A 56,871-nucleotide genomic window follows, 5' to 3' on the forward strand; every position below is an offset into this window, starting at 1 on the left:
CCGTGGCGAGGCCGGTGTGGCCGTCGGTGCCGGCATCCAGTGGTGATCCCCGCGGCCGGGCCGCACGCGCGGCCCGGCATCGCGGAAACGTCCAAAGGGGGGAATGACATGAAACAGCATCGCATCGCCCGCACCGGCCAGATGGCCGCAGTGCTTGGCCTGGTCCTGGGGATGGGCCTGCTGGCCGCCTGCCGCAGCCATGCGCCGGCCGCCGACCGTCCTGCCGACACCACCGCCGTGCAGTTCCCGGAGGCGTCGAAGGCTTCGTTGAAGGAGGGCATCTATCCCGACGTCGCCGACCTGCGCAGATTCGCGCCGGGCATGAGCAAGCGGCAGCTGTATACCTTGCTGGGCACGCCGCACTTCAACGAAGGCATGTGGGGCGTGCGCGAGTGGAACTACCTGTTCAACTTCCGCACCGCGCAGGGCGCGGAGTATTTCACCTGCCAGTTCCAGGTGCGCTTCGACAGCAAGGGCATCGCCCAGGGGGGCTACTGGAAGCCGGAATCGTGCGCGGCGGTGATCGAACCGCCACGGCCACCGGCGCCGCCTGCACCGGCACCGCTGCCGGAGCAACCCCTGCGGCTGTCGGCCGACGCGCTGTTCGGATTCGACAGCGCGGTACTCAGCGCCGAAGGCCTGCAGGCGGTGCAGGGCATCCTGGCGCAGGTGCGCGAGGCTGCGCAGGTGCAGTCGATCCGGGTGACCGGGTACACCGACCGTATCGGCAGTGCCAGCTACAACCAGACCCTGTCGCAGCGACGTGCCGAGGCCGTACGCAGCGCGCTGGTGCAGGGCGGGGTGCCTGCGGCCAGCATCAGCGCCGAAGGGCGGGGCGCAGCCGAGCCGATCGTGCAGTGCGAGCAGCGCAATCGGCGCGAGCTGATCGCCTGCCTGGCGCCGAACCGTCGCGTGCAGATCGCTGGGATCGCCCAACCGCGCTGAGAGTCCCGCACCGGGGCCATGCCCCGGTATCCCGAGTCCCCCCTGACCGTCGGCAGGACGTGGTTACGTCTCCCCCGTTGACCACGCCTGCCGGCGGCTCAGGTTTTCCATGGTGCCCGCGATGAACGCTCAATTCCTGCCTCTTTCCATGAAGACGGAAACCACACTCAGCGTGTACGGCCAGCTCGGCAACCATGCCGTGGTGCGCATTCCCGGGCGGCGCCTGCCGGGGTTGATCCTGCAGGCAGACACCGTGGCCGGGTTCCTGGCCCAGCTGCAGGAAGCCCAGGCCTGCCTGCGCAGTGGCCGCGCACAGCGTACCGACGCCGAGCTGGACATGCTGATCGACGTGCTGCAGCAGTGGTATGCGCTGATCGAATCGCGCCTGGCCGACGCCGGCGAGGCGCTGTAGGGAAAAAGGGGACGGAGGGGATTAAGTCGTTTCCGGCACACTCGGGGCAAGAGCGACTTAATCCCCTCCGTCCCCTTTTCCTAGGCGCGGGCGCGGACCAGCCAGCAGGCGGCATCCACGCGTACGCGGTCGCCCTCGATGAACGGGGTGAATGCCGCTACCGCCTTGTTCCGGAGCGAGGTGGCCCGGTCTTCGGGCAGATTGCGCAGCGCCAGGCCCAATGGGCCCAGTTGGCCGACATAGGTCGGCAGGTCTTCGCGGGCGAGCGAGCAGGGCAGGTCGACCGCAACAACCTCCACGTCATTCCAGCCGGCGGCCTGCAGCAGGTGCTGCACGCGCTCGCCATCGGCAAAGGCGAACTGGCCCGGTGCGCCGGGCGCGCGGGGCGGAAGATCCAGTGCATCGCCGATGGCGCGTTCGGCGGTGGTCATGAACGGGTTCTCCGCTGCGCTGCGCCAGGCGATGAAACGCAGGCCGGCACCTGGCCGCGCGGCGCGGTGCAGGTTGGCGAAGGCGGCCTCGGTATCTTCGAAGAACATCACGCCCAACCGAGATTGGATCCAGTCGAAGTGCGCGGTGGGCAACGGATGCTGCTGTGCGTCGGCGACGATGAAGTCTGCGTCCAGTCCTGCCGCCTCGGCGCGTTGACGGGCCAGCGCCAGCATCGGCGCGGAGATGTCCAGGCCGGTGCAGTGCGCTGACGGGCGTGCGGCGGCTGATGCCAGCAGGCTGGCACCGGTCCCGCAGCCTACATCCAGCAGTTGCGTGACGGTGTCGGGCAGTTCGTCGACCAGCAGGTCGGCCAGGGGTTGGAACAGGCCGTCGAGGATGGCCTGCTGCGCAACCCAGATCTGACCGCCGGGGCCGTTCCACAGCGCGCTCTGATCAACGGGGGATGTACTGGTCATGGTCTTGCCTTGCGGGGAAGTCGCCCATAGGTTGGCGCTTGAAGGTCACTTGAGGTCAAGCCCGTGCGTGAACTGGATATCGGCGAGGTGGTCAAGCGCAGTGGCGTGCCGGCCTCGACCCTGCGCTACTACGAACAGCTTGGGCTGCTGCAGGCACTGGGCCGTCGCGGCCTGCGCCGGCAGTACGACGAGCGCGTGCTGGAACGGCTGGCGCTGATCGGTCTTGGCCAGGCGGCCGGGTTGTCGCTGCAGCAGATCGGGTTGTCGCTGCCGCCGCAGCATGGATGTATCTCGCTGGACCGTGAGGCGCTGCTGGCACAGGCCGATGTGCTGCAGCGGCAGATCACCCAGCTGCAGCGGGTGCGCCGGCACCTGCAGCGCGCGGCGGCCTGCCCGGAAGCGCAGGACGCGCGGCAGTGCGGTTCATTCCGCAAGCTGCTGCGCGCACAGCAGCGCATGGCGGGTGGGTGAGAGAAGCATCCACGCATGGCGTGGATCTACTTCACCACGACCTCGGTAGATCCACGCCATGCGTGGATGAATCAATCGCGGGTGCTGACTACCCAAGTGGCGTGCAGCACGCCCGGCACGTGTTCCATCCGCGCCAGCACCACATCCAGCTCATCGGCACTCACGGCGGTACTGACCAGTATCGCGATCACATCGGTGGGTGCATCGGCATGCTCGACCACCTGCACGTCGCCGACCGGATACTGCGCAGCCTCCAGCGCATCGACGAGGCGCTCGCGCACGCGCGGCACGGCTTCGGCATCCACGCTCAGGCGCACTTCGTAGGTCGCTTCGGTGGCGGCCTCGTTGATCGGGATGCGGTTGATCGCATTCACCAGCGGCCGCAGCAGGGTGTTGCCGGCGATGATCAGCACGGTCAGCAGCACGCCTTCGGCCAGCATGTCCGCGCCGGTGCAGCTGCCCACCGCCGCCGAGCACCACAGGGTGGCTGCGGTGTTCAGACCGCGCACGTTCATGCCTTCCTTCATGATCACGCCGGCACCGAGGAAGCCGACGCCGGAGACCACGTAGGAGATCACCCGCACCGCCTCGGCGCTGCCGGCGATGCGCATGCCCAGGTCGACGAAGGCGGCGGCGCCGACGGCGACCAGCACGTTGGTGCGCAGGCCGGCGGTGCGTTGCCGGTACTGGCGCTCGGCGCCGATCAGCGTGCCCAGCACGAAGGCGGCCAGCAGGCTCACCACGGTGTCGGCGAAGGGACCGGCCTGGAAGGTCTCAATGAAGCGCATGGCCGGAGTCTACCCGGTCGAAGTGACAGTAGAGCCACGCCATGCGTGGATTTCCAGCGATCCACGCCACGCGTGGCTAGTCAGCGTGCCAGAAACGACTTAATCCCCTCCGTCCCCCTTTTTGCGGGATCAGTCGGTGTCCTCGACGCGCTCGCCCATCAGTTCGCGCTGGCGCTTGTCCAGTTCCTCGGCGTAGCGCTTGCGTACGAAGGCTTCAGAGACCACGCCCAGCACCTGGCCGTCGGCGGCGACCACGGCCAGTTCGTCGGCCTGGGTCTGGTCGAAGCGCTGCATCACGCTGACCACGTCCGCCGCTGGCGGCAGCGACACATCTCGGTTCTCGGCCAGCTCGCCAATCGTGGTCTCCGGCTTCACGCCGTCGCCGTAGACGCGCGGAATCTGCACGATGCCGGCGTAGTGGCCTTCGCTGTCGATCAGGATCACCCGGCTGCCCGAACCCAGCGGGAAGCGCTGGCGGAACGCGGCGGCATCGAGATCGGCCGGCGCGGTGGCCACGCCCTTGCGCATCAGCCGGCCGGCGTTGAGGTTCTGCACCCAGCCGACGTCGCGGGCGCTCTTGATGGTCTCGCCGCGCAGGTGCATGCGCCAGGTCGAGAACGAATAGCCGAACCACTGCCGCACCAGCGTGCTGGACACCAGCACCGCACTCATCACCACGCTGGTCAGCAGGAAGTCGTGGGTGCCTTCCAGCACCAGCATGGCCATGGTCATCGGCGCGCCGACCACCGCCGCGGCCAGCGCTGCCATGCCGGCCAGCGCGGCGGACGTGGCGTCGACCACCGGCACGCCGGTGGCCATCGCCAGCAGGCCGGCGAACAGGGCGCCGACCAGGGTGCCCATGAACAGCGAGGCGAAGAACAGGCCGCCACGGAAACCAAACCCGAGAGAGATGCCGGAGGCCAGGCACTTCAGGGTCAGCAGGCCGCCGATCCAGATCAACGGCAGGTGGGTAGTCAGGTCCAGGTGCAGCGCGCCATGGCCGGACGAGAGCACCTGCGGGCTGGCCAGGGCCAGCGGGATCAGCAGCAGGCCGCCCACCACCGGGCGACCCCACAGCGGCAATGGACTGCGCTTGACCGTGCCTTCGATCGAAGCGATCAGGCGCATGATGACAATGCCGACCATCGCGCAGCAGCAGCCGAGCAGGCCGTAGATGGCGTAGTCGGCGGCGCGCACGTCGATGGTCGAGGCAGCGGGCAGCAGGTAGGCCTCGATGCCAGCCTGGTCGGCCACGAACGCACCGGCCAGCGCGGCGACGGCCACCGGTGCCAGTGCGGCCGGGGTGTAGGCGCCAATGACGATTTCGAAGGCATAGAACGCACCAGCCAATGGCGCACCGAAGGCGGCGGCGATGGCACCGGCGGCACCGGCACCGACCAGGATGCGCACGTCGTTGCGACGCAGGCGCATCACCCGGCCCAGCTGCGAACCGCTGCCGGCACCCATCTGCGTATACGAAGCCTCCAACCCGACCGAGGCGCCGCAGCCATTGGACAGCAGTGTCTGGGTCAGCACGATCAAATTGTCGCGCATCGACATGCGGCCGCCATGCAGGGCATTGGCTTCCACCGCATCGAGCAGGGGGCGCTTAAGCCGCGTCGCGGCCAGGCTGACCAGGCCGACCAGCAGGCCGCCCAGTGGCAGCACCAGCAGCGCGGTCCAGGTCAGCGAGGGCAGGGAGCTCAGGCGCATGCCTTCGTCCAGCCCATACAGCGTGCCCTGCAACCAGCGCGCGATGCCCGACTGCAGCAGGGTCAGGTAGCCGGCGATCAGGCCGACCAGCAGCGCGAGTGCGATGAACCACAGATCACTGCCACGCAGTCGCAGGCGCAGGCCCTGGAAGGCCAGATGCAGGCGCGATGGCAAAGCAGACGGTGACATGGTGGCGGCATGATACGCCGCCACCGTGATCGCCACCGTCACTGCATCGGGCGATTACCGCTTCAGAAGCGGTAGTGGCCCTGCACGTAGAAGGTACGCGGCGCGGCCACCATGCGGCCGGCGTTGCCATCGACATTGCGGGTGTACCAGCGCTTGTCGGCCAGGTTGTTCACGCCCAGTGCGATCTCGCTGTCACCCAGTCCCGGCACCTGCCAGGCCACCTGCGCGTTCCACAGGCGAACACCCGGCACGCGGCCCACGCGCGCATCGGCGCTCTCGGCCCAGGTGTTGGCGGCGTCGGCGTACTGGCCGCTCTGGTGGGTGCTGGAGACATTGAAGGTCCAGCCGGCCAGTGCGTAGCGGGCGCCGACGCTGTCGGTGTCGCGCGCGTAGAAGGGCACGTCCAGGCCACGGTTGTCGCCGGACTGCTGGATCGCCTTGGTCCAGGTGTAGTTGGCGTACAGCTCCAGCCCGGCCAGCGCGCTGTCCTCGGCGAAGCGGTATTCCAGTGCGCTCTCCACGCCCTTGTGATCGGTGGCGCCGATGTTCTGGAAAGTCGGCGGAGTGATCCCCGGCACCTGCAGGATCTGGTTGTCGAAGCGCATCTTGAACACGGTTACTTCCGCGCGCAGTGCACCGTCCTGCCAGCGCGCACCGAGTTCGGTGGTCTTTGCAACTTCCGGGTTCAGCGGATTGCTGGCGGTCTGCGAATTCAGCTGGATGTTCTGCACCGGCCCGAACGAGGTGGTGTAGTTGCCGAACACGGTCAGCTGCGGGGTCAGCAGGTAGGCGATGTTGAGCGAGGGCAGGGCCTTGTCGTTGCGGCTGCTGAAGGTCGCCGTGCCACCGGCCTGGCGGCGGTCCATGTCGATCCATTCCATGCGCACGCCCGGGGTGATCCGCCACTGGCCGATCGCAATGCGGTCGTCGATGTAGAACGCGTGGGCGTCGGTGGCATTGTCGAAGCGGTTGGTGGCGCTGGCTACGCCGGTGCGGCGGGTGACGACGTAGCTGCGGTCGTTGCCACGTTCGCGCAGGAAGCGGTAGCCGGCGGTGATGTCGTGCACGCTGGCGCCCCAGTGCAGGCGCTGGGTGTAGCGCGGCTCGATGCCGAGCACGCGGTAGTCACGCGGCTGCACGGTCAGCTGGGTGTTGGCGGCGTTGATCAGCGAGCTGGCGCGGCTGCTTTCGTTGTAATAGGCCAGCACCTCGAACTCGCTGTTGGCCGACAGCGTATTGGTGTAGCCCAGGTCGATGCCGGTGCGGTGGCCCTTCCAGAAATCGGTGGGGCGGGTGTTCTGGAACGGATCGGCCTGGTACTGGGCGCGGGTCAGGCCGCCCGGGGTCAGCGAACGCACATCGTAGTAGGACAGTTTGGCGCGCAGTTCCTGCTGTTCGTCGATGGCATAGGCGAACTTCAGCGCGAGGTCGTTGAAGCGGTCATCGCTGCCCTGGCGCCAGCCGCGCCCGTCCTGGCCCGAGTAGAGCAGCGCCGCGCCCAGACCGTTGCCGCCGGTGCCGCCGAGGAAGGCGTTGTACTGGGTGCTGTCACCGCCGCCATGGTCGTAGGCGCTGTAGCGCACACCCGCTTCGCCGTGCAGGCCCGCGCCGGTCGGAATGGCGCGGGTGCTGAAGTTGATGATGCCGCCCACGTTCTGTGGGCCGTAGCGCACCGCGCCGCCGCCGCGCACCACGTCGATCGATTCGATGTTGGACAGGCTGGTCGGTGCGAACGACAGCTGTGGCTGGCCATACGGCGCCACCGCCAGCGGCACGCCGTCCAGCAGTACGGTCGAGCGCGGCGAGTAGCGCCCGGTCAGGCCGCGCACGCCGATGTTCAGCGAGACCGAGCTGCCGGCCGTGCCGGAGTTGTCGGTGACCTGCACGCCGGGGATGCGGCGCATGGCATCGCCGATGCTGGCTGCGCCACTGGCCTCGATGCGCTGGCGGTCGACCACCGTGCGCGCGCCGGCGAAGCTCTTGACGCTGTCATGCAGGCCGGTGCCCAGCCAGCTGCCGGAAATCTGGATGCTGTCCAGCGTGGTGGCGCCGTCCTGGGCGAAGGCACGGGTGGCCGGGAGCAAGCACAGGGCGAGGGCGGCAGCCAGGGGCAGGCGGGCCGGTTGCAGGGCGTGGATGGGCATCGGTGCGGGTTGTGGAAGGTCGTAAATGAGAATTATTGCTGATTCCATTCGCTATTGGAATGCGCCTCCGGTTCATGCCGATGCCCCGGTGGTAGAGTGGGCGATTGCTTCCTGACCCGCTGAGATCCGCCATGTCCCAAGCTGCTTTCTACCCCGTCGGAACCCCTGGCCAGCCGTGGGGAGCGGCGGAGCGGGAGGCGTGGCGTGGCCGCCAGCAGCGCCTGCGTCGCTATGACGAAGAGGTGCTGCCGCGCATCGAGGCGTTGGCTTCGCGCTTTGACAAGGTGGCCTACGGCCAGCTCGACTACGCGGGCGAGACCTACACCTTGTTCGCCCTGCGCAGCCGCGACTGGAACCCGGCGCTGCCGGCTGCCCTGGTCACCGGTGGCGTGCACGGCTATGAGACCAGCGGCGTGATGGGCGCGCTGGAGTTCCTCGAAAAGCACGCCGCCGACTATGCCGGCAAGGCCAACCTGCTGGTGACGCCGTGCGTGAATCCGTGGGGCTTCGAGCGCATCAACCGCTGGAACTTCGATGCGATCGACCCGAACCGCAACTTCCGCGCCGACGGCCCGGCCCGCGAATCGACGGCCGTCATCGAACTGATCGCGCCGTACAAGGGCCAGTTCGTGCTGCACATCGACCTGCACGAAACCACCGACAGCGACGAGAGCGAGTTCCGCCCGGCGCTGGCCGCGCGTGACGGCAAGCCGTTCGAGCCGGGCCTGATTCCCGATGGGTTCTACCTGGTGGACGACAGCGAGAACCCACAACCGGCCTTCCAGCAGGCGGTCATCGCCGCGGTGGAGAAGGTCACCCACATCGCGCCGGCCGACGACAAGGGCGAGATCATCGGTTCGCCGGTGGTGGCCCATGGCGTGATCGAGTACCCGCTGGTGAAGCTGGGCCTGTGCGCCGGCATTACCGGCGCGAAGTACACCACCACCACCGAGGTCTACCCGGACAGCCCGCGGGCAACCCCGCAGCAGTGCAACGACGCGCAGGTGGCGGCGGTGTGCTCGGCGCTGGACTACGCGCTCGCCCATCGTTGATCGGCAGTGCCGGCCGCTGGTCGGCAACCACGGGACACTGGGATTGCCGGCCAGCGGCCGGCACTACCTCATCCAAGCGCGTCGGCCCACCACAGTGCGGCCGGTCCCGGCGGGGTGTCGCGACGCCACAGCAGTGCAACGACGCGCAGGTGGCGGCAGTGTGCTCGGCGCTGGATTACGCGCTCGCCCATCGTTGATCGGTAGTGCCGGCCGCTGGCCGGCAACCACGGGACACTGGGATTGCCGGCCAGCGGCCGGCACTACCTCATCCAAGCGCGTCGGCCCACCACAGTGCGGCCGGTCCGGGAGGCGTGTCGCGGCGCCACAGCAGGTCGCTGTGGATGCGCCGCGGCCACCCGGGCAGGGTCAGTTCCACCAGTTGCCCGCGGTCGTAGCGTTGCACCAGCGCGCGGGGCAGCTCGGCCCAGCCGATGCCGTCCTCGGCCATCTCCATCACCATCAGGTAGTCGGTGGCGGTCCAGGCCAGGCCGGTGACCACGCGCGATTGATCGACTTCCGCGCTCAAGCGAACCTGCCGGTGCCGCGCCAGCTGTGCGGCGGCGCGACACCCGGCGCTGGCCAGCGGATGGTCGCGCGCCACGTATACCGACAGTTCGCTGTGATGGGCCAGCGGCCGGGCCATCAGGCCATCTGGATAGTGTTCCTGTCGCGGCAGCAGGCCCAGTGCGGCGCGGCCGCTTCCGACCAGCTCCAGCACGTCCTCACCCTCGGCATCCAGCCATTCCAGTTCGATCTCTGGGAACGCCTCGGAGAAGCGCTGCAGGATCCGCTGTTCGGGATCAAGCTGATAGACATCGGAGAACACCACGGTCAGTCGCGCTTCGACCGGTGCGGCGAGGCGCACGCTCAACTGTTGCAGGCGCGCATCGGCAGCCAGGATCTCCTGCGCGTGGCCCAGTACCTGTCGCCCGGCCTCGGTCAGCTGCGGGTAGCGCCCGCTGCGATCGAACAGGCTCACGCCCAGGTCGGTTTCCAGGTGGGCAATGGCGGTACTGACCGTCGACTGGGTCTTGCGCAGCCGTCGCGCGGCGGCCGAGAACGAGCCCAGCGCCGCGGCTTCCACGAAGGCCTGCAGGGATTCAGGGGAGTAGGGCATATATCCATCGCTCCTGTCGATGGAATCCATTTTGATTCCACCGTAAAAGGCGATGATACTGGCCGCCGTCGCCCCTGTCTGCGGGGCGTTCCGGACCCTCCACGCTCGGCGTGGATCCATTGATGAGGCGGCGTGGTCCCCGCCCTGCAAGGAGCTTCACATGTCCCGTACTGTTCCCGCCCGTGGCGCGCTGGTCGCCTGGGCCTGCCTGACCGTGGCGATCGTCGCCGAAGTGGTCGGCACCTCGTTCATGGCCCACGCCGCCCGCGATGGCGGCTGGACCGGCTATCTGGTCATGGCCGGCGCGCTGGCGCTGTCCTACTTCTTCCTGGCGCAGTCGGTGCGCCGCATCGCGGTGGGCGTGGCCTACGCGGTATGGGAAGGACTGGGCCTGACCCTGCTGACCGTGGTCGGCCTCACCGTCTTCGGTGAAAGCCTGTCGCTGCAGCAGCTGGCCGGCCTGGTGCTGGCGGTGGTCGGCATCGTCTGCGTCACTCTCGGGGAGGCACACTGATGAACACCCTGGCCTTGTTTTTCGTGATCTGTTCGGCGCTGATCGACGTCGCCGCCAACATGATGGTGGCCAAGTCGGAGGGCTTCCGCCGCTGGCGCTGGGGCGTTGGTGCGATCGTCATGGTCTGGATTGCCTTTGCCCTGCTGGGCCAGGCCGTGCGCTACATGGACCTGGCCACCGCCTATGCGATGTGGGGGGCGATCGGCGTGATCGGTACCGCCACCTGCGGCCGCCTGCTGTTCGGCAACCGCCTGCGTCCGATCGGTTGGGTCGGCATCGCATTGGTGACCGTCGCGGTGCTGCTGTTGAGTACTGCAAAGTAACGCGTCGCCGTGCCAACGAAGGTTGGCACCTACCGGTGCTGAGTCGCCGTGCCAACCAAGGTTGGCATCTACCGGTGCGGAAGCGCTGTGCCAACCAAGGTTGGCATCTACCGGTGCGGAAGCGCTGTGCCAACCCAGGTTGGCACCTGCCAGAGCGTGAGCCGCCGCAGGCAAGCGCCCCGAAGGATCTCTCCGGGGCGTTGCTGTTTCTGCAGCAGTTAGAACCGTGCGGTGAAGTTCAGCCGCGTGGTGCGGCCCGGGCCCGGCATCAGGCTCATCGCCAGCGTGTCCATGTAGTAGGTGTTGCGCAGGTTGCTCACCACCAGTTCCACTTCGGCCTTCGGGGTGAACTGCCAGCGCGCATAGAAGTCATAGATCGCGGTCGGCAGGTAGATGTTCTGCAGGCCGGTGGAGCCGGTGGTGTTCCAGGGCTTGTCCAGTTCATGGGTGGGGCCGCTGTTGTAGGTGCGGCGGATGCCGGTATCCAGTCGCTTGTCGAACAGGCGGACGCCCAGCGTGCTGTGGATCGAGTACTTCGGCGGGTTCTGCGCGTTGACGAACGAGGTGCCGAAGCCGCCGTCCACGCAGTCCGGCGTGGTGTCCAGCTTGCTCCATTTCGCATACGGGTCTTCGCGCAGGCGTTTGGCGGTAGCCGCATCGCAGGTGCGCGCGCGCTGGTAATAGCTGGCCGACAGGTCCAGGTAGGCAATGCCGGCGTCATAACCGGACTGCAGCTCGTAGCCCGACACCGTGTAGTTGTCGACATTGTCGACGTAGAAGGCCCAGTTGCTGGAATCGAAGCGGCGGGTGATGGCGTTGTCGATATCGTTCTTGAACCAGGCCACCTTGAACGCCAGCCGGTCACCGTCACGCCACAGGTCCTGCTTGAGCAGGCTGAAGCCGATGTCCCAGGAACGGTTCTTCTCCGGCTTCAGGTCGGCCACCGGGGCCGAGGTGCTGTTGCCCAGCGTCGACTCGAACAGGCTGGGCATCTTCCAGCCCTGCGCGTACTTCACGTAGAAGAACATGTCCGCGTCGAGGTTGAAGCGGGCTTCGGCATACGGCGCGAAGCCGTGGCCCGAGCGCCGGATCGCCGGCTTGTAGCCCCAGGCGGTGGGAATCTGCTTGGTATGGAAGCCGTTGGCACCCCGCGGATCGCGGATGAATCCGTCGAAATCGTAGCTCTGGCCCAGCGTGCTGTCGCCATAGGGCGTGGCGCGCAGCGAGTCATACGTATAGTTGCCCTGTGCATCCGGGTACCACTCCTTGTACCAGCCCGGCAGCAGCTGGCCACCCTTGCTCAGGCGCGCGAAGGTGTAGCGCAGGTCGCGCGATTCACTGACGAAGGCCACGCGGTTGCGGTCGCGGGTGCGGTAGTCGATGAAGCGGCCGCCGGCCGTCAGCGACAGCCAGTCCCACGGCTGCCATTGCAACGACGCCACCACGCTGGCCTCGCGGCGCGTGCCCGATCGCAGGTAACGGTTGTTGTTGTAGTCCACCGGCAGTACCGGCGAGTTGGGTGCGGTGTCTTCATGCTGGAAGGACGCGCCATAGCGCAGCGTCCAGTCGCCCAGATCATTGCTGAAACGCGTGGTGTTGCTGCTGTCCAGGCCCCAGCGCCGGGTCTTCACGTCCGACTGCAGCCCAGGGCCATAGGTCTCGCCCAGCGTGTCGGGCATCTGGTCGGAGGCCATTTCCTTGAACAGCGGCGTATTGGCGATATTGCTGTTGAACATGCGGCTGGTGGCCGTGGTGAACCACAGCGTGCTGCTCAGGTCCAGCCACGGGTGCGCCTCGGGGCGGTAACGATGGCGCAGCGAAGTGGCGTTGACCCGCATCTTCCCGGGCTCGAACTGGAACATGGTGTTGGCCTTGTCCACGTAGGTCACCCATTCGTTGGACTCACCCACGCGGCCGATCGCCGACGGCATGATTTCGCCGAAGCTGGAGTTGAAGAAGCGGTGGCTCAGCTCCAGGCGCTGGTCGGGGTTGGGTGCCCAGGTGAATTTCAGCAGCGCCGATTCGTTGTCGGTGTGCGTGTTCAGGACTTCATCGCCCGGGTGGTACAGCTTGGAAACGGCCTGGCTGGACATGCCGGTACCGCCGCTGGACAGGTGCTGGTCGTCGTAGCGGTGGGCGCCGTTGCTGCCGGCGAAGTAGTTGCCCTGGCGGCGCCGTGCGTAGGCCGCGACCAGCTGCCAGTCTTCGCCGCGCTGGGCGAAGGCCACGCTGCCGTTCCAGTCGCGCGGGTCGCGCAGGCTGTTGCGGTTGTCGCTGCCACGTGCGATCTGCTTGAAGGTACGGGTGCGGTCGATACTGTTGTCGGCCACGCCGCCGCGCAGGCGCAGGCCCCAGGCCTGGCCGTCATCGAGTATGTCCTCGGCCTTCAGCGTTTCCATGTAGACCACGCCACCGATCGCGCTGGCGGCATTGGCGGCCAGGCTCGGTCCCTTTTCGATGCTGATCGCGCTGATCAGGTCCGGGTCCAGGTAGCTGCGCTGCTGCACGCCGGCATAGCCGCGGTACACGTCGATGGCCTGCTGGCCGCCGTCGATGATCACCGGCACCCGGTTCTGGCCCTGCAGGCCGCGGATGTTGACGTCCAGCGCGCCGCCATTGCGTACGTCTCCGGTGTGCACGCCGACTGCGCCGGCCAGCACATCGCCGATCGACTGGCCGCGGAAGCGTTCCAGCTGCTGGTGGTCCAGGTGCACGCGCGAGCCGCTGTCACGGTAGACAGCATCGGCATCGGCAAGCCCCCACGGCGAAGCACCTTCGCTGGCCTGGCCGGCCACGCGCAGGGTGCCGATCTGGCGTACGCCGGCGTCGGTGGCCGGGGCGGCCTGCAGCACCACGCCGCTGGCATCACGCTGGAACGAAAGGCCGGTGCCGGTGAGCAGCTGTGCCAGCGCGGCCTCGGTGTTGAGCGAGGCCTGCACGCCACCGCTGTGCCGGCCGCGGGTCAGGCGCGCATCGGCAGCGATGGACAGGCCGGACTGCTGACCGAACGCGGTCACGGCCTGGTCAAGCGGACCGGCCGGGATCTGCCAGCGAACGGCGGAGGCAGCATTCTGTGCGTGGGCCGCGGCCGGCAACAGGCACGGCGTGGCCAGGGCCAGGCACAGCGCGATGGCAAGCGGGCGAGGGGAAGGGCAGGGTAGTTTCATGGGGGCGGCGACATCCGCAATGGGTTCCCTTGTAGTGCCCGCCGAGCGCGCAGAAAGGGAACCGCGATTTCAACGCGGACGCACAACGGTCCACCATGGCCAGCGCTGCTCGATGCGGATCGGCAGGGCGCGCGCCAGCAGTTTCAGGGCCTGCAGGCTGTCCAGGCGCGGCAATACCGCGGTGACATTCAATGCGGACAGTGCCGGATCACAGCCCAGATAGCCCCGATGGTGACGGGCCAGTTCGTCGATCACCCGGATCAGTTGCGTGTCCTGCACCTGCAGGCGTCCGTCCTGCCAGTCGCCGCGCAGAGGATCGGCAGCGACCGTTGTGAGCCCCCCCATCGGTCCGATCTGCAGCGCACTTCCCGCAGGCACATCCAGCGCCGCGCCGAACATCGGCAGGCATCGCACCACGCCCTCGAACACGTCCAACCGGCTGTGCTGCGCTTCGCGGCCGACCGCGAAGCGGGTGCCGATCGGCTGCAGGCGCGCGCCGGGTACATGCACGGCCAGGGGCAGGCCGACGAATGCGGGGTGGTGGCCGGTCTGCAGCAGCAGTTCGCCGCGCAGCAGATGCAGGGCGCGGTTGCCGTTGCCGATGTCGACGGTCACTTCGCTGCCGGCGTTGAGCCACAACTGGCTGCCATCGGCCAGCGTCCAATGACCGGTGCGCCCGGCAGCGGTGCGTTGCGTCTGCAGGTGGCGCTGCGCCTGCAGCCCGTGCAGGCCGAGAAGCGAGACCGCACCGATGCCGAGTGCGCCGCCGAGACTGCGAAGCGCGCGGCGGCGGCGATGGCCGGCGGCATCGAGCGCCGTTGCTGCCGCCGGTGCCGACAGCGGGGCGAACGACTGCCAGACCGCCTCGACCCGGCGCCAGGCGTCGGCGTGACCGGCGTCGGCCTGCAGCCACGCACGCCAGTGTTGCTGGTCGTCGTCGCTCCAGCCCTGTTGGCGCAGCGCGAACCACTCTGCCGCCTGCTCCAGCGCCGGGCCGGCCACTGCCGCGCTCATGCCGCCGCGTCGCCGGAGAGGCGCAGGCAATGCAGCATCGCCTGCGCCATGTACTTCTTGACCATGCGCTCGGATACGCCCAGCTGTTGGCCGATCTCCGCATAGCCCAGTCCGGACAGCCGGGCCAGCAGGAAGGCACGCCGTGGCCGCTCGGCCAGGCCGGACAGCATGTCAGCGATGGCATGCAGGAGCTGCAGCGCCTGCGTGCGCTCCTCCGCAGAGGGATGCACCGGCTCCGGTTGTGCGGCCAGCGCGGTCAGATAGGCGCGCTCCAGGTCCGCGCGCTGCCAGTGATTGACCAGCAGCGCGTGCGCGATGGTGCTGAGATAGGCGCGCGGCAGGCGCAGTTTGGACGGATCGACGCGCCGGCTGAGCAGGCGCAGGAAGGTGTCCTGGGTCAGGTCGGCGGCGCAGTCGGCGTTGTGGGTGCGGCGGCGCAGCCAGCCCAGCAGCCAGCCATGGTGTTCGCGGTAGAACCCCGCCAGCGCGGTGCTGGAGGCGGCGGGCACGGCCATCGGCACGGGTCATTAATGAGAATGATTCCCATTATAGGGCGATCGGGCGGCGCACGACAAATCCTGCGCATGCCGCAGCAGGAGAGATCGCCGGATTTGCGATGCCCGGCGTGCTCGCCGACACTGCGGCTTTCCACAAGGAGTGCCCGCATGTTCAGCCACATCACCGTAGGAACGAACGACATGGATGCCGCGCGCCGCTTCTACGATGCCCTGTTCGCCGCGATGGGGGCACGTCCGGGTGTGTTCGACGAAAAGGGTCGGCTGCTGTACTTCAAGGATGGGCGGATGTTCGGCGTCACCGCGCCCATCGATGGGCAGCCTGCATGCCATGCCAACGGCGGCACCATTGGTTTCACCCTCGACAGTGCCGAGGCTGTGCGCGGTTGGCAGGATGCTGGCGTGGCCCATGGCGGTACGGCCATCGAAGACCCGGCTGGCATCCGCAGCATGGCCGGGCGCCAGCTGTTCCTGGCCTACCTGCGCGACCCGGACGGCAACAAGCTGTGCGCGGTGCATGTGGTGCATGTGATGTCGTGATTGGACAGTACGCGCGTGGCCGCGATGCACGCGGTCCGCGCGCGGCTGCGCTCGCAGGTACGCTTCGGCGCGCGCGTGATAACACGGAACGGCGGGCCGGGCCTGTGACCACAGGCCGCAACTTCATGCTCTGTCCACTGCGGTTCAGCCAGAATTGGTCGGCTAACCCCTTGATCTACCGGAGAACGCCGCCCCATGGATGTACTGGAGCCGCAACAATCCCCGGTGCGCACCCTTCGGCCTGTGTTCGCCTTCGCGGCGATCGTTGTCGTGGCGTTCGCGCTGTTTGTCAGCCTGTTCCCGCTTGGTGCGGGCCGCCTTCTGCTGAAGGCACAGGACTGGGCCGCACTCAATGTCGGCTGGTATTACCTGCTGGCGATGACCCTCTACCTGGTGTTCGTGGTCGGCGTGGCGCTGTCCAAGTACGGTGGCATCAAGCTCGGCGCCGACCATGACGAGCCGGAGTTCAGCTACCTTTCCTGGGCCGGCATGCTGTTCGCTGCCGGCATCAGCATCACCCTGTTCTTCTTCTGCGTTTCCGAACCGCTGACCCACTACCTGCAGCCGCCGCAGGGCGATCCGGCCGCGGGCGAGGCCGGCGCGCGCCAGGCCATGCAGCTGCTGTTCCTGCACTGGGGCCTGCACGGCTGGGGTGTGTTCGCGCTGGCGGCGATGGCCATGGCCTACTTCGCCTACCGCCACAACCTGCCACTGGCCCTGCGCTCGGCGCTGTACCCGCTGATCGGCAAGCGTATCAACGGGCCGATCGGCTACACCGTAGACGCGCTGGGCATCGTCGCCACCGTGTTCGGCATTGGTGCCGACATGGGCTTCGGGGTGCTGCACCTGAATGCCGGCCTTGCGCACCTGTTCAACATCCCGCATTCCAACCTGGTGCAGATCATCCTGGTGGTCAGCATGATGGGCGCGGCGGTGGCCGTGGCCGTCTCCGGCGTGGAGAAGGGCGTGCGCTGGATGGCCAACATCAACATGCTGCTGGCGATCGCGCTGGTGCTGTTCATGCTGTTTGCCGGGCCGACGCAGTACCTGTTCAGCACGCTGATGCAGAACCTGGGCGACTACCTGGGCAGCGTGGTCGGCAAGAGTTTTGATGTGTATGCCTACGGCGGCCGCCCCGAATGGCTGGGCGGCTGGACGGTGTTCTACTGGGCGTGGTGGATCGGCTGGGCGCCGTTCGTCGGCCTGTTCATCGCGCGCATCTCACGTGGCCGCACCATCCGCGAATTCGTGTTCGGCGTGCTGCTGATCCCGCTGGGCTTCACCTTGGCCTGGCTGTCGATCTTCGGCAACAGCGCGCTGGACCAGGTGCTGCACCACGGCCAGCAGCAGCTGGCACAGCTGGCGGTGGATGATCCTCCGACGGTGCTCTACGCGTTGTTGGATGGCTACCCGTGGAGCCGCACGGTGATCGCGGTGACGGTGCTGGTCAGCTTCATCTTCTTCGTGACCTCGGCCGACTCGGGAGCGGTGGTGTTGTCCACGCTGTCCTCGCACGGTGGTGCGCCGGAGGATGATGGTCCGCGCTGGCTTCGCGTGTTCTGGGGCACGGTGATCGCGGTGCTGACCGCCGGGCTGCTGCTGGCTGGGAGCATCGATGCGCTGAAATCGGCGGTGGTGCTGGCCTCGCTGCCGTTCTCGGCGGTCCTGCTGCTGATGATGTGGGGGCTGACCCGCGCCTTCAGTGACGAGTCGCACCGCAAGCGCGCGCTGCAGTACCGGCCCTCGCCGCTGATCGGCGACGATCGCCATCATCAGGGCTGGCGCCAGCGCCTGAGCCAGGCCATGCACTTCCCGGTGCGCGACCAGGTCTACCGCTTCATGGACGATACGGTGAAGCCGGCGATGGAAGCGGTGGCCGAACAGCTGCGCGGGCAGGGTTGGGATGTATCCACCCGCTTCGAGGCCGGCGACATGGAGCTGACGGTGAACCACGGCGAGCAGCAGGACTTCCTGTACCGGGTGATCCTGAGCGGCTACCTGACCCCGTCGTTCGCCGCTCAGCAGCTGCGCAACCAGCGCTACTACCGCGCTGAAGTGCATCTGTTCGAAGGCAGCCAGGACTACGACCTGGTGGGCTACAGCCGCAAGCAGATCATCAACGACATCATCAGCCAGTACGAACGGCACCTGCAGTTCCTGCACCTGAGCCGGTGATGGTAGTGCCGGCCGCTGGCCGGCAACGCGAACGGGGCGGCCCATCACCGCCGCCCCGTTGGCGCATCAGAACCGGCAGCGCGCCCCCAGCGAAATGAACTGCCCGCGCAGGTTGTACTGGCTGATGTCGAAACCATTGGAGCCACCGGCCGGGTCGAACGGCGGGTCCTTGTCGGTCAGGTTCAGCACCGACAGCGACAGCGTGGTGTTGGGAATCCCCTCGTAGGCCACGTACAGGTCCAGCTGGTGATACGGCTTGATGCGATCACGCAGGCCCGGGTTGCTGGTCGCTGTCGCCACGCGCTGGTCGTAGCCGCTCACGTACTGCAGGCTCAGCGTGCTGCTCCAGTCGCCCACTGCCCAGTTCAACGAGGTGGTGCCGCGGGTGCGCGGCAGTGCGCCGTGGCGGTTGTTGCCGGCCCCTTCATACGGTGCCTGGCCGGCCACCAGCGGCTGCTTGAAGCTGAGCAGGTGGGTCCAGCTGCCGGCTACGGTGAAGTTGCCCCAGCCCTCGGTGCGGAAGGTGCGGTTGGCTTCCAGGTCCAGGCCCGAGGTGGTCAGTTCGCCCTGGTTGGCATACTGGTTGGTGATGAACTGGATGCGTCCCTGTGCATCACGCTGCACGCGGCCGGGGAACAGCGTCGGGTTGTCGACGATGAACTGCGCGCTGTCCGGCTTGACCAGGTTGTCCTGCTCGATACGGTACCAGTCCAGGCCGATGCTGGTATCGCCATCCGGCGACCACACCGCGCCCACGTTGAAGTTGCGCGAGCGTTCGGCCTTCAGGTCCGGATTGCCGGTGCGGATGTTGGTCACGCCACGGCTGCCACCGGGCTGCAGCGGGTCCAGCGGATCGATCACCGAGCCGTAGCTGACGGTCTGGCCCGGCGCGATCTCCGGCAGCGACGGTGCACGGAAGCCACGCGAGAACGAACCACGCAGCAGCAGGCTGTCCAGCGGCTGCCAGCGCAGCGCCACCTTCGGCGAGAACGCGTTGCCGAAGTCGTCATAGTGGTCGCCACGACCGGCCACCTGCAGCTCCAGCGTGCGGTGCAGCGGCACGCTCAGTTCGGCGTAGGCGGCGCTGACCTGGCGCTCGCCGTTGACCACGTTGATGGCCGGGCGCAGTTCGGTGCCCGACAGCACCTGCGCACTGGTGCGCGCGTCCAGTGATTCCTTGCGGAACTCGGCACCCCAGGCGAAGCCGACCGCACCGGCCGGCAGCTCCCACAGCGAGGTCGAGGCCTTCACGTTCAACGAATGCAGCTTGTACCAGCCCGGACGCTTGGTCTGCAGGCGCAGTGCATCCAGTGCCCCCGGCGTGGCGGACGGGTTGAGGAAGTTGTAACTGCCATCGCGCAGGATCTGCTCGAACGCGTAGCGGTTGACGAAGTTGTCGACGTATTCGCGCTGCGCGCTCTGCGAGGTCAGCGCCGCCACTTCCCAGTCCCATCGCTCGCCGCTGCCGCGCACGCCGGCCAGCGCACGGTAGAACACCTGGGTGTTGTCCTTCAGGCGCGGGCCGAGATCGAAGAAGGTGTACTCGAACGGCAGCGGCGCGCTGCCCGGGTTGTTCGGGTGGCCGACCGGCAGCACCGCCGGCACGTCGATCAGGGTGCCGGTGGCCGGGTTGTACGCGCGCAGGCCGGGGCCGACGGTCAGCGGCGCGCTGAAGATCTGGTCGGCCTTGTTGTGGCTGTACAGTACGTCGGCGAAGGCTTCGACGCTGTCGTTGAAGCGGTAGGTCGCGCTCAACGACGCCTGCAGGCGCTCGGCGCCGGGCTGCAGGGTTTTGAACGGCTGGGCGTTGAAGGCGCAGGCCTGGCCGGGCAGGGTGCTGCCGAAATCGCTGTACGGGCGCAGCTGGCTGCCATCCGGGCAGTTGGCGAACGGTTGCGGTGCGCGCGGGTTGGACAGCCAGTTGCCACCGGCGGTGGACCAACCGGCCAGGCGACCGCCGGGCTTGTCGCGGAAATCGCCGCTGCGGGTGTAGGCACGCTGGTCGGCGTCGAGGCGATCACGCTTGAGCAGGTCCAGCCCGAACAGCACGTTCCAGCCCTGCTGTTCAAGGTCACCGAAGCCAGCCAGCAGGCTGGCCTTGCGCTCGTTCAGGCCGCCCTGGGTGGCGGTACCGAAGCCGCCGCCGACTTCCACGCCCTGGAAGTTCTTTCGCAGGATGATGTTGATGACGCCGGCGATGGCATCGGAACCGTACACCGCCGAGGCGCCATCCTTCAGCACTTCGATGCGTTCAACTGCGCTGATCGGCAGCGCGTTGAGGTCGACGAAGGTGTCCTGGGTGTTGAGCGCGAAACCGAAGTTGGAGACGCGGTAGCCGTTGACCAGCACCAGCGTGTTCTTCGGAGACAGGCCACGCAGGCCGATCGAGGCCGAGCCGGCGGCGAAGCTGCCGGTGTACTGTTCGTCGAAGCTGTTGCCGGCATTGGCCGACAGGTTGCGCAGCACGTCGGTGAGGGTGGAGCGGCCGGTCTGCTCGATCTGTTCGCGGCTGACGATCTGCACCGGGTTCGGCCCGGCGGTATCGCTGCGCTTGATGTTGGAGCCGGTCACCAGCACGGCGCCGAGGGTGGTGCTGTCCTTGCCGGTGTCGGCGGTTTCAGCGGCGCCGGCAGCGCCGGCGGTGAGGCCCAGCGCGATCGCGCCGGCAAGCAGGTTCAGGGTGGTGCGGTACATGGAAGCGACAACGCCGAACGGGGGAGGAGCCGTCAGTACCGCACGCAGGCACGTGCGCCTTCCAATGACGAAAGCGCATTCAGTTATACATCACAGGTTCTTAACGAAAGTCGGTGCCTCCGTTGGAGCAGACCCACTCGGTGGGTGCGGCACCGATCTTTGGTGGGTGCGGACCGTTGGTCCGCACACCCCTGCAGCGTCACAGCCCTTTCCCTGTGGAAAGAAGCCTCATCCCCCCGCGCTACGCGCGAGAGTCGACTGACAGTCGACTCTACCGGGGCAGCGCCATTACCGGGACAGCGCCATTACCGGGGCAGCGCCATTACCGGGACAGCGCCATTACCGGGGCAGCGCCATTACCGGGGCAGCGCCATTACCGGGACAGCGCCATTACCGGGACAGCGCCATTACCGGGGCAGCGCCATTACCGGGACAGCGCCATTACCGGGGCAGCGCCATTACCGGGACAGCGCCATTACCGGGACAGCGCCATCCGCTGAGGCATCAAGGCCGCAGCAACACCTTGCCGTTACGGCCCGAACCGGCGCCGGCCTTCGCTGCCTGGGCGATGTCGTCCAGTGCGAAGATCTGCTCCACCGGCAGGGTCAGTTCGCCGCTCGCCGCACGCTTCAGCAGTTCGCCAACCAGCCGGCGCTTGTCCTCCACCGCCATCGCCTGGCTGACCTTGCTGCCCCAGAAGCCCTTCACCGTGGCCTCCTTGTAGATCAGGCCGCCGGACGGGATGCGCATCGGTTCGCCGCTCATCACACCGAACGACACCAGCGTGCCGTGGTGGCCGAGCAGGTCGACCAGGTCACCGCTGGCGTCGCCGCCGATGGAATCCACCGCGGCCGCGGCCTGTGCTTCGCCGGTCGCCTCACGCACGCGATCCTTCCAGCCGTCCAGCGAGGTGTCGAATACATGATCGATGCCCAGCGCCTGCAGCTGCGCGACCGCATCAGCATTGCGCACCAAGTTGGCCACATGCACGCCACGCGCCCGCGCCAGCATCGCCAGCGACTTGCCCACCGCGCCGTTGGCGGTGTTCTGCACGATCCACTGGCCCGGCTCGACGTGCAGGAACTCCAGCAGCATCAGCGCGCTCAGCGGCATGGCAATCAGCTGCGCGGCCATTTCGTCGGGGATCGCCTCCGGCATCGGAATCACCATGCGTGCCGGTGCGATGAACGCCTCGGCCCAGGTTCCGTGTACCGAGGCGGCGGCCACCCGCTGGCCGATCTGCAGGCCGTCGACGCCGTCGCCGAGTGCGTCGACCACACCCAGTGCTTCACTGCCACCGATTGCCGGCAGCGTCGGCTTGTAGCCGTAGAGGCCACGCACGGTCAGCAGGTCGTGGTTATGGATCGAGGCCAGCACGGTGCGGATGCGCACCTCGCCGGGGCCGGGCTCGGGCAGCGGCGCATCGGCAATGGCAAGGACGTCGGCCGGGTCGCCGAAGGAGGGGTACTGGGCAGCGCGCATGGGCGGTGTTCCGGGGAAAGTTGATGTTGTACCAAACTGGGGACGCAGGCGCTGTCGACAAGGCGCCGCAGGTGCAACACGGCATCCTGCGACTGATCGTCGCGACATGTGTTGATTACCGCATCTTGTGTTGACGAGTTCGGATATCCCCACTATGTTGTGGCCGTCACTCCCGGTCAGCCGCCGCCGCCGGACATGCAGCAAACGTCCCGCGGCCCGCCCCTGAGGCTTGCCGTGTCGACGCGGCCGCCATCGTGCGGACGCAGGTCGCCCCCACGGCCCGGATACCGGCCGCAGGCGCAGGCAGATGCCGACGACCTACGTTCCCGTGCCCTGGCAATCCACCCGTTCGCCCCGTGCGCCGGTATCGCGTTCAGGGCCGCCATGGCATCGACCGCCAACGCGCGTGCGAGCCTGGAGTTTCACCACCATGACCGACAGTACCTTCCGCGTGGCCGATCTGGCCGGCGCTGGCGACGCCTTGCGCGCCGGTGGCGAGCGTGTGCCGACCTGGATCACCAAGGAGGCCGGCAACCGCCGCCTGCCGTTCGAGGCCGAGCGCCTGCAGCGCAGCATCGACGCCGTGCATGCCGAGTTCCCGCAGCTGGACGCGAGCGACTACCGCCGCGTGGTGCAGGCGATGGTCGAGCGCAAGCCCAGCATCAGCGCCGATGACCTGGTCGATCTGCTGATCCGCGAGGCCGAGTCGCGGGTGGACCTGGTCGCACCCGAGTGGGAACAGTTTGCCGCGCGCATCTACCTGCGCCGCCTGTACAAGCGCGCCAGCCGCAACCGCTTCTACGATGTCGGCCTGAAGTACGGCTCCTACGTGGGCCTGCAGGAAAGCCTGGCCGACCGCGGCATCTACAGCAACGACATCCTGCGCTGCTACTCGAAGGAAGAATTGCAGCAGGCCGGCGAGATGATCGATCCGGAGCGCGACCGACTGTTCGCCTACAACGGCCTGTACCTGCTGGCCACGCGCTATCTGGCCAGCGATCGCAGCCGCGAGGTCTACGAGCTGCCGCAGGAGCGTTGGCTGACCATCGCGCTGTACCTCATGCAGGAAGAAAAACCGCGTGAGCGGCGCATGCAGCTGGTCGGCGAGGCGTATTGGGCGCTGTCCAACCTGTACATGACGGTCGCCACACCAACGTTGGCCAATGCCGGCAAGGTGGGTGGGCAACTGTCCAGTTGCTTCATCGACACGGTGGATGACAGCCTGCAGGGCATCTATGACTCCAACACCGATATCGCCCGTGTGTCCAAGCATGGCGGCGGCGTTGGCGCCTACCTGGGCTATGTGCGCAGCAGCGGCGCGCCGATCCGTGGCGTGGCCAATTCCTCTGGCGGCGTGGTGCCGTGGATCAAGCAGCTCAACAACACCGCGGTGTCGGTCGACCAGCTTGGCCAGCGCAAGGGCGCGGTGGCGGTGTACCTGGACATCTGGCACCGCGACATCGAAGCGTTCATGGACCTGCGCCTCAACAACGGCGACCAGCGCCTGCGCGCGCACGATGTGTTCACCTCGGTGTGCGTGCCCGACCTGTTCATGGAGGCGGTGGAGCGCCGCGCCGACTGGTACCTGTTCGACCCGCACGAGGTGAAGCAGGCCAAGGGCTGGTACCTGCAGGACTTCTACGACGAGACGCGCGGCGCGGGCAGCTTCCGCGACCGCTACGCCGAACTGGTGGCCGACGAGCGCATCAGCCGCCGCACGGTGAAGGCCATCGATCTGTTCAAGCGGATCATGCTCAGCCAGCTGGAGACCGGCAACCCGTTCCTGTTCTACCGCGACGAGGTCAACCGCCGGAACCCGAACAAGCACGCGGGCATGATCTATTCCAGCAACCTGTGCACCGAGATCCTGCAGAACATGAGCCCGACGCGGATGATCCAGGAGATCGTCAGCGGCGACCAGATCGTCACCACACGCCGCGCCGGTGACTTCGTGGTCTGCAACCTGTCCTCGATCAACCTCGGCCGGGCGATCAGTGCGCCGGATGACCTGCTGGCCACCGACGTGCTGGAGCGCCTGATCCCGATCCAGGTGCGCATGCTCGACAACGTGATCGATCTCAATGCGCTGCCGGTGCCGCAGGCCACGATCACCAACCGCAAGTACCGCGCCATCGGCCTGGGCACGTTCGGTTGGCACCACCTGCTGACGCAGCAGGCAATCCAGTGGGAATCACCGGATGCCGAAGAATTGGCCGACCGCCTCTACGAACGCATCAACTTCCTGACCATCCAGGCCAGCGCGCAACTGGCGAAGGAGAAGGGCAGCTACCCGATGTTCGCGGGCAGCGACTGGCACAACGGGCGTTACTTCCGTGACCGCGACTACAGTGGCGCCGCGTGGGACAGCCTGGCCCGCGAAGTGGCCACGCACGGCCTGCGCAACGGCTGGCTGCTGGCGGTGGCGCCGAACATGAGCACCGCGCAGATTGCAGGCTCCACGGCCTCGATCGACCCGATCTACAGCGCGTTCTACTACGAGGAAAAGAAGGACTTCCGGCGGCCGGTGGCGGCGCCGGGCCTGTCGCTGGAAACCTGGCCGTACTACGAGAAGGGTGCCTACAAGGTCGACCAGTTCGCCAGCGTGCGCCAGAACGCGCGCCGCCAGCGCCATGTCGACCAGTCGATCAGCTTCAACCTGTACGTGCCCAGCACCATCCGCGCCAGCACGTTGCTGGAGCTGCACCTGAGCGCCTGGCGCGAGGGCCTGAAGACCACCTACTACGTGCGCTCCAACGACATCGACATCAGCGAATGCGAATGGTGCTCCAGCTGATCGCCGGCGACCCACGGCAATGCCGGCCGCTGCCCGGCAACCCCGTGATCTTCGGTAGTGCCGGCCGCTGGCCGGCAACACGATAGAAAGAGAACGAAGGCAGAAAACCATGGCAACTCCCCTCGACCGCATCAAGATCCTCGAACCGCGCCATCCCAACCGCAGCACCGGCATCATCAACGGCCGCACCAGCGGCATCCTCAACTGGAACGACATCCCGTACCCGTCGTTCTATCGGGCCTACAAGGAGCTGTCGACCAACTTCTGGATTCCCGACGAGGTCGACATGAAGCTGGACGCGCGCCAGTACGGCGAGCTCAACGCGCGCGAGAAGAACGCCTACGACTCGATCATCGGCCTGCTCGCCACGCTCGACTCACCGCAGACCCGCTTCATCTACAACGTGGCCGAGTACATCACCGACCCGGCCGCGCACGCCAATGCGGCGATCATCGGGCAGCAGGAAGTGATCCACAACGAGAGCTACAGCTACGTGCTGGCCTCGATCACGGACCTGCCCAACCAGAACCGCATCTTCGAGATCGCCCGCACCCATCCGACCATCATCAAGCGCAATGCGCCGATCATGGGGGCGTATGACGATTTCATGCGCGAGAAGACCGCCGAGACCCTGCTCAAGTCGTTGATCCAGTCCTCGATCCTGGAGGGCATCAATTTCTATTCCGGGTTCGCGTACTTCTACAACATGGTGCGGCAGAACCGCATGAACGGCACCGGCAAGATCATCAGCTTCATCAACCGCGACGAGCTGGCGCATACCAAATTCATCAGCGAGCTGATCCGCGCCATCATCGGCGAGAACCCGGAGCTGCAGACCAACGAGCTGACCGCCTACGTACACCAATCGTTCGAGCATGCCATCGAGCTGGAGACGCAGTGGTCGTCGGAGGTGCTGGATGGCATCGACGGCATCGACGTGGACGAGATGGTGCGCTACGTGAAGTACCGCGCCAACAAGATGGCCGGCATGCTCGGCATCGAACGCCTGTACAGCGACACCACCGACAACGTGATGCCGTGGATCAAGGCCTACGCCGACAACTTCACCGAAACCAAGACCGACTTCTTCGAGATGCGCAATGCAAGTTACAAGAAGACCAACGTCGACAACGGCTTCGACGACCTGTGAGTCCGGCGCCGCGCTGAGCATCCTGGTGGTGGTCGCCTCGTTGAGCGGCAATACCCGCGAACTCGGCCGGCAGATCGCCGAGCGCTGCCGCGCTGCCGGCCATGTGGTGCACTGGCAGGAGGCCGACGACCTGCGCCAGGCGCCGCCGCTGGCGGCCGACGAGGCTGACCTGGTGCTGCTGGGCTGTTGGACCGACAACGCCGGCCGCACGCCGTCGGAGATGAAGGCATGGGTGGCCGGTATTGCCGAACGCGGCGAGCGGCCGCGGCAGCTGGCGGTGTTTGGCACCGGCGAAACGCAGTGGGGGCAGGAGTACTACTGCGGCGCCGTGCACCGCCTGATCCGCTACTTCCGCAGCGACTATCCGCCGCTGGAAATCGAACAGATGCCGCATGGTCAACGCCATGCGGGGGCCATCGAGGCCTGGACCGACGCGGTCCTGGCCCACTATTGGAGCAACACCGATGCAGATCATCGACGCCACCACGCCTGAGCAGTTCCAGCAGCTGCTGGCCGAGCACCCGCGGGTGCTGGTGGATTTCCACAAGGACCAGTGCCCGGGGTGCCGGATGCTGGAGATGTCGTTGCACCGGGTGGCCAACAGCGTGGCGGGGCAGGGCACGACCCTGCTGCGCGTGCAGCTGGAAGTGCTGGGTGAGGCGTTCTTCAGGGAGCTGGGGCTGCGGCAGACGCCGACGCTGTCGCTGTTCCGTGACGGTGACGAACGTACGCGCCTGGCCGGGTTCCAGTCGCCGCAACAGATCGAGGCCGCGATCGCGTTACATCTGTAGCATGGAGATGGTGGGGTCGGATCCCTTGCCAGAGGCAGGGGCTCTGGCCCCGCACCATGTAAAGGCATCCACGCATGGCGTGGATCTACCGGGGCAGGGGGCGCGCATTTGGCATCACCCGCCGCTGAAGGTATCCACCAGCAGCTTCACGTTCAATACCACGATCACCAGCGCGATCACCCAGGCGATCGCGCCCAGCCAGCGCGGGGCTACCAACGCGCCCATCGTCATCTTGTCGGTCACGATCCGCACCAGTGGGATGATCGCGAACGGCAGCTGCATCGACAGCACCACCTGGCTCAGCACCAGCAGCTTTACGGCGCCCTGGTCGCCGAACAGCATGATCACCACCACCACCGGAATGATTGCCAGTGCGCGCGTGATCAGCCGCCGCAGCCACGGCGGCAGGCGCAGGTGCAGGAAGCCTTCCATCACGATCTGGCCGGCCAGCGTGGCGGTCACTGTCGAATTCAGGCCCGACGCCAGCAGGGCCACCGCGAACAACGTCGCCGCCGCGCCCACCCCCAGCATCGGCGCCAGCAGCTGGTGGGCCTGTTCGATGTCTTCCACGTCGAAACGGCCATTGGCATGGAACACCGCCGCCGCCAGGATCAGGATGCTGGCGTTGATGAACAGTGCCAGGGTCAGCGCAAGGGTACTGTCGGTCACCGCCCAGCGCAGCGCGCTGCGACGGCCCTCATCGGTGCGCGGGTAGGCACGGGTCTGCACGATGGACGAATGCAGGTACAGGTTGTGCGGCATCACCGTGGCACCAATGATGCCGATCGCGATGTACAGCGCGTGCGGATCGGTCACTACCTGCGCGCGCGGAATGAAGCCGCCCAGCACGTCCATCACCGGCGGTGCGGCCAGCGCGATCTGCACCATGAAGCAGCCGAAGATCACCATCAGCAGCGCGATCACGAAGGCTTCCAGCGCACGGAAACCGCGGTTCATCAGCAGCAGCACCAGCAGCGTGTCCAGGGCGGTGATCACCGCGCCCCACAGCAGTGGCAGATCGAACAGCAGTTTCAGTGCGATCGCGGTGCCGATCACCTCGGCCAGGTCGCAGGCGATGATCGCCGCCTCGCACAGCGCCCACAGCGCCAGGTTAACCGGCTTGGGGTAACGCGCGCGGCAGGCCTGGGCCAGGTCCATGCCGGTGGCGATGCCCAGCCGCGCCGAAAGCGCCTGCAGGATCACCGCCATCAGGTTGGAGACGAGGATGACCGACAGCAGCAGGTAGCCGAAGCGTGAACCGCCGGCGAGGTCGGTGGCCCAGTTGCCCGGGTCCATGTAGCCGACCGAGATCATGTAGCCGGGGCCGAGGAAGGCCAGCAGGCGGAACCACCAATGGCCCTTGTCGGGCACCGCGACCGAGGCGTTGAGCGCACCCAGGCTGGCCGGAGTGGAGGCCGAAGGGTCACGGGGCGCCAGGGTGTTCATGGATTCGAATATAGCTCCTGCTATAGTCATTAGCAATGTGAAACAATCGTCTTTATCGCGTTACTGGTCCAGAATTCAGGTTCAACACCGGATCCCCCCGGAAGGACAGGCGCAGGCGTGGGCAAGACCGACGATTCGACATCGCTGAAAAGCACCCCCTTGATCGAGGCCGAGCGCCAGGTCGAGAGCTTCCGGCAAGTGCGCGAGGCGCACCGGATGGAGCTGGTGGAGGACTATGTCGAGCTGATCTCGGACCTGCTGGCCGACGGCGGCGAGGCCCGCCAGGTCGACATCGCCACCCGCCTGGGCGTGGCCCAGCCCACCGTGGCGAAGATGCTGCGGCGCCTGGCCCGCGATGGCTGGGTGGTGCAGCGGCCGTACCGCGGCGTGTTCCTGACCCCGGAAGGCGAGGCGCTGGCCCATGCCAGCCGCCAGCGTCATCAGACCGTGGAGCGTTTCCTGCTGGCGCTGGGCGTGGACGCGGATACCGCGCGGCGCGATGCCGAGGGCATCGAGCACCATGTGAGCGAGCAGACGCTGGCGTTGTTTGAAGCGTTCGTGCGCAAGGCCGAGGGCGGGGCGCTGTAACGGTAGCGCCGGGCCATGCCCGGCGGCATTTCGCGCGACCCTACAATCCAGGCGGGCAGCGTGCCTGTTCCTGCGCGCACGCCCGTTTCGTCCATTCCTTCAGCACTGGCTGCAGGCCGTCGTAGCGTCGCCCTTGCCAGCCATTGGCCAGCACCGTGCCGTCGGCATCGATCAGTACCAGATTCGGCGGTGCCAGCCCAGCCAACGCCTGCAGTGCCGGCATGCGCGCGGTGCGGCGCGGGTCCAGCACCGGCCACGGCATGTCCTGCGCGTGCATGTAGCGGCGCAGCGCGGCCTCGCTCTCATCCAGGCTGACGTACACCACTTCGGTATCGGCGCCGGCCTCGCGCAACGCGTCGCGCACGCTGCGCAAGGTGGGTACAAAGGCATGGCACGGTGCACACCAGTCGGCACCAAAGTACAGCGCCACCAGCTTCGGCGGCGGCGTCCATTGCATCGGCCGCAGCGTGCGCTGTTCCGGCCGCATCAGCGAGGCCGAAACCTGCGCATGCAGGTCCGTGGCCATTGCGGGTGCGCCCAGCAGCAGGGCGCTGACCAGCGACAACGTTCGCAGCAACTCAGAACGCATAGCGCAGGTTGACGTACCACGAGCGCGCGAAGCGCGGCCCGTAGACATAGTCGCTGTCACGCAGCGCGCCCACTTCCAGATCCTTCTGGCGCTGATCGAACACGTTCTTGACGCCAGCGGCTACCGACACTTCCTGCTGCGCCTGCGCGCCCAGATGCCGGTGCCAGCGCGCCCCGAGATCGGTGACCAGGAACGAGCGCGTACGGTGCAGCTCGCCCAGCCGGTTGTTCAGCACCGACATCGGCCCGGTATGGCGCAGCGCGACGAAGGTCTCCCACGGTTCGGCCGGCATCCAGCTCAGCTGGGCCAGGCCGGTCCAGCGTGGGGTCTTCAGGTAGTCGCGGCTTTCGATCACGGTGTCGCCACCATCGCCGGTGTCGTCGAAGATGCGCTGTGGTTCGCGGAAGCGCGAGCGGTACCACGAGGCACCGGCGGTCAGGCGCCACTGCGGAGACGGCTGCCAGCCGAGGTTGGTTTCCGCGCCCAGCACGTTTGAACCGGAGGCGTTGTAGCGCAGCTGGCTCAATTGCCCGTCATCGCCACGCTGGATCTCACCCAATGCGAAGGTGTCGCGGATGCGTGCATAGGAGGCCGTGGCATCCCAGCTCCACACCGGATTGGCCGGGTCCGAGCGCCAGTCGAAGCCGAACAGGGTGGTCAACGCGCGCTCTTCCTTCAGGCCATCGGTATTGCGCACGCGCACCTGCTCGCCCCCCAGCGTGTCGACATGCACGTCCTCGACGAAGATCTCCGGAGCACGGAAGCCGGTAGCGATGCCGGCACGCCACTTCAGGTTGGGCGTGGCCTGCCAGGCCAGCGCGATGCGCGGCGAGAACACCGCGCTGTCCAGTTCCGAGCTCTTGTCCACGCGTGCACCCAACACCAGGTCGACGTTGTCGCGCAGGCTCCACTCGTCCTGGATGAAGGCGCCCAGGTTGTGGAAGGTCGCATCCTCCAGTACCGCAAGACGCTGGCCGTCACCGGTGCGGTTGTCGTCGCGCAGCGCCTCGTGCTTGTACTGCACGCCGAAGGCCAGCGCGTGCGCACCCAACCGCCAGTTCAACTGGCTGTCGATGTAGTGCAGCGGGTTGTGGGTGCGGCCGTACTGGCGCCACGAACGCGAGGCCGCGCTGCCGGCCACGTTCGGGTCCAGCTGCGACGGGTCATAGCCCGGCGCGGACGGATCGGTGACTACGTCGCCCAGACCGCCATAGAAGCTGTCGCGGTCAATGTCGGCGAAGGCGTAGGCCAGGCGGAAATCGACGTCGGCATTGATTTCCTGGTCCCACGATACGCTGCCGCGGCGGTATTTCGTATCCAGCGATTCGGCGATGTTGGCCAGGTATTCCGGCTGGTCCAAGCGGTTGCCGCCACGCCGGGTTTCATCGGTCACCTGCAGGTCCAGGCGCAGCCGCGTTCCCGGCGTCGGTGCGTACCAGGCCTGCAGCCCGCCGACCTTGAGGTTCTTGCGGGTGATTTCGGTGTAGCCGTCACCGTTGTAGTCGATGCCGCTGTTCCAGTTGCGCTGGGCAATCACCGACAGGCCGGCGTCTGCTTCCTTGGCCACCAGGTCCAGCCGCACATCGGCGTTCTTCTGCGGCGTACCCTTCAGGACATCCACGCCGGCCTGCACATGGCCACCGCTGCGCGCCGGCAGCGGCGGAATGAGGTTGATCACACCGGCAACCGCACCCGGCCCATACAGCGCCGAACCACCGCCCTTGACCACTTCGATGCGGTCGACGAACCCGGCCGGGATCTGTTCCAGGCCGTACACGCTGCCCAGCGTGGACAGCAGCGGGATGCCATCGAACAACAGCTGGTTGTAGGCGCCGGGCAGGCCCAGCAGCTGTACTTCGCTGGTATTGCAGTTCTGGCAGTTGCTTTCCACGCGCAGGCCGTTGATCAGCTCTGCGGCGCGCGAGAAGTCGGTGGCCGCGCGCAGCGCGATGTCTTCCTTGCGCAGCACTTCGGTGCGGATCGGCACGTCCGACAGCAGGCGTTCGCTGCGGGTGGCAGTGTTGACCTTGACCTGCACGCGGTCCAGCTCGGTCGGCTTCGGTGCGGCGGCCAGTGCGGGCAGTGGCAGGGTCAGGGCGATGGCGGCGGCCAGGGGCAGCCGATGGAAGAGGGGGGTGGCAACGGGCATGAGGGCGTCGTCCTTGGGAGAGGAAAGGCGGCGAGGGCGACCTGGCTGACGTATATGAAAGCAGAGGGTTATAGATATAGCAAATGCTATATAAATAAGTCGGTGCAATCACGAAGCCGAAAGCAGGATCAGACCATCGCGGACGACATTGTTATAACATTACAAATAAGCGCCAGAACCCTGCCGGATGTCATGGCCGGCAGGGTGCGAGGGGAGTTGAGGAACGCCGCCCCAGGCCTGGGCCCGGGGCGGCGTTGGCCTTACCAGGCGGCGCGCAGGCCCACTTGGGCACCATGGTTGCGGTAGCCGCTGTCGCCGCGCTGCACACGCAGGTCACCCCATGCGCTCCAGCGCTGGCCCAGCTGCAGCTGGGCACCGGCCTGCACTTCGTAGCGGTTCTCCGGCGTCTTCGCGCTCAACGACTCGCTGTTGAAGCGCATGGCCTCATCGCGCTGGCCACGCAGCCAGTTCACCGCCAGGAACGGCTGCACGCGGTTGCCCTGCAGCGTGCTCTGGCCAAACAGGCGCAGGCCGAGGCGGCTGTTGAGGCCGCCGCCGCGACCGTCTTCGACCGTGGTGCCATTGTTTTCAACCAGACTGTCGCCGTCGTAGTCGGTCCAGGTCAGCTGCGCCTGCGGCTGCAGGTACAGCGTGCTGGCCTCAGTGCTGCGGATGGCCCAGGCATAACCGGCTTCCAGCGATGCACTGCGGGTCCTGGAGTCGTAGGTCTCACGGGCGATGCCTTCGCCCTGCACCTCGTTGTCGAAGCGCGCCGCCTGCAGCCAGCCGTCCACATACAGGCCGGCACTGCTCTGTGCATCCTGCACCCAGCCCAGGTAGACACCGGCCGACTTGCCCTTGACCTTGCCGCGGGTGCCATAACCGCTCAGCGTCGACACCGCCTGTGTGGTCGCCTCGCCGGTGCCGAGCATGACGCCGACCTGGCCACGGCCATCGCCCCAGCGCCAGACATCGCTGCCCAGCTGCAGGGTGTTGATGTGGGTACGGGCATCGACCTGGCCGGCCACGTTGGCTTGCAGCTGGTCACGCCCGGCGCGCACCCAGGTGCCGGTGCGGGCGCGGTCGAAACCGGGCTCGCCGCGGTCATGGCGGCGCAGCTGGAACATCTGCACGGCCGCGGCCTGGTTGGCCAGGTACGCGCCCGGCTCCGGACGCAGCACGGGGACCGGATCGACCGGATCGGTGGGATCGACCGGGTCCACAGGGTCGACCGGGTCCACGGGATCCACCGGCGTGCACTCCGGCAGCGACGGATTGATATCGCACGGATCGCCGGTGTAGACCGAGGTCAGGTACCAGTTGCCGTTGGCGGCGCCCGGCGAGCCCTTGTGCAGGAAGTACTCGTGCATGCCGCCGATGGCACGACCCTGCATAGTGAACTTGCCATTGCTGGTACCGTCCACCTGCACCAGCGGAATACCGTTGACGGTCTGCGCGCCAGCACCGGCAATGTTGTTGACGGTGACCTGGGTGGTGCCACTGGTATCACCGGTCACGTGCATGCGCGAGCTTGCTGCGTCGTCGCCGGCCAGCACGGTGTTGAAGTGCAGGGTGCCGCCATTGCCGGTGTAGTTGCCGTTGACCGTCAGCTGCGGATAGGCCGCAGTGCCCGCTGCACCGAGGAAGATGCTGCTGCCTGCACCCAGGGTGAGGTTGCCGGTGTTGCTGTCGCCGGACAGCGTCCAGCGACCGCCCTGGTCGACGATGACGTCGGCTGGGCCGAGGATACGGCCGGTGAGGTCGAGGCCGTCAAGGAAGCGCAGCGTGCCGCTGGCGGTATCGGCAATGGTGATGTCGCCCTTGAGCGTGGAGGTGCGGGCGGTGAGGTCGAAGTGGGCGTTGTCGCGGGTAGAGATGATGACGCCGTTGCTCCCCACCAGAGTCGCATCATTCTGTATCAACAGCGTATCCGGGCGGGATACAGAAGGCAGATGAGCGCCGAACAGAATGGCGCTGCCGTTGCTTGCTTCGACGTGTGAACCATCAACCATCACGCCCCAGTCGGCGAGATTCTCTTCGATGGTTGGGCTCGAGATGATCAGGATTCCAGCTGTGGCTCCGTTGACCGTCGAGCCATTGCGCAGCGAAACGGAGCCCGCACCGACAGAGACCCCATACGTACCGCCGGAAATGGTCGAACCGTCTACATCAGCGTAGCCGCCGGCGAGCACCTGCAGTCCGATGCGTGTGGAAGTGAGCGAGCTGTCGATCAACGACACTCTGGGGTAGGGGCGTCCATTGCCATCGACAGCGCCTGATCGTGCCAAACCAAGGGCCGGGCCGGTTGTGGCGCTCAGCACCGAATTGCGGAAGACCGCTGTTGAGCTCCGTACGAAATTGCCTGTGGTTGACGTGAAGCCAGCACCATCTGCGTTGATGATTGTCTGGTGTGTGCCGCCTGCAGAGAACGAGTCCAGTGCGCCCATGCGGGCGCCCAGAACATTGGCGGTTCCTCCATGGACGGAGAGATTCTGTCCCTCGAAGGCACTTCCTGGGGTAATGGTGACGGTCTGGCCTGGGCCGACGTCGACAGCATTTGCGGTGCCCATGGCGGCGAGCATCAATGAGCTGGCTACGGCCAGACCCAACCGCGAACGGGCAAAGTTGGAAGGAAACTTCGGCGTGAACTGCATAATGCGCATGGGTGTTTCTCCTTGAAGCTCAGTGGGGCGGAACCTGCATCCGCAGGGCCGGAGGCGGCACTGTGCGGATCGGGTCCTGCCTGAGCCATGCAATTAATCTGAAATGCGGAGTGCGCCCGGGAGGTAAACGGAGCAGAATCCAGTCTCTGAATCTGCTCCTTGCAGGGCATTCCGTAGAGACGCTTACCAGGCGGCGCGCAGACCCACCTGGGCACCATGGTTGCGGTAGCCGCTGTCGCCGCGCTGCACACGCAGGTCACCCCATGCGCTCCAACGCTGGCCCAGCTGCAGCTGGGCACCGGCCTGCACTTCGTAACGGTTCTCCGGCGTCTTCGCGCTCAGCGACTCGCTGTTGAAGCGCATCGACGCGTCGCGCTGGCCACGCAGCCAGTTCGCCGCCAGGAACGGCTGCACGCGGTTGCCCTGCAGCGCGCTCTGGCCAAACAGGCGCAGGCCGAGGCGGCTGTTGAGGCCGCCGCCGCGACCATCCTCGACCGTGGTGCCATTGTTTTCGACCAGGCTGTCGCCGTCGTAGTCGGTCCAGGTCAGCTGCGCCTGCGGCTGCAGGTACAGCGTGCTGGCCTCACTGCTGCGGATGGCCCAGGCATAACCGGCTTCCAGCGATGCGCTCCGAGTCCTGGAATCGTAGGTCTCGCGGGCGATGCCTTCGCCCTGCACCTCGTTGTCGAAGCGTGCCGCCTGCAGCCAGCCGTCCACATACAGGCCGGCACTGCTCTGTGCATCCTGCACCCAACCCAGGTAGACACCGGCCGACTTGCCCTTGACCTTGCCGCGGGTGCCATAACCGCTCAGCGTCGACACCGCCTGCGTGGTCGCCTCGCCGGTGCCCAGCATCACGCCGACCTGGCCACGGCCATCGCCCCAGCGCCAGACATCGCTGCCCAGCTGCAGGGTGTTGATGTGGGTACGGGCATCGACCTGGCCGGCCACGTTCGCCTGCAGCTGGTCACGCCCGGCGCGCACCCAGGTGCCGATGCGGGCGCGGTCGAAGCCGGGCTCGCCGCGGTCATGGCGGCGCAGCTGGAACATCTGCACGGCCGCGGCCTGGTTGGCCAGGTACGCTCCGGGCTCCGGACGCAGCACGGGGGCCGGGTCGACGGGATTGACCGGGTCCACCGGATCGACCGGGTCAACAGGATCGACCGGATCCACCGGCGCGCACTCCGGCAGCGACGGATTGATATCGCACGGATTACCAGTGTAGGCCGAGGTCAGGTACCAGTTGCCGTTGGCAGTGCCGGGCATGCCCTTGCGCAGGAAGTATTCGTACATGCCACCGATGGCGCGGCCCTGCATGGCGAAGGTTGCGGTGGAGGTGCCATCGACCTGCACCAGCGGAATGCCGTTGACGGTCTGCGCACCGGCGCCATTGATGTTGTTGACCACGATCCGGGTGTTGCCGCTTGCATCGCCGGTGACGTGCACCTTCGAAGTCGGCGCATCGTCGGCGGCCATCACCGTATTGAAGTGCAGCGTGCCGCCCTGGCCGACATAGTTGCCGTTGACGGTCAGCTGGCGGAACTCACCCGGCCCGAGCAGGATGTCGCTGCCCGCACCCAGGGTGAGGTTGCCGGTGTTGCTGTCGCCGGACAGCATCCAGCGGCCGCCCTGGTCGACGGTGACATCGGCCGGGCCGAGGATGCGGCCGGTGAGGTCGAGGCCGTCGAGGAAGCGCAGCGCGCCGGTGGCGGTATCGGCGATGGTGATATCGCCCTTGAGCGTGGAGGTGCGGGCGGTGATGTCATAGGCAGCATCGCTACCGATCTCAATGATATTCCCATTGCCTCCGACCAGAACGGCATTGTTCTGCAGGGCGACTCGCATGACTTCAGGGTGCGTCCCAGCAGCAAGCGACAATGCGGCTCCGGCTCGCCCTTCCAGCCGCGAATCATCTACGAGCAATCCCCAGTAGGAGCTGTCGGGAGACTCGGCAGCGAGCACGGTGGAATAGCTCATCCTGATGCCATTTTCTTCGCCAATGGCGCTGGATCCACTCCGAAGGTTGACCGCAGCAGCACCAATTCGAATGGCAATCATGTCGCTGGTCAATTGTGTCCTGCTGGCATTCAAGGTGCCGCCGGCGTTTGCATTGAGTGCGAAAGAACGCCCGCTGATCTGGCTTTCGTTTGCTGTGATTGAAGCGCGGGGGCGCTCGGGGGAATGTCGTTGCGAAGAGAGCGTCATGCCGCCGAGAACTGTTGAGTTATCAAGGATGGCATTGCTGTTTGCAACCTGGCTCGGGCTTGTTGAGGCGTTGTTGAGCGTTGCGCCGTACAGTTGGATGCTTGACGGCTGACCACCTGCAGTTGAAGCCGAACTGATCCTGCCTACGTTCGCGTCGCGAACAATGAGCGTTCCACCAGCCAACGATACTTGGGTGCCTTCGCGAGGGCTGCCCGGCGTGATCACGAGCGTCTGCCCTGGGCCGATCGACTGGGCCTGCGCCCACGACGCTCCACCGGCCAGAATCAATGCGGTGGCAATAATCTGGCTCAGCCGTGATCGGACAAAAGTGGAAGCAATCTTCGGTGTGAACTGCATCATGCGCATGGATGTGTCTCCTTGGAACGTTGGGTGGGACCTGCATCCGCAGGGCCGGAGGCGGCACTGTGCGGATCGGGTCTTGCCTGGGCCATGCAATTAATCTGAAACGCCTGCAGCGACACCGATTGGGTTCAAACGCCGTTCACTGACGTATTCAGCTGAATGGGTCGCCGTGCTGGAATAGTGCACGGCAGGTGAGGGCGTCATGAAGATCGTGTTGGAACCACGCGAAACCCTATTCACATATGTAGATATGTGACGGGTGATCCAGTTCATGCAGGCGCGCGGGCGTCCGTCGCTGCGCTGCGACAATCGAGGTGAAGACCCACTGGGGAGCGCAGCGTCTGCCGCCAGGGCCGGACGCCATCGATCCGGCAATCGGGCAGGAATCAGCCGCGGCGGAACGCGGCGGGGGTGCGGGCGCCGACGATGATCATGCGGATCATCGTGGAGATCTGTTCAACCAGCTCCGGATCCTTCTCCGGCGGCAGGTCCATGGCGGTGGCGCCCATCGCGAACACCAGCCGGGTGATGGCCTTGGCCACCAGTTCCGGGGCATGCAGTACGGCGCCATCCAGTGCGGCCAGACGCACCAGGTCGTGCTGCAGCTCTTCCTCGAAGTAGTGCAGTTCGCGTTCGACCGCGTGCTTGAAGTCGTCCGAGCCGACCGCGCCTTCGCGCAGCAGCACGTGCAGCAGCTTGTCGTCGGCGCGCAGCTGCTCCATGAAGGTCTCCACGGAAACGCGCACCACGCTGGTGGCGGTGGAGGTGGCGCGCTGGCGGGCCTCGCCGATGATGGTGCGCAGCGAGCGGCCGGCGGCGTCGATCAGCGCCACGGCCAGTTCATCCATGTCGCGGAACTGACGGTAGAAGCTGTTCGGCGCGATGCCGGCCTCACGTGCCACTTCGCGCAGGCTGAGCGTGGACAGGCTGCGGTGCGGCCCGATCAGTTTCAGGGCGGCGGCCAGCAGATCCTCGCGGCTCACCGTACGGCGGGCCGGGCTGTTGGCATCTTCGGGCGGCGACAAGGCGGTGGCGGCGGCCATGGGGGTTCCGGTGGGGCGAGGCTGAATCATACCCAATCCGGTTCAATATACACATGTATACACAGGTGTATGTGCGCCCGTATAGTTCGCTCATGAGCGCTGTCGTCCGTCCGTCCCTGTTCTCTCCCTACCGCTGGGTCTCGCCGTCGCTGTTCGATTTCTGGGCGGGCCAGCTCAATCCCCTGTGGACCCTGCGCGAGCCGGTGGCCCGCCTGGTCCGGCGTGAGCCGGCCGGCGAGGGCGCGGCGACCCTGGTCCTGCGCACCAACCGGCACTGGGCCGGCATGCGTGCCGGCCAGCACGTCACCCTCGGCGTCGAGATTGAAGGACGCCTGTGGCAGCGCAGCTACAGCCCCACCGCACTGGGTCGGCGCGAGCTGGCGATCACCGTCAAGGCGATCGACGGCGGCCGGGTCAGCCAGCATCTGGTCAACCACGCGCAGCCGGGCGAACTGTTCCGCCTCGATGCCGCCTTCGGCGAGTTCCATATGCCGGCCGCGGCGCCGGTGCTGCTGCTGGCGGCCGGCAGCGGCATCACGCCGATGCGCAGCCTGTTGCGCGAGGCCTGCCAGCGCCCGCTGGCAGCGCCGGTGGACCTGTTCTACTGGGAGCGCACCGCCGCCCATCTGCAGTTCCGTGATGAACTGCAGGCGCTGGCCGCGGCCCATCCGAACCTGCGCGTGCACCTGCTGACCACCCGCGAGGGTGAGGTGCCGGCCGCGCGAATCGATACCCATGATCTGCAGGTGGCCGGCGATGACACGCCGCTGGCGCAGCGCCATGTGCTGGCCTGCGGCCCGGACGGCTTCGTTGCTGCCGCGCGTGAGCGCCTGGCGCACCAGGTGGCTGGCTTCCAGGCCGAAGCCTTCACCCCGCCGGCGCCGCTGCGCGATGCCAGCAGCGAAGGCGAGGTGTCGCTGACGCTCGCGCGCAGTGGCCGCCAGCTGAGCGTGCCGCGTGGCCGCTCGCTGCTGGAAAGCCTGGAAGCCCATGGCATCAAGCCCAAGCATGGTTGCCGCATGGGCATCTGCAATACCTGCACCTGTGATCGCGTCAGTGGCGCCACCCGCCATCTGCGCACCGGCGACCTGCAGTCCGAATCGGCACAACCGGTGCGGATCTGCGTGAGCGCACCGACCACCGACCTGACTTTGGATCTCTGAGGACGCCTGCCATGACCCGCGCTACCGACCGTGCCCTGAGTACTGCCGAGATGCATGCCTTCGGTGAGGAACTCGACGCGATCCGCGACCGTGTGATCGGCAGCCTCGGCGCCTCCGATACCCGCTACATCCGTCGCGTGGCTGCCGCCGTGCGCTGGTTCGGCGTGGGCGGCCGTGGCCTGCTGTTCCTTGCGGCGTTCTCGCCACTGTTCTGGATGCCGCTGCTGTGGCCGGCCGCGATCACCGGCACGCTGCTGCTGGCGCTGTCGAAGATCCTGGAGAACATGGAGCTGGGCCACAACGTCATGCACGGCCAGTTCGACTGGACCGGCGACCCCAAGCTCAATGGCAACACCTACGAGTGGGATATCGTTGCCACCGCCGACAACTGGCGCAAGACCCACAATTTCCGCCACCACACCTACACCAACGTGCGTGGCATGGACGATGACATCGGCTACGGCCTGCTGCGCATCTTCCCGGAACAGCGCTGGAAGCCGTTCTACCTGCTGCAGCCGATCATCGCACCGATCTTCGCGCTGCTGTTCCAGTGGGGCGTGGCCGCGCAGGACCTGCGCCTGGGCCGTTGGCTGAAGGGCCGCATCAGCGGCCGTGCGATGTGGATGCAGACCCGCCCGGTGGCGCGGAAAATGGCCCGCCAGGTGCTGAAGGACTACGTGTTCTTCCCGCTGCTGGCCGGCCCGTTCTTCCTCACCGTGATGCTGGGCAACATGGTGGCCAACGGCCTGCGCAACATCTGGACCTACGTGATCATCTTCTGCGGCCACTTCACCGCCGAATCGGAAACCTTCCCGAAGGAATGCCTGCGCAATGAATCGCGCGGCCACTGGTACCTGCGCCAGCTGCGCGGGTCGTCCAACATCAGTGGCGGCTTCCTGATCAACGTGCTGTCGGGCAACCTCAGCCACCAGATCGAGCACCACTTCTACCCGGACCTGCCGGCCAACCGCTATGCGGCCATCGCCAAGGAAGTGAAGGACATCTGCCGCCGTTACGGCCAGCACTACAACAACGGCTCGCTGCCGCGCCAGTTCGGCCAGGTGGTCTGGCGCATCCTGCGTCACGCGTTCCCGAGCAAGCCGCGCCGCCTGCCGATGTCGGACATCATGTCCGCACCGGCATCGGCCAACGCGGGCTGATCGACTCAGCCCGCTTTCGCCAGGTCCGCCTGCTCGCGGTCCAGGCGTCGCAGGAACACCTGCATTTCCTTGCGTGCCTGCTGGTCGCCCTTGCTGCCGGCCACGCTCAGGCCGCGTTGCCATGCTTCGCGCGCCGCCTGCGGCTGGCCACTGGCCAGCCAGGCCTTGCCCAGCAGCTTCCACGCCGCCGAGTACTGCGGATCAAGCACCACGCAACGGCCCAGATGGGTCGCCGCGCGCACCGGGTTGCCGGCATCCAGCCAGCCCTTGCCCAGGCCGAAGCGCAGCAGCGCGCCGTCCTTGCCGGCGGCAAGCATGCATTCCAGAGCTTCAATGTTCATCAGCGCACCTCCACCAGCAGCTCGGCTGGGCCGGGCTGGAAGCGGCCCCGATGGAACAGCAGCGGCGCGCCGCCGTTCTCGTGCACGTCGATGATGCGGCCGGCCAGCAGCAGGTGATCGCCCACCGGCCACTGTGCGTGGCGGGTACAGGTGAGATGGGCGACCGCACCGGCGATGCGCGGTGGGGCGTCCTCGTCGTCATCCAGCAATGCCAGGCCATCGAAGCGGTTGCGCACCTGCGGATCGGCGAAGCGCCGGGCCAGCGCTTCCTGGTCGGCCGCCAGCACGCTGATCGCAAAGCGGGTGGCGCGCTGGAAGGTGGACAGGCTCTGCGCGTGCAATGCCAGGTTCCACAGCACCAGGGGCGGCTGCAATGACACCGGCACGAACGAATTGATGGTCAGGCCGATGGGCTTGCCCTGCGCATCGCGTGCGCAGACGATGGCCACGCCGGTAGGAAAGTGGCCGAGCAGCCGCCGCAGTGCGCGCGGCGGCATCTCGACCGACGGCACCGGGGCCGGGGCGGGGAATACCCCCGCCCACGGCCCGGCGTACGGCATTGTCTCGCCGCTCATGAGGCCCTGGCCTGGCGGTAGCGCCGGCCGACCTCGGCCCAGTTGATGATGTTGAAGAACGCACCGATGTAGTCCGGGCGACGGTTCTGGTAGTGCAGGTAGTAGGCGTGTTCCCAGACATCCAGTGCGAGGATCGGGGTGTTGCCGGACAGGCCCACGGCTGCACCCATCAGCGGGCTGTCCTGGTTGGCGCTGCTTTCCACCTGCAGGCGGCCATCGCGATCGCTGGTCAGCCAGGCCCAGCCGCTGCCGAAGCGGGTCTGCGCCGCCTTGGTGAAGGCATCCTTGAAGGCATCGAAGCCGCCAAGATCGCGGTCGATGGCGGCGGCCAGCTCATCATCGGGTGCACCACCGTTGGTGCTGAGTACGGTCCAGAACAGGCTGTGGTTGGCGTGGCCGCCACCGTTGTTGCGGACCGCGCCACGCTGCGCCTCGGGCACGGCATCGAGGTTGGCGATCAGCGCCTCGACCGGCTGCTCGGCGATGCCGGCCTGCTCGATGGCGGCGTTGAGGTTGTTGACGTAGGTCTGGTGGTGCTTGCTGTGGTGGATCTCCATCGTGCGCGCATCGAAATGCGGCTCAAGGGCGTCGTAGGCGTAGGGGAGCGGGGGAAGCGAGTACGACATCGAATCAGTCTCCGTGGGGAAGGCCAGGGGGCTGGCCGTGGGGAGACTGTTATCGCACCTCAACATTGGTTGAGGTCAAGGGGAAGGATTGAAATGCGTGAAAGGGAGCAGGAGCGGCATGGTAGTGCCGGCCGCTGGCCGGCAATCAGCGAAGGTCGGGTTGCCGGCCAGCGGCCGGCACTACCAGAACCCGCTTTTCGAACCTCACCGGCGCGCTGACGTGCCCGCTGCCAGCGTTTTCATCAACTCAACTCAACCAGTCCTTGCACGCACCATCCACCTGGTCACCGCATACCTGCTGCATCCGCTGCTGCAGCCGCGCCAGTGTCTCCGCACCCTGGTGCTTGCCACTCCACGTCTTCAACTGCCCGGCCAGCCGCTCGAAGCGCTGGCGGGTGCGCTGGTGGTAGCCCGACGGCTGCGCTTCCAGTTCGGCGATCAGCGAGGTGGTGGCCTGCTCGATGCGTGGTGCATCGTCCGGCGCCAGCTTCAGCAGGCCCTCCACGTACAGCACGCCCCATTGCACGCGGGTGGCCGGGCCCTGGGCACCGTCGTAGGCACGCTTCAGCCACTCCAGCGCACCGGCGGTGTCGCCGCGCTGCTCGGCCAGTTCGGCCAGCTCGGGCATGTAGTAGTAGGGCTGTTCGCTGCGCTTCAGCTCGGCCAGCAACAGCGCCTCGGCACCCGCGTCGTCGCCGACCTCACGCAGGGCATAGACCGCGCTGCTGATTGTGGCCTGGCGCGCATGCGCATCGGTGGCGGCGGCATCGGCAGCGGCCACGCGCTGCTTGACCCGCTCAACCAGGGCCGCGGGCAGTGCGCCCTTCGGCTGCTGCTGGCGGGCCAGCGATACTTCGGTCAGCGCACGCGACAACGCGTCGTCCGCGCGATCACCGCGCTCGGCGTCCGCGCGCTCCAGTGCGACCAGCAGCTGCTGTCCCAGCGTGTTGCTGGTGGCTGGCCCAGCGCTGGCCTGCTTGACCAGCTGCACGCCTGCATAGCCCAGCAACTCACGGTTGCGGCGTACTTCTGCCGGTTGCGCCAGCACTGCCTGCAGCAGCTCGCGTACTTCGGTGGGCGAGGCAGCGGGTTTTTCGGCCGTTGCCAAGGCAAGCAGAGCGAAGCGGCGCTGCAGGGCGGCATCCGGTGCGGCCTTGGACAACTGGCGCAGTACGTCCTGGCTCCTGCGCTCGCCGGCCAGGCGGTTTGCGTCCACTTCCCAGCCGTAGTCGCCCAGTACCTGCCAGTCTTCGGTGGCCAGTCGGTCCGGCGTTGCCAACGCGGTGGCCAGGGTGGCGGCAACAGCACTGCGGCGGCCTGCGGCAACGGTCAGTGCCCGGGTCAGTTCGGCGGCGTCATTGCCGCCGGCCACGCGGGTGATTTCGTTGCGCTGTGGGTCCAGCACGATCAGGGTCGGATAGCCGCGTACGCCGAAGCGCTCGCCCCAGGCCTGCGCACCTTCCTCGTCGCCATCCAGATAGACGGGAACGAATTTGCTGGTCAGCGCGATGAAGGCCGGGTCCTTGAACAGGCCCGCCTTGAGCTGGTTGCACGGCGGGCACCAGACCGCGCCCCAGTACAGCAGCACCGGCTTGCCGCTGTCGGCGGCTTCGGCGAAGGCATCGTCCACATCGCCCTGGCGCCAGGCAATGGCGGACGCCGGCGCGGGTGCCTCGGCGGAGTTGGCGGTGGAAACCGGGGCCGGGGTGCAGGCGCTCAGCGCCGAAGCCAGCAGCAACACGGAAAGCGCGACGCGCATCGGCAGCATCTCGAAGGGCAGGGTGACAGGCCATTGTAGGAACCGCCGGGGAGCCCGCTGATTCAGTTTGCTTATGACGGGCGTGCTGCAGGGCATGACGCCCACCGGGCATTGCCGGGCAACGCCGGGCGGATGCCTTCAGGCCGCTGCCCGCACCATCTGCTGATACACCAACCCATTGAACTCGCCGACGTCACCGTCCAGCGCAAAGCCATAGCGCAGGTAGGTCGGTACTGCATTGAGCGAGGCGCGCACGGTCATGACCGGCTCGCGCACCTGTGGAACCACCGCCTCGAACAAAGCATAGCCGATGCCCTGGCCCTGGCAGGCGGGATCGACGAACAGCATCGCAAGGTGCCGGCCCTCCTTCAGTTCGATCACGCCGACGACACGGCCGTCCTGCTCGGCCACCAGGATGTGGCTGTCACCGTGCAGGCGCGCGCCGAATGCTTCGGCAGCGGCGACACTGCCGAAGGTGGCGATGCCGGCCGCGCTGAGCGAAGGCGCGACCGCCGCAGTGAACGCGGCCAGGCACACCGCGCTGATCGCAGGCAGGTCATCGACGTGGGCAGGGCGGATCGTCGGCATGCAGTGTTCTTCCGGTAGTGGGCGGCGCGTCATCGTTGCCGCAGGCCTGCACGCTAAGCTGGCGGCATGAGTGAGTTCAATCCTGCTTACGCTGCCTTGTTTCCGCAACAGGGCCTGAGCCTGGGCCTGATGACGCCTGTCGCCGCGCATGGACTGGCCGATCCGAATGAGGCGCGGCGCATTGCGCGACTGGCCGATGATCTGGGCTTTGCCGCATTGTGGACGCGTGATGTACCACTGATGGTGCCGCAGGGTCCGGACGCGACAGCAAGCGCGCTGGATGACCCGTTCCTGTGGCTGGGCATGCTGGCTGCCGCGACCGGACGCATCGTGGTCGGCAGCGCGGCCATCGTGCTGCCATTGCGGCAGCCGCTGCAGGTGGCGAAGTCGGCCTTGAGCCTGGACCGGATCAGCGGCGGACGGTTCGTGCTGGGCCTGGGTTCGGGGGACCGCCCCGAAGAGTTCGCCGCATTCGGCGAGGATCTGGAGGGCAGGGCGGCGACCTTCCGTGCGCGCTGGACGTTGCTGCGCGCGGCGCTGTCACCGGAGGCCGATGAGCGGACCGCCGTACTGCAGGCGACGGGTGGCTTCGACGTGCTGCCGGCGCCGGCAACCCGCATCCCGATGCTGGTGGTGGGTACCGCGCGGCAGAGCCTGCAGTGGATCGCGCGCGAGGCCGAAGGCTGGGCCACCTATCACCGCGAGGAGGCCGCGCAGGAAGGGCGCATCGGCCTGTGGCAGCAGGCGCTGGTGCAGCGTGGTGGGCCAGCCAAGCCGTTCGTGCAGTCGATGCTGCTGGACCTGCAGGCCGATCCGCAGGCGCCAGCCGAGCCGCTGCCGCTGGGCCTGAAGGTCGGCCGCGATGGCCTGCGTGACTACCTGCTGCGCGTGCGTGCGCAGGGCGTGGCGCACGTGATGTTCAACCTGGTCGACAACGGGCGGCCGATGGACGCGATGCTGCGTGAGATCGGGGAGCACGTTCTGCCACACACGCTCCGGTAGCTGTCCACCTCGGTGGGCTCCAGCGGTCGCGCACGGCTCGACTCTACATGGGGTTCGCATCTGCGTATCATTCGCATTTGATACCCCCATGCCGGAGCCCCACGTGACCCAACATTCCCCCATGCACCCGACCGGACGTCTGTTCGCCGCGGTCGCTTTCATCGAGGCCGTGACCTGGGCCGGCCTGCTCATCGGCATGTGGATGAAGTACGGCCCGATGGCCAACGTGGCGCTGGTGAAGCTGTTCGGGCCGCTGCACGGCGTGGCCTTCCTGGTCTATGTGGCAGTCACCCTGTTCGCGGCGGTGCGCCTGCGCTGGCCGTGGTGGGCCAGTGCGCTGGCGCTGCTGGCAGCCATCCCGCCGCTGGTGACGCTGCCGCTGGAGTGGTGGTTCAAGCGCCGTGGCCTGCTCGGCCTGCATGCAATGCGCTGAACCCACTGTTGCGCGCCCATTCAAGAGAATGGGTATCAAATGCAAATACGAGCCGTTATCATTTAAGGGTGGCGTCCGGTCCTGAGCAGGGCCGGTGCCGGGCGGGGTGCGCAGGCGTGCCCGGCCATCCTTTCCTGTTACGGCTGGTGTTCCATGCACGCACGTCCCGTCGTTCCCGGCTTGCCGGCGCTGGTGTTGGCTGCCCTGATCGGCACCATGGCGATGATGTCCTTCGTCGCCGTGATCGGCCCGGTGGTCCGCATGCTCGGCTTGTCCGAGTGGCATGCCGGCCTGTCGGTCACCGCCGCAGGCGTGTTGTGGATGCTGGCCGCGCGCCCCTGGGGCCAGCTCAGCGACCACATTGGGCGCAAGCGCGTGCTGATCCTGGCGATGAGTGCCTATACGGCGGTCTACATCGCACTGGCGGTGTTCATCGACGTCGCCCTGCAGGCGGTGCCGCCGGTACTGGTGTCGGTGCTGGTGCTGGTCGGCGCGCGCGGCTTGATCGGGCTGTTCTACGCGGCCGTGCCGCCCACGGCCGCTGCGCTGATTGCCGACAAGGCACCGACCGGGCAGCGCGCCAGTTTCCTCGCCCGGCTGGGCAGTGCCAACGCGCTGGGCATGGTACTGGGTCCGGCCGCTGCCGGCTGGCTGGCCTATACCAATCTTTCGCTGGCGCTGTACGTGGCCGCGTTGCTGCCGTTGCTGGCACTGGCATTGCTGGCCTGGCGGCTGCCGGCTACACCACCGGTGGTGGGCGCGTCCGCACAGCGCCGCACGCCGATGAGCCGTCTCGACGCGCGCCTGCGCCTGCCGCAGCTGGCAGCGTTCATCGCGATGGTCTCGGTGACCATCGCGCAGGTCACGGTCGGCTTCTTCGCGATTGATCGCCTGGGCCTGGATGCGGCGGCCGGTGCACGCATGGCCGGCATCGCACTTACCGCCGTTGGTGTCGGCCTGATCCTGGCGCAGGCGCTGGTGATGAAGCTGGAGGTACATCCACGCCGTTGGATCGTCCTTGGCGCCCTGATTTCCGGCATTGGCTTTGCTTCGGTGGCGGGCGTGCAGCAGGGCTGGCAGTTGCCGGCGGCGTACGCGTTGGCCGCGTTTGGCATGGGCTTCGTATTCCCCTCGTTCCAGGCGCTGGCCGCCGATGCGGTGGAGGCGCACGAGCAGGGCGCCGCCGCCGGCACCGTCGCTGCCGCGCAGGGGCTGGGCATGGTGGCCGGGCCGATGCTCGGCACGCTGTTGTATCGCGGCGGGCCGAGCCTGCCTTACCTGCTGGTCGGTGCGCTGCTGCTGTTGCTGTGCGCGCTGGCTGCAGCGCATCGGACGAAGGAGACCCCATGAACGATTCCCTGATGCAGGGCGCGTGGCCGGAGGCTGCGCCAGCGTCACTGGACAGCACCGACGACGCGTCGCTGTTCCTGCTGCAGCATGCCGGCCAGCACGTGCATGCACGCGGCTGCCGCGCCACGCTGCCGGCCGGTGCACTGGCGACATTGGCAGAACGCGTCTCGGCGTTCTTTGCCCGGCAGCGTGGCGGCCCGGGCCTGCTGGTTGGCGCAGTGCCGTTCGAACCGCGTGCGGACGATGCGCTATTCCAGCCCGAGCGCCTGCTGCCGGCACTGGCACTGCAGCCGCAGGCCGCACCGCCGCTGGACGGTTCCCTGAAGGCCGAGCCTGCGCCGCAGGACTATGCGTCAGCGGTTGCCGCGGCGGTGCAGGTACTGCGCGCGCCCGAACTGAACCTCCAGAAGGTGGTGCTGGCGCGCAGCCTGCTGGCACGCACCCGCCAGGCGCTGTCTCCGGACGTGCTGCTGGCACGCCTGGGCGCAGATCCGTCGGTGGCGACCTACGCGGTGCCGTTGCCGGTGGAGCTGGGCCAGGCACCGGCCTGGCTGGTGGGGGCGACGCCGGAACTGCTGCTGCGCAAGCGCGGCGCCGAGCTGTTGTCGCATCCGCTGGCCGGTTCCGCGCGGCGCAGCGCCGATGCCGCCGAGGACGAGCGTGCGGCGCAGGCGCTGCTGGCCTCGACCAAGGACCACGACGAGCACCGCCACGTGGTCGAAGCCATCGTCGAGGGCTTGGCACCGTACTGCAGCCACATCGATGCGCAGCCGCGCCCGGTGCTGCATGCCACCGCCAGTATGTGGCACCTGGGCACCCGCATCCACGCCACCCTGAAGGATCCGCAGGCGTCTGCCGCCGAACTGCTGGCGCAGCTGCACCCCACGCCGGCAGTCTGCGGTACGCCACGGTTGGCGGCGCTGCAGCGCATCCGCGAGCTGGAACCGGTGCCGCGCGGCTTCTACGCCGGTGCCGTGGGCTGGTTGGACGCGCAGGGTGACGGCGACTGGTACGTGGCGATCCGCTGCGCGCGCCTGCAGGGCACGCAGCTGCGCCTGTATGCCGGTGCCGGCATCGTCGCCGAGTCACACCCCGAGGCCGAGGTGGCCGAAACCGCAGCGAAGTTCGCTGCCCTGTTGAACGCGCTGGGTGTCCATGAATCCGCGCCCGCCATCGAGCCTGCCGCATGAGTACCTCCACTGACTCTTCCCGCCTGCCGCTGCAGCAGGTGTGGCCCGACACGCTGGTGGCGCGCTATCGCGAAGCCGGTCATTGGCGTGGCGAGACCTTCCCGGCGTTCCTGCGCGAATGTGCAGAACGCTATGCCGACGACATCGCGGTGGTCGCCGGCGACGTACGCCTGAGCTACGCGCAGCTGTGGCATGAGGCCGGACGGATCGGTGCCGGCCTGCTGGCGCTCGGTCTGCAGCCCGGCGAACGGGTGCTGGTGCAGCTGGGCAACACGGCAGGCTTCATCACCACGGTCTGTGGCCTGTTCCGCGCCGGCCTGGTGCCGGTGTACGCGCTGCCGGCGCACCGCATCACCGAGCTGGTGCACTTCGCCAACAAGGCTGAAGCCAGTGCCTACATCACCACCACACTGCACGATGGCTTCGATCATCGCGGATTGGCGCGGGCGCTGCAGGCCGAAGTGCCGGCCGTTCGCCATGTGGTGATCGACGGCGATGCGGCGGAGTTCGTCGCGCTGGAGGCACTGCAGGGCGATCGCAGCCAGCTGCCGGCCGATCCGGACCCGCAGTCGGTGGCGTTCCTGCAGATTTCCGGAGGCAGCACCGGGCTGTCCAAGCTGATTCCGCGTACCCACGACGACTACATTTACTCGTTCCGTGCCAGCAATGACCTCTGCGGCATCGACCGCGACAGCGTCTATCTGGTCGCGCTGCCGGCCGCGCACAATTTCCCGATGAGTTCGCCGGGCTTCTTCGGCGCGCTGTATGCCGGTGCCCGCGTGGTGCTCAGTCCCGGCTCCGGGCCGGATGCGGCCTTCCCGCTGATCGCCCGCGAGCAGGTGACCTGCTGCGGCCTGGTGCCGCCGCTGGCGCTGCTGTGGGCGCAGGCCGCGGCTACGAGCAAGCATGACCTGTCCAGCCTGCAGGTACTGCAGGTAGGCGGCGCCAAACTGGTGCCGGAAGCTGCACGGCGGGTGATTGATGGTCTTGGCTGCACGCTGCAGCAGGTGTTCGGCATGGCCGAAGGCCTGGTCAACTACACACGGCTGGATGACCCGGAGGAGCTGATCGTGGCCTGCCAGGGCCGGCCGATCAGTCCGGATGATGAAGTGCGCGTGGTCGATGACCATGACCAGCCGGTGGCCGAAGGCGAGGTGGGGCATCTGCTCACCCGTGGCCCGTACACCATCCGCGGCTACCACAACGACGCGGTGGCCAATGCGCGCTCGTTCACCGATGACGGCTTCTATCGTACCGGTGACCGTGTGCAGCAGCTGCCCGGAGGCTACCTGGTGGTGCAGGGCCGCGCCGGTGACCACATCAACCGTGCCGGCGAAAAGATCTCCGCCGAGGAGATCGAAGACCACTTGCTGGCACATCCGGGCGTGTTCGATGCCGCCGTGGTCTCCATTCCCGATGAGTATCTGGGCGAGCGCAGCTGTGCGTTCGTGATTGCGCAGGGCGAGCCGTTCAAGGCGCCGGCGCTGAAGTCCTGGATGCGCGGGCGCGGCCTGGCGGCGTTCAAGGTGCCCGACCAGGTCGTGTTCGTCGACAGTTTCGATACCACCGCGGTCGGCAAGATCAGCCGCCGCGAACTGCGCGCGCAACTGCGCGCGCGTCATCTGCAACAGACAGGAGGAACGCGCTGATGGCGCTGCCCCGTATCACCGATTACCCCTTGCCGACTGCCGCCGAGCTGCCACAGGCACGCGGCCCGTGGCGCCCGCAGCGCGATCGCGTCGCGCTGCTGGTACACGACATGCAGCGCTACTTCCTGGCTGCGTTCGACGCCGGCAACGCACCGCTGCGGCCGGCCGTGGACAACATCGCACGCCTGCTGGCGCATTGCCGCGCGCACGGCATTCCGGTGTTCTACACGGCCCAGCATGGCGACCAGGACCGCCGTGACCGTGGCCTGCAGGCCGACCTGTGGGGACCGGGCATGCGCCGCAGCGCCGACCATGAACCGATCATCGAGGCGCTGGCACCGCAGCCGGGCGAGAACGTGCTGGTGAAGCACCGTTACAGCGCGTTCCAGCGCAGCAACCTGGAGACGCTGATGCGGGCGCGCGGGCGCGACCAGCTGCTGGTGACCGGCGTGTACGCCCATATCGGCTGCACGGCGACCGTGGTCGAGGCGTTCCAGCGTGATATCGAGGCCTTCATTGCCGCCGATGCCGTGGCGGACTTCTCGCGCGCCGATCACGATCAGGCGCTGCACTGGATCGCGCGCACCAGCGGGGTGCCGATGACCACCGACCAGTTGCTGGAGGTGCTGTGATGGCTGCCACCGCTGAGATGCTGGATCTGGAGCGGATGCGTGCCGACGTGGCGCGCGTTCTGGAATGTACGCCTGCCGAGATCGGTGACGACGACAACCTGATCGACCTGGACCTGGACTCGATGCGCATGCTCGGCCTGGTCCTGGCCTGGGGCAACACCGGCCTGCCGATTGAGTTCTCGCAGCTGGCCGAACACACCACGCTGCGCCAGTGGTGGAACGTGGTGCAGACGCTGCAGGCCGCGCAGAACGCATGAACGCCGCTGCGCTGGCCACGCCGGTGGCATTGACCGAGGCCCAGACCGGACTGTGGTTTGCACAGCGGCTGGCGCCGGACAATCCGTCATTCAATACCGCGCACGCGGTGTGGATCGATGGCCCGCTGGACGTGACCGCGTTCGTTGCAGCGGCAGACCAGGCTGCGTTCGAAGCCCAGGCCTTTGCGCTGCGCTTTGCCGAAGGGGCCGATGGCCAGCCGCTGCAGTGGTACGACCCGGCACACGTGCCGCTGCTCTCGGTGCGTGATGTTTCCGCCGAAGCGGATGCTGCCGCTGCGGCACGCAGCCTGATGCACGCCGACCGGCTGAGCCCGGTCGACCCCGCCCGCGACCGGATCAGCCAACAGATGCTGCTTGAGCTGGGCGGGCAGCGCTGGGTCTGGTACCTGCGGGTGCATCATCTGGCGGCTGATGGCTATGGCATGGCGCTGTTCACCGATCGCGTGTGCGCGTTGTACGCCGGCCGCATGGGTGAGCCACTGCCGGGGCTGGCGGGCGTGCTGGCCGATGATGCCGCTTATCGTGCCGATCCGCGCCGCGCGCTGGCCGGGCAGTGGTGGCGTGAGCACATGCAGGGCGCACCGGCAGGCGTGGGCCTGGCCGGCACGCTCGCGGCCAGTGACGACGCGCTGCGCTGGGTGCAGCCGCTCGATGCGGCCTTCCGTGAGCAGCTGCTGCAGGCCTCTGTGCGTTGGCTGCAGCCCTGGCCGGATGTGCTGGCCGCGTTGTCGGCCGAGTACCTGCGGCGGATGAGCGCGGCCGATGAAGTGGTGCTGGGCGTGCCCTACATGGGGCGGCTCGGCAACGCGTCGGCGCGGGTGCCGGCGATGGTGATGAATGTGTTGCCGCTGCGCGTGGCGGCCGGCGAGGGCAGCGTGGAGGCCTTCACCCGCGGCCTGGGCCGGCAGCTCAGCCAGGGTCGCAAGCACGGCCGTTACCGCGGTGAGCAGCTGCGCCGGGACCTGGGCCTGGTCGGCGCGCAGCAGCGCCTGCACGGTCCGCTGGTGAATGTGCAGCCGTTCTACAAGGCGCTGACGCTGGCCGACGTGCAGGCGACGCTGGAGGTGCTGTGCACCGGGCCGGTGGATGACCTGACGCTGGGCTTCCGTGGCGATGGCCAGCGTCTGCTGGATCTGGAGATCGAGGCCAATCCTGCGCTGTACAGTCGCGAGGATGTCGAGGCGCACGCGGCGCGGCTGCTGCATTTCGTGTCCGCGGCACTGCAGGCTGACGATATCGCAGCCGTACCTCTGGCGACGCCCGAGGAGGCGCAGCAGGTGCTGCAGGGCTTCAATGCCACCGCGCACGCGCTGCCGGAGACGACCCTGGTCGAGCTGTTGCAGCAGGGCATGGATCGGGATCCGCACGCGCCGGCACTGGTGTTCGGCGACACTACGCTGGACTACGCAACGCTGGAAGCGCGCAGTTTCGCGCTGGCGGCACAGCTGCGGGCGATGGATGTCGGCCCGGGCCGCGTGGTGGCGGTGGCTTTGCCGCGCTCGCTGGAGCTGGTGATCGCGCTGGTCGCAGTGCTGCGCGCAGGCGCGGCCTATCTTCCGCTGGATCTTGCCCATCCTGATGAGCGGCTGGCGCGCATTCTCGCATCGGCACAGCCTGTCTGCGTCCTGGCTGAGGCGGACGTATCGGCGCGCATGGCCGGCGTACCGGTGCTCGCGCCGGAGCAGTGGACGGCGCTGAGCTTCGCCGCGCCGTGGGCCGATCCGGCACCTGACGATGCGGCCTACGTGATCTATACCTCCGGCTCGACCGGCGAGCCGAAGGGCGTGGTCATCGAACATCGTGCCATCGTCAACCGCCTGCTGTGGATGCGCGAGCACTACGGCATCCGCGCCGATGACCGCGTGCTGCAGAAGACCCCGGCCACCTTCGATGTCTCGGTCTGGGAGTTCTTCCTGCCGCTGCTGTGCGGGGCCACGCTGGTGGTCGCCGGGCCGGACGTGCATCGCGATCCCATCGAACTGGCGCGCTTGATCCGCGGGCATGGGATCACCACGGTGCATTTCGTGCCGTCGATGCTCGATGCCTTCCTCGCTGCACCGGCCTCCGAAGGGCTGCAGCTGCGACGGGTGTTCACCAGTGGCGAGGCGCTGGATGCCTCATTGCGCGACCGTTTCCACACGCACGTGCACGCCGAGCTGCACAACCTGTACGGCCCGACCGAGGCGGCGGTGGATGTCAGCTACTGGCCGGCGTCGGCGCAGGATCGCTCGCGGCCGGTGCCGATCGGATTCCCGGTCTGGAACACCCGCCTGTACGTGCTGGACGCGCGGATGCAGCCGGTGCCGGTAGGCGTGGCCGGTGACCTGTACCTGGGTGGTGTGCAACTGGCACGCGGCTATCTCGGTCGCGATGACCTGACTACCGAGCGCTTCCTTGCCGATCCTTTCCTGCCGGGCGAGCGTATCTACCGCACCGGCGACGTGGCACGCTGGCGGCGCGATGGTGCGGTCGAGTACCTGGGCCGCAGCGACCACCAGGTGAAACTGCGCGGCCTGCGCATCGAGCTGGGCGAGATCGAGGCGGCACTGCGCGAGCTGCCTGGCATGGAGCGGGTGGAAGTGCTGCTGCGCCAGGATGCTCCCGGCGATGCGCGTCTGGTGGCCTATGTTCCAGCGGCGCATGCCGACGCCGTGACGCTGCGCAGCCACCTCGCCACGCGTGTGCCGGACTACATGGTGCCCTCGGCCTTCGTTGGTGTGGACCACTGGCCGGTGACCGCCAACGGCAAGCTCGATCGCAACGCGTTGCCGAAGCCACCGCAACTTGAAGTTGCCGGCTTGGCGCCACGCACGCCGCTGGAACAGGAGCTGGCGTTGATGTTCGCACAGGCGCTTGGGCGTGAGGCGCCGGTGGCAGTGGATGCAGATTTCTTCAGTCTCGGCGGTGATTCGCTGTCGGCGGTGCACCTGCTGCTGGCGATCGAGCAGCGCTGGCGCTGCGATCTGGGTCTGGGTGCCTTGTTTGCCCAGCCCACCGTGGCCGCGCTGGCAGTTCGCATTGCCGAGCCGCCCGCGCTGGCCGATCACGCACTGGGGCCAGTGATCGCGCTGGCCGCGACCGACGCTGCCGGGCCCACGCCGCTGTTCGTGCTGCACCCGGCCGGGGGGATCGCCTGGAACTACCGCACCCTGGCCCGGGCACTGCAGCCGGCACGCCCGGTGTATGGCCTGCAGTCGCCGGCCCTGGACGCGCGGCTGCCGCTGCCAAGCAGCATCAAGGCGATGGCCAACGACTACGTACAGCGCGTGGTCGCATTGCAGCCGAAGGGGCCGGTGCATCTGCTGGGCTGGTCGGTGGGTGGCATCCTCGCCCAGGCGATGGCGGTGCGCCTCCACGAGATCGGGCGCGAGGTTGGCGAGCTGGTGCTTCTGGACGCCTATCCCAGCGAGTGCTGGCGGGCCGAGCCGGAACCCGATGCCATCGCTGCATTGCGGGCACTGCTGGCGATTGCCGGTCATGACCCGGATGCGCATCCGGAACTGGACAGCCGTGAACGCATTCTCGCGTTCCTGCGACGTGGCGGTAGTGCACTCGGCAGCCTGCCGGATGTGGTGCTCGATGGCGTGGTGCGCGCGGTGACCGGCACCAATCGATTGATCCGCGAACACATCCACCAACCGTTCGACGGCACGCTGGTGCACGTCCGCGCGGGCCGGGATCACCACGCGCGGCCGCAGCTGCAGTCGGCGTTGTGGCGGACCCACGCGCGCAAGGTGCAGGCGCTGGAACTGCCGTTCCTGCACGCCGAGCTGACCGGCCGCGATGCGGTGGCGCAGCTGGCGCCGTGGTTGTCGGCGCGGTTGCGCCAATGGGACGAGCAACAGGAGATCGCAACATGCAGTTGACCGGTTTTGAAGGCCGCGTGGCGTTGGTGACCGGTGCCGCCGGCGGCATCGGCGAGGCACTGGTACGGCTGTTGGCCGAGGCCGGCTGCACGGTGGTGGCGACCGATCGTGAGGCGCCACACGTGGCCGATACGCGGGTCAGGTCGTTCGCACTCGACGTGACCGACAGCGCAGCGGTGGACGCCCTGGTGGATCGTGTGGAAGCCGGCATCGGGCCCATTGGCCTTGCCTCCAACGTGGCGGGTGTTCTGCATGTGGGAGCTGTTGCGGAGACCACCGATACCGATTGGCGCCGGGTGTTCGCGGTCAACGCCGATGGCGTGTTCCACGTTGGGCGTGCGCTGGCGCGGGTGATGTCACCGCGTGGCCAGGGCGCGATCGTCACCGTCAGCTCGAATGCGGCCGGTGTGCCGCGGCATGGCATGGCGGCGTATGCCGCGTCCAAGGCCGCCGCCACCATGTTCACCCGCTGCCTCGGGCTGGAGCTGGCGCCGCTGGGCATCCGCTGCAACATCGTCGCCCCGGGGTCCACGTTGACCCCGATGCAGACCGGCATGTGGCAGGACGAGCGCGGTGCCGAGCGGGTAATCGCCGGCAGCCTGGAGTCCTACAAGGCCGGCATTCCACTGCGCAAGCTGGCCACCCCCGAGGACATTGCGCACTCAGTGATGTTCCTGCTCTCGGAACAGGCCGGGCACGTGGCGATGAGCGACCTGTACGTGGACGGCGGCGCCACCCTGCGCGCCTGAGCCCCGACCGCCGCCTGCCGGCAGTGGTAGTGCCGGCCGCTGGCCGGCAATCCATAGTCCCAGTAGTGCCGGCCGCTGGCCGGCAACCCACAGCTCCGGTAGTGCCGGCTGCTGGCCGGCAATCCATGGCCCCGGTAGTGCCGGCCGCTGGCCGGCAACCCACAGCTCCGGTAGTGCCGGCCGCTGGCCGGCAATCCATAGTCCCGGTAGTGCCGGCCGCTGGCCGGCAACCTCATTCAACTTCAGACATCTCCCAACCTCCATCGAGGCATGGCCCGACAGCCAACGCGCAATGATCGACCCACCATGGCGCATGAGCAGCCATCGCCTCCGCCTGGGCCGTCACTCGATCATCGGCCAGTCCTACGTTCTGACAACCACGACACACCAGCGCCGCCGGCTCTTTGAAAGCGAAGCTGCAGCAGCATGTGCAATCGACCAGTTCCACTACATCGAACAGCGCGGGCTCGTACAGTCACACGCATGGGTCGTCATGCCGGAACACGTCCACTGGATGTTCGAGCTGCGCGCAGCTCACCTTCCCGACATCGCGCGCCGGATGAAATCGTCGAGCGCGCTCGCCCTGAATCGCCTGGTGGGGCGTCGATGTACGGTCTGGCAGTCTGGCTACTTTGATCATGCAGTGAGGGCGGAGGAGTCGCTGGCGCAGCAAGCGCTGTACATCCTGGGGAATCCGGTGCGCGCCGGTCTTGCTGGGCAGATTGGCGAGTATCCGTATGCATGGTCGGCCTGGTTGTGATGCCGGCCAGCGGCCGGCACTACCAGTGAATGTTCAGCACGGCCATTCGCTGTTCAGCGCCGCTTTCGCGCGCGTCGGCGATGGTCGGCCTGGTTGTGATGCCGGCCAGCGGCCGGCACTACCAAAGCAAATGCGAAGCGCAGCGCAGATTGCGTTCCGGCACACAGAGCAGCCTCGATGGTAGTGCCGGCCGCTGGCCGGCAACCCCATGACCCGCGCGGAGATGCATGGCTGCCGGCCGGCAGTCGGCACTACCAGTCGATGTTCAGCACGGCCATTCGCTGTTCAGCGCCGCTTGCGCGCGCCTCGGCCGTGGTCGGTCTGGTTGTGATGCCGGCCAGCGGCCGGCACTACCACAGCAAAGCCGAAGCGCAGCGCAGATTGCGTTCCGGCGCACAGAGCGCCCTCGGTGGTAGTGCCGGCCGCTGGCCGGCAACCCCATGACCCGCGCGGAGATGCATAGCTGCCGGCCAGCGGCCGGCACTACCAGTCAATGTTCAGCGCGGCCATTGACTGTTCAGCACCGCTTGTGCGCGCCTCGGTCGTGGTCGGTCTGGTTGTGATGCCGGCCAGCGGCCGGCACTACCAAAGCAAGGGCGAAGCGCAGCGCAGATTGCGTTCCGGCGCACAGAGCAGCCTCGATGGTAGTGCCGGCCGCTGGCCGGCAACCTCATGACCTGCGCGGAGTTGCATGGCTGCCGGCCAGCGGCCGGCACTACCAGTCAATGTTCAGCACGGCCATTCGCTGTTCAGCGCCGCTTGCGCGCGCTTCGGCCGTGGTCGGTCCGGTTTGATGCCGGCCAGCG

At 67.4% G+C, this 56,871-nt stretch carries 48 protein-coding genes (1 of these 48 only partly in view); 27 read left to right on the plus strand and 21 right to left on the minus strand.

The annotated features are described in order from the left end of the window. The 3 genes from AC5P78_RS09400 to AC5P78_RS09410 all read left to right on the plus strand — a co-directional run. Nucleotides 1–46: the 3' end of an ESPR-type extended signal peptide-containing protein gene (locus AC5P78_RS09400; protein ID WP_495217190.1), read on the plus strand. The gene continues 5,360 nt to the left of window position 1, outside the view; only the last 46 of its 5,406 coding nucleotides appear in the window; its start codon lies beyond the left edge, outside the window; its stop codon occupies nucleotides 44–46. A 62-nt stretch (nucleotides 47–108) separates the two neighbouring features. Further along, complete coding sequence (locus AC5P78_RS09405) at nucleotides 109–945, plus strand: OmpA family protein (protein WP_062606237.1); 837 nt, start codon at nucleotides 109–111, stop codon at nucleotides 943–945. Nucleotides 946–1,066: 121 nt separating this feature from the next. Beyond that, complete coding sequence (locus AC5P78_RS09410) at nucleotides 1,067–1,357, plus strand: DUF6959 family protein (protein ID WP_019659952.1); 291 nt, start codon at nucleotides 1,067–1,069, stop codon at nucleotides 1,355–1,357. Nucleotides 1,358–1,437: 80 nt separating this feature from the next. On the opposite strand, the gene AC5P78_RS09415 is transcribed toward AC5P78_RS09410, so the two are convergent. Then, nucleotides 1,438–2,265 (minus strand): class I SAM-dependent methyltransferase, encoded by an 828-nt coding sequence (locus AC5P78_RS09415; protein ID WP_062606235.1) that lies wholly within the window; start codon nucleotides 2,263–2,265, stop codon nucleotides 1,438–1,440. Between the two features lie 63 nt (nucleotides 2,266–2,328). Here AC5P78_RS09415 and AC5P78_RS09420 point away from each other — a divergent pair, with 63 nt between their 5' ends. Next, nucleotides 2,329–2,736 (plus strand): MerR family transcriptional regulator, encoded by a 408-nt coding sequence (locus AC5P78_RS09420; protein WP_044570411.1) that lies wholly within the window; start codon nucleotides 2,329–2,331, stop codon nucleotides 2,734–2,736. 71 nt (nucleotides 2,737–2,807) lie between these two features. Here AC5P78_RS09420 and AC5P78_RS09425 read toward each other — a convergent pair whose 3' ends face one another. The 3 genes from AC5P78_RS09425 to AC5P78_RS09435 all read right to left on the minus strand — a co-directional run bounded on the left by AC5P78_RS09425 (nucleotide 2,808) and on the right by AC5P78_RS09435 (nucleotide 7,570). Continuing rightward, nucleotides 2,808–3,524 carry an MgtC/SapB family protein gene (locus tag AC5P78_RS09425; protein ID WP_495217191.1) on the minus strand — a complete coding sequence of 239 codons (717 nt, stop codon included), beginning with the start codon at nucleotides 3,522–3,524 and terminating at the stop codon, nucleotides 2,808–2,810. A 129-nt stretch (nucleotides 3,525–3,653) separates the two neighbouring features. Next, nucleotides 3,654–5,426 carry a chloride channel protein gene (locus AC5P78_RS09430; RefSeq protein ID WP_049430212.1) on the minus strand — a complete coding sequence of 591 codons (1,773 nt, stop codon included), beginning with the start codon at nucleotides 5,424–5,426 and terminating at the stop codon, nucleotides 3,654–3,656. Between the two features lie 62 nt (nucleotides 5,427–5,488). Further along, nucleotides 5,489–7,570, minus strand: a complete 2,082-nt coding sequence (locus tag AC5P78_RS09435) for a TonB-dependent receptor family protein (protein WP_088610722.1) — start codon at nucleotides 7,568–7,570, stop codon at nucleotides 5,489–5,491. 131 nt (nucleotides 7,571–7,701) lie between these two features. Here AC5P78_RS09435 and AC5P78_RS09440 point away from each other — a divergent pair, with 131 nt between their 5' ends. After that, on the plus strand, nucleotides 7,702–8,622 hold the full coding sequence (locus AC5P78_RS09440) for a M14 family metallopeptidase (protein ID WP_005409981.1): 921 nt from the start codon (nucleotides 7,702–7,704) through the stop codon (nucleotides 8,620–8,622). A gap of 265 nt (nucleotides 8,623–8,887) precedes the next feature. Here AC5P78_RS09440 and AC5P78_RS09445 read toward each other — a convergent pair whose 3' ends face one another. Beyond that, nucleotides 8,888–9,739, minus strand: a complete 852-nt coding sequence (locus tag AC5P78_RS09445; protein WP_414498463.1) for a LysR family transcriptional regulator — start codon at nucleotides 9,737–9,739, stop codon at nucleotides 8,888–8,890. Between the two features lie 160 nt (nucleotides 9,740–9,899). On the opposite strand from AC5P78_RS09445, the gene AC5P78_RS09450 reads away from it, so the two are divergent. Both AC5P78_RS09450 and AC5P78_RS09455 read left to right on the plus strand, forming a co-directional pair. Continuing rightward, nucleotides 9,900–10,253 (plus strand): SMR family transporter, encoded by a 354-nt coding sequence (locus AC5P78_RS09450; RefSeq protein WP_005409979.1) that lies wholly within the window; start codon nucleotides 9,900–9,902, stop codon nucleotides 10,251–10,253. Continuing rightward, nucleotides 10,253–10,576, plus strand: a complete 324-nt coding sequence (locus AC5P78_RS09455) for a DMT family transporter (RefSeq protein WP_005409978.1) — start codon at nucleotides 10,253–10,255, stop codon at nucleotides 10,574–10,576. The genes AC5P78_RS09450 and AC5P78_RS09455 overlap by 1 nt, the downstream gene beginning before the upstream one ends. A 218-nt stretch (nucleotides 10,577–10,794) precedes the next feature. Here AC5P78_RS09455 and AC5P78_RS09460 read toward each other — a convergent pair whose 3' ends face one another. The 3 genes from AC5P78_RS09460 to AC5P78_RS09470 form a co-directional block, all read right to left on the minus strand. Then, nucleotides 10,795–13,743 (minus strand): TonB-dependent receptor, encoded by a 2,949-nt coding sequence (locus tag AC5P78_RS09460; RefSeq protein ID WP_065183529.1) that lies wholly within the window; start codon nucleotides 13,741–13,743, stop codon nucleotides 10,795–10,797. A 69-nt stretch (nucleotides 13,744–13,812) separates the two neighbouring features. Continuing rightward, on the minus strand, nucleotides 13,813–14,757 hold the full coding sequence (locus tag AC5P78_RS09465; protein ID WP_065183530.1) for a FecR family protein: 945 nt from the start codon (nucleotides 14,755–14,757) through the stop codon (nucleotides 13,813–13,815). Then, nucleotides 14,754–15,272: a sigma-70 family RNA polymerase sigma factor gene (locus AC5P78_RS09470; RefSeq protein WP_065183531.1), complete on the minus strand. Its 519-nt coding sequence runs from the start codon at nucleotides 15,270–15,272 to the stop codon at nucleotides 14,754–14,756. Before AC5P78_RS09470 ends, AC5P78_RS09465 begins: the two co-directional genes overlap by 4 nt. A 150-nt stretch (nucleotides 15,273–15,422) precedes the next feature. Here AC5P78_RS09470 and AC5P78_RS09475 point away from each other — a divergent pair, with 150 nt between their 5' ends. Both AC5P78_RS09475 and betT read left to right on the plus strand, forming a co-directional pair. Then, complete coding sequence (locus tag AC5P78_RS09475; RefSeq protein ID WP_005413725.1) at nucleotides 15,423–15,812, plus strand: VOC family protein; 390 nt, start codon at nucleotides 15,423–15,425, stop codon at nucleotides 15,810–15,812. Between the two features lie 195 nt (nucleotides 15,813–16,007). After that, the gene (gene betT / locus AC5P78_RS09480) at nucleotides 16,008–17,987 is read left to right on the plus strand and encodes a choline BCCT transporter BetT (RefSeq protein ID WP_099561879.1); all 1,980 of its coding nucleotides are present in this window, start codon (nucleotides 16,008–16,010) and stop codon (nucleotides 17,985–17,987) included. Between the two features lie 66 nt (nucleotides 17,988–18,053). Here the strand turns inward: betT and AC5P78_RS09485 are convergent, their stop codons facing one another. Further along, entirely contained in the window at nucleotides 18,054–20,681 is a 2,628-nt protein-coding gene (locus AC5P78_RS09485) for a TonB-dependent receptor (protein ID WP_414498462.1), read from the minus strand. A gap of 504 nt (nucleotides 20,682–21,185) precedes the next feature. Further along, entirely contained in the window at nucleotides 21,186–22,163 is a 978-nt protein-coding gene (locus AC5P78_RS09490; protein ID WP_043035266.1) for a zinc-binding dehydrogenase, read from the minus strand. Between the two features lie 430 nt (nucleotides 22,164–22,593). Between AC5P78_RS09490 and AC5P78_RS09495 the strand changes: the two genes are divergently transcribed. From AC5P78_RS09495 to AC5P78_RS09510, 4 genes are all read left to right on the plus strand, one after another. After that, nucleotides 22,594–24,957, plus strand: a complete 2,364-nt coding sequence (locus tag AC5P78_RS09495; protein WP_414498639.1) for a ribonucleoside-diphosphate reductase subunit alpha — start codon at nucleotides 22,594–22,596, stop codon at nucleotides 24,955–24,957. Between the two features lie 109 nt (nucleotides 24,958–25,066). Continuing rightward, entirely contained in the window at nucleotides 25,067–26,107 is a 1,041-nt protein-coding gene (locus AC5P78_RS09500) for a ribonucleotide-diphosphate reductase subunit beta (protein ID WP_024957408.1), read from the plus strand. A 25-nt stretch (nucleotides 26,108–26,132) separates the two neighbouring features. Beyond that, complete coding sequence (locus tag AC5P78_RS09505) at nucleotides 26,133–26,600, plus strand: flavodoxin (RefSeq protein WP_081284553.1); 468 nt, start codon at nucleotides 26,133–26,135, stop codon at nucleotides 26,598–26,600. After that, entirely contained in the window at nucleotides 26,572–26,898 is a 327-nt protein-coding gene (locus AC5P78_RS09510; protein WP_005409967.1) for a thioredoxin family protein, read from the plus strand. Before AC5P78_RS09505 ends, AC5P78_RS09510 begins: the two co-directional genes overlap by 29 nt. A 114-nt stretch (nucleotides 26,899–27,012) precedes the next feature. On the opposite strand, the gene AC5P78_RS09515 is transcribed toward AC5P78_RS09510, so the two are convergent. Beyond that, nucleotides 27,013–28,344: an Nramp family divalent metal transporter gene (locus tag AC5P78_RS09515; RefSeq protein ID WP_012480522.1), complete on the minus strand. Its 1,332-nt coding sequence runs from the start codon at nucleotides 28,342–28,344 to the stop codon at nucleotides 27,013–27,015. Nucleotides 28,345–28,461: 117 nt separating this feature from the next. Here AC5P78_RS09515 and mntR point away from each other — a divergent pair, with 117 nt between their 5' ends. Then, the gene (gene mntR / locus AC5P78_RS09520; RefSeq protein ID WP_005409965.1) at nucleotides 28,462–28,932 is read left to right on the plus strand and encodes a manganese-binding transcriptional regulator MntR; all 471 of its coding nucleotides are present in this window, start codon (nucleotides 28,462–28,464) and stop codon (nucleotides 28,930–28,932) included. 40 nt (nucleotides 28,933–28,972) lie between these two features. Here mntR and AC5P78_RS09525 read toward each other — a convergent pair whose 3' ends face one another. The 4 genes from AC5P78_RS09525 to AC5P78_RS09540 all read right to left on the minus strand — a co-directional run bounded on the left by AC5P78_RS09525 (nucleotide 28,973) and on the right by AC5P78_RS09540 (nucleotide 36,178). Next, entirely contained in the window at nucleotides 28,973–29,521 is a 549-nt protein-coding gene (locus tag AC5P78_RS09525) for a thioredoxin-like domain-containing protein (protein WP_032965900.1), read from the minus strand. After that, nucleotides 29,511–31,670 carry a TonB-dependent receptor plug domain-containing protein gene (locus AC5P78_RS09530; RefSeq protein ID WP_414498638.1) on the minus strand — a complete coding sequence of 720 codons (2,160 nt, stop codon included), beginning with the start codon at nucleotides 31,668–31,670 and terminating at the stop codon, nucleotides 29,511–29,513. Before AC5P78_RS09530 ends, AC5P78_RS09525 begins: the two co-directional genes overlap by 11 nt. A 260-nt stretch (nucleotides 31,671–31,930) precedes the next feature. Next, nucleotides 31,931–33,910 carry an autotransporter family protein gene (locus AC5P78_RS09535; RefSeq protein ID WP_495217192.1) on the minus strand — a complete coding sequence of 660 codons (1,980 nt, stop codon included), beginning with the start codon at nucleotides 33,908–33,910 and terminating at the stop codon, nucleotides 31,931–31,933. 606 nt (nucleotides 33,911–34,516) lie between these two features. After that, nucleotides 34,517–36,178: an autotransporter family protein gene (locus AC5P78_RS09540; RefSeq protein WP_231110290.1), complete on the minus strand. Its 1,662-nt coding sequence runs from the start codon at nucleotides 36,176–36,178 to the stop codon at nucleotides 34,517–34,519. A gap of 211 nt (nucleotides 36,179–36,389) precedes the next feature. Here AC5P78_RS09540 and AC5P78_RS09545 point away from each other — a divergent pair, with 211 nt between their 5' ends. Next, nucleotides 36,390–36,650: a hypothetical protein gene (locus AC5P78_RS09545; RefSeq protein ID WP_224481959.1), complete on the plus strand. Its 261-nt coding sequence runs from the start codon at nucleotides 36,390–36,392 to the stop codon at nucleotides 36,648–36,650. A gap of 637 nt (nucleotides 36,651–37,287) precedes the next feature. Here AC5P78_RS09545 and fabR read toward each other — a convergent pair. Continuing rightward, nucleotides 37,288–37,944 carry an HTH-type transcriptional repressor FabR gene (gene fabR, locus AC5P78_RS09550; protein ID WP_049439070.1) on the minus strand — a complete coding sequence of 219 codons (657 nt, stop codon included), beginning with the start codon at nucleotides 37,942–37,944 and terminating at the stop codon, nucleotides 37,288–37,290. 92 nt (nucleotides 37,945–38,036) lie between these two features. On the opposite strand from fabR, the gene AC5P78_RS09555 reads away from it, so the two are divergent. Both AC5P78_RS09555 and AC5P78_RS09560 read left to right on the plus strand, forming a co-directional pair. Beyond that, nucleotides 38,037–39,107: a ferredoxin reductase gene (locus tag AC5P78_RS09555; protein ID WP_043035259.1), complete on the plus strand. Its 1,071-nt coding sequence runs from the start codon at nucleotides 38,037–38,039 to the stop codon at nucleotides 39,105–39,107. Between the two features lie 11 nt (nucleotides 39,108–39,118). Next, on the plus strand, nucleotides 39,119–40,267 hold the full coding sequence (locus AC5P78_RS09560; protein WP_005413710.1) for a fatty acid desaturase family protein: 1,149 nt from the start codon (nucleotides 39,119–39,121) through the stop codon (nucleotides 40,265–40,267). A gap of 5 nt (nucleotides 40,268–40,272) precedes the next feature. On the opposite strand, the gene AC5P78_RS09565 is transcribed toward AC5P78_RS09560, so the two are convergent. The 5 genes from AC5P78_RS09565 to AC5P78_RS09585 all read right to left on the minus strand — a co-directional run bounded on the left by AC5P78_RS09565 (nucleotide 40,273) and on the right by AC5P78_RS09585 (nucleotide 44,156). Beyond that, nucleotides 40,273–40,608, minus strand: coding sequence for a tetratricopeptide repeat protein (locus AC5P78_RS09565; RefSeq protein WP_005409958.1), 336 nt, complete (start codon nucleotides 40,606–40,608; stop codon nucleotides 40,273–40,275). Continuing rightward, nucleotides 40,608–41,183, minus strand: coding sequence for a flavin reductase family protein (locus tag AC5P78_RS09570; RefSeq protein ID WP_060380633.1), 576 nt, complete (start codon nucleotides 41,181–41,183; stop codon nucleotides 40,608–40,610). Before AC5P78_RS09570 ends, AC5P78_RS09565 begins: the two co-directional genes overlap by 1 nt. Then, entirely contained in the window at nucleotides 41,180–41,809 is a 630-nt protein-coding gene (locus AC5P78_RS09575; protein ID WP_062606210.1) for a superoxide dismutase, read from the minus strand. The genes AC5P78_RS09570 and AC5P78_RS09575 overlap by 4 nt, the downstream gene beginning before the upstream one ends. A 247-nt stretch (nucleotides 41,810–42,056) precedes the next feature. Then, nucleotides 42,057–43,577 carry a thioredoxin family protein gene (locus AC5P78_RS09580; RefSeq protein WP_114618312.1) on the minus strand — a complete coding sequence of 507 codons (1,521 nt, stop codon included), beginning with the start codon at nucleotides 43,575–43,577 and terminating at the stop codon, nucleotides 42,057–42,059. Between the two features lie 129 nt (nucleotides 43,578–43,706). Beyond that, entirely contained in the window at nucleotides 43,707–44,156 is a 450-nt protein-coding gene (locus AC5P78_RS09585; protein WP_062606207.1) for a GNAT family N-acetyltransferase, read from the minus strand. Between the two features lie 66 nt (nucleotides 44,157–44,222). Between AC5P78_RS09585 and AC5P78_RS09590 the strand changes: the two genes are divergently transcribed. From AC5P78_RS09590 to AC5P78_RS09635, 10 genes are all read left to right on the plus strand, one after another. Further along, the gene (locus AC5P78_RS09590) at nucleotides 44,223–45,158 is read left to right on the plus strand and encodes a TIGR03571 family LLM class oxidoreductase (RefSeq protein WP_062606206.1); all 936 of its coding nucleotides are present in this window, start codon (nucleotides 44,223–44,225) and stop codon (nucleotides 45,156–45,158) included. Nucleotides 45,159–45,279: 121 nt separating this feature from the next. Then, nucleotides 45,280–45,591 (plus strand): DUF3817 domain-containing protein, encoded by a 312-nt coding sequence (locus AC5P78_RS09595; RefSeq protein WP_005413704.1) that lies wholly within the window; start codon nucleotides 45,280–45,282, stop codon nucleotides 45,589–45,591. Nucleotides 45,592–45,744: 153 nt separating this feature from the next. Further along, a complete protein-coding gene (locus tag AC5P78_RS09600; protein ID WP_062606205.1) occupies nucleotides 45,745–46,941 on the plus strand; it encodes an MFS transporter in 1,197 nt (398 codons plus the stop codon). After that, nucleotides 46,938–48,131, plus strand: a complete 1,194-nt coding sequence (locus AC5P78_RS09605; protein WP_062606203.1) for an isochorismate synthase — start codon at nucleotides 46,938–46,940, stop codon at nucleotides 48,129–48,131. Before AC5P78_RS09600 ends, AC5P78_RS09605 begins: the two co-directional genes overlap by 4 nt. Next, nucleotides 48,128–49,780: a (2,3-dihydroxybenzoyl)adenylate synthase gene (locus AC5P78_RS09610; protein WP_099484255.1), complete on the plus strand. Its 1,653-nt coding sequence runs from the start codon at nucleotides 48,128–48,130 to the stop codon at nucleotides 49,778–49,780. The genes AC5P78_RS09605 and AC5P78_RS09610 overlap by 4 nt, the downstream gene beginning before the upstream one ends. Next, nucleotides 49,780–50,412: an isochorismatase family protein gene (locus AC5P78_RS09615; RefSeq protein ID WP_138969900.1), complete on the plus strand. Its 633-nt coding sequence runs from the start codon at nucleotides 49,780–49,782 to the stop codon at nucleotides 50,410–50,412. Before AC5P78_RS09610 ends, AC5P78_RS09615 begins: the two co-directional genes overlap by 1 nt. Further along, nucleotides 50,412–50,669, plus strand: coding sequence for a phosphopantetheine-binding protein (locus AC5P78_RS09620; RefSeq protein WP_005409947.1), 258 nt, complete (start codon nucleotides 50,412–50,414; stop codon nucleotides 50,667–50,669). The genes AC5P78_RS09615 and AC5P78_RS09620 overlap by 1 nt, the downstream gene beginning before the upstream one ends. Then, on the plus strand, nucleotides 50,666–54,556 hold the full coding sequence (locus AC5P78_RS09625; protein ID WP_414498239.1) for an enterobactin synthase subunit F: 3,891 nt from the start codon (nucleotides 50,666–50,668) through the stop codon (nucleotides 54,554–54,556). Before AC5P78_RS09620 ends, AC5P78_RS09625 begins: the two co-directional genes overlap by 4 nt. Continuing rightward, nucleotides 54,547–55,305 (plus strand): 2,3-dihydro-2,3-dihydroxybenzoate dehydrogenase, encoded by a 759-nt coding sequence (locus AC5P78_RS09630; protein WP_100438593.1) that lies wholly within the window; start codon nucleotides 54,547–54,549, stop codon nucleotides 55,303–55,305. The genes AC5P78_RS09625 and AC5P78_RS09630 overlap by 10 nt, the downstream gene beginning before the upstream one ends. 313 nt (nucleotides 55,306–55,618) lie before the next feature. Then, nucleotides 55,619–56,065 carry an REP-associated tyrosine transposase gene (locus AC5P78_RS09635; protein WP_099527622.1) on the plus strand — a complete coding sequence of 149 codons (447 nt, stop codon included), beginning with the start codon at nucleotides 55,619–55,621 and terminating at the stop codon, nucleotides 56,063–56,065. The last annotated feature ends 806 nt before the right edge of the window (nucleotides 56,066–56,871 follow it).

Source organism: Stenotrophomonas sp. YJH_SMC_133 (genome assembly GCF_059370655.1).

Coding starts and splice junctions, on each gene's coding strand:
- AC5P78_RS09405 (WP_062606237.1), top strand. CDS start 109: ATGAAACAGCATCGCATCGCCCGCACCGGCCAGATGGCCGCAGTGCTT.
- AC5P78_RS09410 (WP_019659952.1), top strand. CDS start 1,067: ATGAACGCTCAATTCCTGCCTCTTTCCATGAAGACGGAAACCACACTC.
- AC5P78_RS09415 (WP_062606235.1), bottom strand. CDS start 2,265: ATGACCAGTACATCCCCCGTTGATCAGAGCGCGCTGTGGAACGGCCCC.
- AC5P78_RS09425 (WP_495217191.1), bottom strand. CDS start 3,524: ATGCGCTTCATTGAGACCTTCCAGGCCGGTCCCTTCGCCGACACCGTG.
- AC5P78_RS09430 (WP_049430212.1), bottom strand. CDS start 5,426: ATGTCACCGTCTGCTTTGCCATCGCGCCTGCATCTGGCCTTCCAGGGC.
- AC5P78_RS09435 (WP_088610722.1), bottom strand. CDS start 7,570: ATGCCCATCCACGCCCTGCAACCGGCCCGCCTGCCCCTGGCTGCCGCC.
- AC5P78_RS09440 (WP_005409981.1), top strand. CDS start 7,702: ATGTCCCAAGCTGCTTTCTACCCCGTCGGAACCCCTGGCCAGCCGTGG.
- AC5P78_RS09445 (WP_414498463.1), bottom strand. CDS start 9,739: ATGCCCTACTCCCCTGAATCCCTGCAGGCCTTCGTGGAAGCCGCGGCG.
- AC5P78_RS09450 (WP_005409979.1), top strand. CDS start 9,900: ATGTCCCGTACTGTTCCCGCCCGTGGCGCGCTGGTCGCCTGGGCCTGC.
- AC5P78_RS09455 (WP_005409978.1), top strand. CDS start 10,253: ATGAACACCCTGGCCTTGTTTTTCGTGATCTGTTCGGCGCTGATCGAC.
- AC5P78_RS09460 (WP_065183529.1), bottom strand. CDS start 13,743: ATGAAACTACCCTGCCCTTCCCCTCGCCCGCTTGCCATCGCGCTGTGC.
- AC5P78_RS09465 (WP_065183530.1), bottom strand. CDS start 14,757: ATGAGCGCGGCAGTGGCCGGCCCGGCGCTGGAGCAGGCGGCAGAGTGG.
- AC5P78_RS09470 (WP_065183531.1), bottom strand. CDS start 15,272: ATGGCCGTGCCCGCCGCCTCCAGCACCGCGCTGGCGGGGTTCTACCGC.
- AC5P78_RS09475 (WP_005413725.1), top strand. CDS start 15,423: ATGTTCAGCCACATCACCGTAGGAACGAACGACATGGATGCCGCGCGC.
- betT (WP_099561879.1), top strand. CDS start 16,008: ATGGATGTACTGGAGCCGCAACAATCCCCGGTGCGCACCCTTCGGCCT.
- AC5P78_RS09485 (WP_414498462.1), bottom strand. CDS start 20,681: ATGTACCGCACCACCCTGAACCTGCTTGCCGGCGCGATCGCGCTGGGC.
- AC5P78_RS09490 (WP_043035266.1), bottom strand. CDS start 22,163: ATGCGCGCTGCCCAGTACCCCTCCTTCGGCGACCCGGCCGACGTCCTT.
- AC5P78_RS09495 (WP_414498639.1), top strand. CDS start 22,594: ATGACCGACAGTACCTTCCGCGTGGCCGATCTGGCCGGCGCTGGCGAC.
- AC5P78_RS09500 (WP_024957408.1), top strand. CDS start 25,067: ATGGCAACTCCCCTCGACCGCATCAAGATCCTCGAACCGCGCCATCCC.
- AC5P78_RS09510 (WP_005409967.1), top strand. CDS start 26,572: ATGCAGATCATCGACGCCACCACGCCTGAGCAGTTCCAGCAGCTGCTG.
- AC5P78_RS09515 (WP_012480522.1), bottom strand. CDS start 28,344: ATGAACACCCTGGCGCCCCGTGACCCTTCGGCCTCCACTCCGGCCAGC.
- AC5P78_RS09525 (WP_032965900.1), bottom strand. CDS start 29,521: ATGCGTTCTGAGTTGCTGCGAACGTTGTCGCTGGTCAGCGCCCTGCTG.
- AC5P78_RS09530 (WP_414498638.1), bottom strand. CDS start 31,670: ATGCCCGTTGCCACCCCCCTCTTCCATCGGCTGCCCCTGGCCGCCGCC.
- AC5P78_RS09540 (WP_231110290.1), bottom strand. CDS start 36,178: ATGCGAGTCGCCCTGCAGAACAATGCCGTTCTGGTCGGAGGCAATGGG.
- AC5P78_RS09545 (WP_224481959.1), top strand. CDS start 36,390: ATGTCGCTGGTCAATTGTGTCCTGCTGGCATTCAAGGTGCCGCCGGCG.
- fabR (WP_049439070.1), bottom strand. CDS start 37,944: ATGGCCGCCGCCACCGCCTTGTCGCCGCCCGAAGATGCCAACAGCCCG.
- AC5P78_RS09555 (WP_043035259.1), top strand. CDS start 38,037: ATGAGCGCTGTCGTCCGTCCGTCCCTGTTCTCTCCCTACCGCTGGGTC.
- AC5P78_RS09560 (WP_005413710.1), top strand. CDS start 39,119: ATGACCCGCGCTACCGACCGTGCCCTGAGTACTGCCGAGATGCATGCC.
- AC5P78_RS09565 (WP_005409958.1), bottom strand. CDS start 40,608: ATGAACATTGAAGCTCTGGAATGCATGCTTGCCGCCGGCAAGGACGGC.
- AC5P78_RS09570 (WP_060380633.1), bottom strand. CDS start 41,183: ATGAGCGGCGAGACAATGCCGTACGCCGGGCCGTGGGCGGGGGTATTC.
- AC5P78_RS09575 (WP_062606210.1), bottom strand. CDS start 41,809: ATGTCGTACTCGCTTCCCCCGCTCCCCTACGCCTACGACGCCCTTGAG.
- AC5P78_RS09580 (WP_114618312.1), bottom strand. CDS start 43,577: ATGCTGCCGATGCGCGTCGCGCTTTCCGTGTTGCTGCTGGCTTCGGCG.
- AC5P78_RS09585 (WP_062606207.1), bottom strand. CDS start 44,156: ATGCCGACGATCCGCCCTGCCCACGTCGATGACCTGCCTGCGATCAGC.
- AC5P78_RS09590 (WP_062606206.1), top strand. CDS start 44,223: ATGAGTGAGTTCAATCCTGCTTACGCTGCCTTGTTTCCGCAACAGGGC.
- AC5P78_RS09595 (WP_005413704.1), top strand. CDS start 45,280: ATGCACCCGACCGGACGTCTGTTCGCCGCGGTCGCTTTCATCGAGGCC.
- AC5P78_RS09600 (WP_062606205.1), top strand. CDS start 45,745: ATGCACGCACGTCCCGTCGTTCCCGGCTTGCCGGCGCTGGTGTTGGCT.
- AC5P78_RS09605 (WP_062606203.1), top strand. CDS start 46,938: ATGAACGATTCCCTGATGCAGGGCGCGTGGCCGGAGGCTGCGCCAGCG.
- AC5P78_RS09610 (WP_099484255.1), top strand. CDS start 48,128: ATGAGTACCTCCACTGACTCTTCCCGCCTGCCGCTGCAGCAGGTGTGG.
- AC5P78_RS09615 (WP_138969900.1), top strand. CDS start 49,780: ATGGCGCTGCCCCGTATCACCGATTACCCCTTGCCGACTGCCGCCGAG.
- AC5P78_RS09620 (WP_005409947.1), top strand. CDS start 50,412: ATGGCTGCCACCGCTGAGATGCTGGATCTGGAGCGGATGCGTGCCGAC.
- AC5P78_RS09625 (WP_414498239.1), top strand. CDS start 50,666: ATGAACGCCGCTGCGCTGGCCACGCCGGTGGCATTGACCGAGGCCCAG.
- AC5P78_RS09630 (WP_100438593.1), top strand. CDS start 54,547: ATGCAGTTGACCGGTTTTGAAGGCCGCGTGGCGTTGGTGACCGGTGCC.
- AC5P78_RS09635 (WP_099527622.1), top strand. CDS start 55,619: ATGAGCAGCCATCGCCTCCGCCTGGGCCGTCACTCGATCATCGGCCAG.